Source organism: Pseudomonas sp. NPDC089534 (assembly GCF_044749305.1).
Taxonomy (GTDB): Bacteria; Pseudomonadota; Gammaproteobacteria; order Pseudomonadales; family Pseudomonadaceae; genus Aquipseudomonas; species Aquipseudomonas ekonensis.
This window is the reverse complement of the sequence record NZ_JBIVHR010000036.1, coordinates 364-55,835: the sequence shown is the minus strand read 5'-3', so window position 1 is coordinate 55,835 and position 55,472 is coordinate 364. Positions and strand designations below refer to the sequence as shown.

General features: G+C 64.3%; 43 protein-coding genes and 2 pseudogenes. 29 read left to right on the top strand and 16 right to left on the bottom strand.

Annotation, left to right across the window (positions count from 1 at the left end; translation table 11 throughout):
* The coding region (locus ACIP0B_RS13705) for a pyruvate kinase (protein ID WP_400832620.1) at positions 1-285 on the bottom strand (285 nt) is incomplete at its 3' end.
* A 171-nt stretch (positions 286-456) separates the two neighbouring features.
* Here ACIP0B_RS13705 and ACIP0B_RS13700 point away from each other — a divergent pair.
* From ACIP0B_RS13700 to ACIP0B_RS13675, 6 genes are all read left to right on the top strand, one after another.
* A complete protein-coding gene (locus ACIP0B_RS13700) occupies positions 457-843 on the top strand; it encodes a tol-pal system YbgF family protein (protein ID WP_085580382.1) in 387 nt (128 codons plus the stop codon).
* Positions 844-1,068: 225 nt separating this feature from the next.
* Positions 1,069-1,428, top strand: a complete 360-nt coding sequence (locus ACIP0B_RS13695; RefSeq protein WP_400832617.1) for a PilZ domain-containing protein — start codon at positions 1,069-1,071, stop codon at positions 1,426-1,428.
* Between the two features lie 1,726 nt (positions 1,429-3,154).
* Entirely contained in the window at positions 3,155-4,984 is a 1,830-nt protein-coding gene (locus ACIP0B_RS13690) for a hypothetical protein (RefSeq protein WP_400832615.1), read from the top strand.
* Between the two features lie 148 nt (positions 4,985-5,132).
* Positions 5,133-8,726: a Tc toxin subunit A gene (locus ACIP0B_RS13685; protein ID WP_400832613.1), complete on the top strand. Its 3,594-nt coding sequence runs from the start codon at positions 5,133-5,135 to the stop codon at positions 8,724-8,726.
* Positions 8,727-8,781: 55 nt separating this feature from the next.
* Positions 8,782-12,873 (top strand): neuraminidase-like domain-containing protein, encoded by a 4,092-nt coding sequence (locus ACIP0B_RS13680; protein WP_400832611.1) that lies wholly within the window; start codon positions 8,782-8,784, stop codon positions 12,871-12,873.
* A complete protein-coding gene (locus ACIP0B_RS13675; protein ID WP_400832609.1) occupies positions 12,866-17,161 on the top strand; it encodes a hypothetical protein in 4,296 nt (1,431 codons plus the stop codon). Before ACIP0B_RS13680 ends, ACIP0B_RS13675 begins: the two co-directional genes overlap by 8 nt.
* Positions 17,162-17,201: 40 nt before the next feature.
* Here the strand turns inward: ACIP0B_RS13675 and ACIP0B_RS13670 are convergent, their stop codons facing one another.
* From ACIP0B_RS13670 to ACIP0B_RS13645, 6 genes are all read right to left on the bottom strand, one after another.
* Positions 17,202-18,530: a DUF58 domain-containing protein gene (locus ACIP0B_RS13670; RefSeq protein ID WP_400832608.1), complete on the bottom strand. Its 1,329-nt coding sequence runs from the start codon at positions 18,528-18,530 to the stop codon at positions 17,202-17,204.
* Between the two features lie 148 nt (positions 18,531-18,678).
* Positions 18,679-19,680, bottom strand: coding sequence for an AAA family ATPase (locus tag ACIP0B_RS13665; protein ID WP_400832606.1), 1,002 nt, complete (start codon positions 19,678-19,680; stop codon positions 18,679-18,681).
* A complete protein-coding gene (locus tag ACIP0B_RS13660; protein ID WP_400832604.1) occupies positions 19,677-20,840 on the bottom strand; it encodes a DUF4350 domain-containing protein in 1,164 nt (387 codons plus the stop codon). The genes ACIP0B_RS13665 and ACIP0B_RS13660 overlap by 4 nt, the downstream gene beginning before the upstream one ends.
* Entirely contained in the window at positions 20,837-22,381 is a 1,545-nt protein-coding gene (locus ACIP0B_RS13655; RefSeq protein WP_400832602.1) for a DUF4129 domain-containing protein, read from the bottom strand. The genes ACIP0B_RS13660 and ACIP0B_RS13655 overlap by 4 nt, the downstream gene beginning before the upstream one ends.
* The gene (locus ACIP0B_RS13650) at positions 22,368-23,345 is read right to left on the bottom strand and encodes a stage II sporulation protein M (protein ID WP_400832600.1); all 978 of its coding nucleotides are present in this window, start codon (positions 23,343-23,345) and stop codon (positions 22,368-22,370) included. Before ACIP0B_RS13650 ends, ACIP0B_RS13655 begins: the two co-directional genes overlap by 14 nt.
* Positions 23,342-24,067 carry an RDD family protein gene (locus tag ACIP0B_RS13645; protein WP_400832598.1) on the bottom strand — a complete coding sequence of 242 codons (726 nt, stop codon included), beginning with the start codon at positions 24,065-24,067 and terminating at the stop codon, positions 23,342-23,344. Before ACIP0B_RS13645 ends, ACIP0B_RS13650 begins: the two co-directional genes overlap by 4 nt.
* Before the next feature lie 181 nt (positions 24,068-24,248).
* Between ACIP0B_RS13645 and sbcB the strand changes: the two genes are divergently transcribed.
* Entirely contained in the window at positions 24,249-25,679 is a 1,431-nt protein-coding gene (gene sbcB, locus ACIP0B_RS13640) for an exodeoxyribonuclease I (protein WP_400832597.1), read from the top strand.
* Positions 25,680-25,779: 100 nt separating this feature from the next.
* On the opposite strand, the gene mvaT is transcribed toward sbcB, so the two are convergent.
* Entirely contained in the window at positions 25,780-26,157 is a 378-nt protein-coding gene (gene mvaT, locus ACIP0B_RS13635; protein WP_400832596.1) for a histone-like nucleoid-structuring protein MvaT, read from the bottom strand.
* A 338-nt stretch (positions 26,158-26,495) separates the two neighbouring features.
* Between mvaT and purU the strand changes: the two genes are divergently transcribed.
* Both purU and ACIP0B_RS13625 read left to right on the top strand, forming a co-directional pair.
* Positions 26,496-27,344, top strand: coding sequence for a formyltetrahydrofolate deformylase (gene purU / locus ACIP0B_RS13630; protein ID WP_400832593.1), 849 nt, complete (start codon positions 26,496-26,498; stop codon positions 27,342-27,344).
* A gap of 103 nt (positions 27,345-27,447) precedes the next feature.
* A complete protein-coding gene (locus ACIP0B_RS13625) occupies positions 27,448-27,642 on the top strand; it encodes a hypothetical protein (RefSeq protein ID WP_400832592.1) in 195 nt (64 codons plus the stop codon).
* 285 nt (positions 27,643-27,927) lie between these two features.
* On the opposite strand, the gene ACIP0B_RS13620 is transcribed toward ACIP0B_RS13625, so the two are convergent.
* Entirely contained in the window at positions 27,928-28,692 is a 765-nt protein-coding gene (locus ACIP0B_RS13620; RefSeq protein WP_400832624.1) for a methyl-accepting chemotaxis protein, read from the bottom strand.
* Positions 28,693-28,785: 93 nt separating this feature from the next.
* Positions 28,786-29,817, bottom strand: a pseudogene (locus ACIP0B_RS13615) (cache domain-containing protein); the annotation flags it as partial.
* Between the two features lie 189 nt (positions 29,818-30,006).
* On the opposite strand from ACIP0B_RS13615, the gene ACIP0B_RS13610 reads away from it, so the two are divergent.
* Positions 30,007-31,494, top strand: coding sequence for a helicase HerA-like domain-containing protein (locus ACIP0B_RS13610; RefSeq protein WP_400832590.1), 1,488 nt, complete (start codon positions 30,007-30,009; stop codon positions 31,492-31,494).
* Positions 31,495-31,654: 160 nt separating this feature from the next.
* Here ACIP0B_RS13610 and ACIP0B_RS13605 read toward each other — a convergent pair whose 3' ends face one another.
* Positions 31,655-32,110, bottom strand: coding sequence for a DUF721 domain-containing protein (locus ACIP0B_RS13605; RefSeq protein ID WP_400832587.1), 456 nt, complete (start codon positions 32,108-32,110; stop codon positions 31,655-31,657).
* Between the two features lie 307 nt (positions 32,111-32,417).
* Between ACIP0B_RS13605 and secA the strand changes: the two genes are divergently transcribed.
* The 4 genes from secA to ACIP0B_RS13585 all read left to right on the top strand — a co-directional run bounded on the left by secA (position 32,418) and on the right by ACIP0B_RS13585 (position 38,223).
* Positions 32,418-35,156 carry a preprotein translocase subunit SecA gene (gene secA, locus ACIP0B_RS13600; RefSeq protein ID WP_400832586.1) on the top strand — a complete coding sequence of 913 codons (2,739 nt, stop codon included), beginning with the start codon at positions 32,418-32,420 and terminating at the stop codon, positions 35,154-35,156.
* Positions 35,157-35,278: 122 nt separating this feature from the next.
* Entirely contained in the window at positions 35,279-36,496 is a 1,218-nt protein-coding gene (gene argJ / locus ACIP0B_RS13595) for a bifunctional glutamate N-acetyltransferase/amino-acid acetyltransferase ArgJ (RefSeq protein ID WP_400832584.1), read from the top strand.
* A gap of 153 nt (positions 36,497-36,649) precedes the next feature.
* The gene (locus ACIP0B_RS13590; protein WP_400832582.1) at positions 36,650-37,282 is read left to right on the top strand and encodes a glutathione S-transferase family protein; all 633 of its coding nucleotides are present in this window, start codon (positions 36,650-36,652) and stop codon (positions 37,280-37,282) included.
* Entirely contained in the window at positions 37,279-38,223 is a 945-nt protein-coding gene (locus ACIP0B_RS13585; protein ID WP_400832580.1) for a Nudix family hydrolase, read from the top strand. Before ACIP0B_RS13590 ends, ACIP0B_RS13585 begins: the two co-directional genes overlap by 4 nt.
* Before the next feature lie 130 nt (positions 38,224-38,353).
* Here ACIP0B_RS13585 and ACIP0B_RS13580 read toward each other — a convergent pair whose 3' ends face one another.
* From ACIP0B_RS13580 to ACIP0B_RS13570, 3 genes are read right to left on the bottom strand one after another with little or no spacing between them, the layout of a single operon-like run.
* Positions 38,354-38,938, bottom strand: coding sequence for a cob(I)yrinic acid a,c-diamide adenosyltransferase (locus tag ACIP0B_RS13580; protein ID WP_400832578.1), 585 nt, complete (start codon positions 38,936-38,938; stop codon positions 38,354-38,356).
* A 3-nt stretch (positions 38,939-38,941) separates the two neighbouring features.
* Entirely contained in the window at positions 38,942-40,978 is a 2,037-nt protein-coding gene (locus ACIP0B_RS13575) for an ATP-binding protein (RefSeq protein WP_400832576.1), read from the bottom strand.
* A 45-nt stretch (positions 40,979-41,023) separates the two neighbouring features.
* Complete coding sequence (locus ACIP0B_RS13570) at positions 41,024-41,941, bottom strand: putative 2-dehydropantoate 2-reductase (RefSeq protein ID WP_400832573.1); 918 nt, start codon at positions 41,939-41,941, stop codon at positions 41,024-41,026.
* Positions 41,942-42,081: 140 nt separating this feature from the next.
* Between ACIP0B_RS13570 and ACIP0B_RS13565 the strand changes: the two genes are divergently transcribed.
* On the top strand, positions 42,082-42,567 hold the full coding sequence (locus ACIP0B_RS13565) for a YajQ family cyclic di-GMP-binding protein (protein ID WP_085580436.1): 486 nt from the start codon (positions 42,082-42,084) through the stop codon (positions 42,565-42,567).
* A gap of 136 nt (positions 42,568-42,703) precedes the next feature.
* Positions 42,704-43,546, top strand: coding sequence for a mechanosensitive ion channel family protein (locus tag ACIP0B_RS13560; protein ID WP_085580438.1), 843 nt, complete (start codon positions 42,704-42,706; stop codon positions 43,544-43,546).
* A 140-nt stretch (positions 43,547-43,686) separates the two neighbouring features.
* Here ACIP0B_RS13560 and ACIP0B_RS13555 read toward each other — a convergent pair whose 3' ends face one another.
* Entirely contained in the window at positions 43,687-45,015 is a 1,329-nt protein-coding gene (locus ACIP0B_RS13555) for an OprD family porin (RefSeq protein WP_217890839.1), read from the bottom strand.
* 879 nt (positions 45,016-45,894) lie between these two features.
* Between ACIP0B_RS13555 and ACIP0B_RS13550 the strand changes: the two genes are divergently transcribed.
* The gene (locus tag ACIP0B_RS13550; RefSeq protein ID WP_400832570.1) at positions 45,895-46,320 is read left to right on the top strand and encodes an HIT family protein; all 426 of its coding nucleotides are present in this window, start codon (positions 45,895-45,897) and stop codon (positions 46,318-46,320) included.
* Between the two features lie 3 nt (positions 46,321-46,323).
* Positions 46,324-46,530, top strand: coding sequence for a SlyX family protein (locus ACIP0B_RS13545; protein ID WP_085580444.1), 207 nt, complete (start codon positions 46,324-46,326; stop codon positions 46,528-46,530).
* A 75-nt stretch (positions 46,531-46,605) separates the two neighbouring features.
* On the opposite strand, the gene ACIP0B_RS13540 is transcribed toward ACIP0B_RS13545, so the two are convergent.
* Positions 46,606-47,208: a cold shock domain-containing protein membrane protein gene (locus tag ACIP0B_RS13540; protein ID WP_400832567.1), complete on the bottom strand. Its 603-nt coding sequence runs from the start codon at positions 47,206-47,208 to the stop codon at positions 46,606-46,608.
* A gap of 309 nt (positions 47,209-47,517) precedes the next feature.
* Between ACIP0B_RS13540 and ACIP0B_RS13535 the strand changes: the two genes are divergently transcribed.
* The 11 genes and pseudogenes from ACIP0B_RS13535 to ACIP0B_RS13485 all read left to right on the top strand — a co-directional run.
* Positions 47,518-47,988, top strand: coding sequence for a Dps family protein (locus tag ACIP0B_RS13535; RefSeq protein WP_085706746.1), 471 nt, complete (start codon positions 47,518-47,520; stop codon positions 47,986-47,988).
* A 183-nt stretch (positions 47,989-48,171) separates the two neighbouring features.
* A complete protein-coding gene (locus tag ACIP0B_RS13530) occupies positions 48,172-48,516 on the top strand; it encodes a ribbon-helix-helix domain-containing protein (protein WP_400832565.1) in 345 nt (114 codons plus the stop codon).
* 118 nt (positions 48,517-48,634) lie between these two features.
* Positions 48,635-48,856 carry an FmdB family zinc ribbon protein gene (locus ACIP0B_RS13525; RefSeq protein WP_400832563.1) on the top strand — a complete coding sequence of 74 codons (222 nt, stop codon included), beginning with the start codon at positions 48,635-48,637 and terminating at the stop codon, positions 48,854-48,856.
* Between the two features lie 110 nt (positions 48,857-48,966).
* The gene (gene aspS, locus ACIP0B_RS13520; protein ID WP_400832560.1) at positions 48,967-50,742 is read left to right on the top strand and encodes an aspartate--tRNA ligase; all 1,776 of its coding nucleotides are present in this window, start codon (positions 48,967-48,969) and stop codon (positions 50,740-50,742) included.
* A gap of 136 nt (positions 50,743-50,878) precedes the next feature.
* Positions 50,879-51,625: a YebC/PmpR family DNA-binding transcriptional regulator gene (locus ACIP0B_RS13515; protein WP_400832557.1), complete on the top strand. Its 747-nt coding sequence runs from the start codon at positions 50,879-50,881 to the stop codon at positions 51,623-51,625.
* A gap of 158 nt (positions 51,626-51,783) precedes the next feature.
* Positions 51,784-52,308: a crossover junction endodeoxyribonuclease RuvC gene (gene ruvC, locus ACIP0B_RS13510; protein WP_085580459.1), complete on the top strand. Its 525-nt coding sequence runs from the start codon at positions 51,784-51,786 to the stop codon at positions 52,306-52,308.
* 114 nt (positions 52,309-52,422) lie between these two features.
* Positions 52,423-53,031 (top strand): Holliday junction branch migration protein RuvA, encoded by a 609-nt coding sequence (gene ruvA, locus ACIP0B_RS13505; RefSeq protein WP_400832554.1) that lies wholly within the window; start codon positions 52,423-52,425, stop codon positions 53,029-53,031.
* Entirely contained in the window at positions 53,032-54,093 is a 1,062-nt protein-coding gene (gene ruvB, locus ACIP0B_RS13500) for a Holliday junction branch migration DNA helicase RuvB (RefSeq protein WP_400832552.1), read from the top strand. It abuts the gene before it with no gap.
* 127 nt (positions 54,094-54,220) lie between these two features.
* Positions 54,221-54,688, top strand: coding sequence for a tol-pal system-associated acyl-CoA thioesterase (ybgC, locus tag ACIP0B_RS13495; protein WP_400832550.1), 468 nt, complete (start codon positions 54,221-54,223; stop codon positions 54,686-54,688).
* Positions 54,678-55,373, top strand: coding sequence for a protein TolQ (gene tolQ, locus ACIP0B_RS13490; RefSeq protein WP_085580467.1), 696 nt, complete (start codon positions 54,678-54,680; stop codon positions 55,371-55,373). Before ybgC ends, tolQ begins: the two co-directional genes overlap by 11 nt.
* Before the next feature lie 23 nt (positions 55,374-55,396).
* Positions 55,397-55,472, top strand: a pseudogene (locus ACIP0B_RS13485) (protein TolR); the annotation flags it as partial.

Sequence of the window (55,472 nt, the reverse complement as noted above, 5' to 3'; positions counted from 1 at the left end):
CTCGTCGATGAAGCTCAGGATCAGTTCCTTGGCGCGCAGGCTGTTGGCGAATTTGGCGATACGGATCTTCGGGCCTTGCAGGTCACCCAGCAGCGCCACGAAGCGGCCGTGCTTGGCGGCCAGGTCACGCACCAGCTTGGCGCGAGCCTTGTGCTCGTCGGGGGTGCCGTGGGAGAAGTTCAGGCGGGCGACGTCCAGGCCAGCCAGAATCAGCTGTTCGAGAACTTCCGGCGAGTGACTGGCCGGGCCAAGGGTAGCGACGATTTTGGTACGACGGACGGACATGCAAAGACTCCTCAGGTTCAAGCGCCAGCGAAGGCTACTATGCTCTCGGGGTGTAGTCATTGTTCGTTTGCACTACTTAACGTTTTCTTTTTTGAACGCGACAATCGGCACAAACGGTTCTGAAGATTTCCCGCACAAGGTCGATACAGAGCTCAAGACAGGAGAACCCCCATGCGATTGTTGCCCATTGCCGCCCTTGCCCTCAGCGTCCTCGCCGTGACGGGCTGCACCCGTTGGTCGATGAACCACCACCTGAACAACGCCTACAGCGCCTACGACCGGGGCAACTGCGAGCAGGTGATGCTTGAGCTTTCCAAGGTCGAGCGCGCCAGCCGTGCCCGCCCGTACGTGTGGCCGGAAGTGTCGATGATGCGCGGCCAGTGCCTGGAGCGGCAGAAGATGTTCATCGACGCGGCCCAGACCTACCAGTTCATCATCGCCTCGTACCCCAACAGCGAATACGCCTACCGCGCCCGTGCGCGCCTGGAAACCCTGCAGAGCCTGGGCCATTACCCGACCCGCAGCGCCGCTGCGCCGGTGCGTCCGACCCGCTTCTGATGGCGGTTGTCATACAAAAGCTGTCGGCGTGTACAACCTGAGCTATAGTCGAATCATTCCGGTTCGGCCATGGATCCGACCGGAGCAACACCTGCGACCGGCTGCAGTCAGGTGACGGCGATGTAGCGACCGTCACACCGGAAGCGGGGAGAGCGGGCCTTGGGCAGTGACCCGTTCCGAAGCACAGTGCGGCCCGGGCACAGGGCCTTGCGTGGCGATACGCTCATGTTTACCGAACGTCGGATCGAACGGCATCAACTGCCGTATTTCTTGCGGGTGTTCAACAGCGTCACCGACCGGCCCATCGGCTTCATCGGCAATGTGTCCGAAGACGGCCTGATGCTCATCAGCCAGTTGCCGATGATGATCGGGGCGGAGTTCAGCCTGCGCCTGAAAATTCCCGTGGGGGACGGTTGCCAGCAGGTGATCGATCTCACCGCGTGTTGCCTGTGGTGCCATGAGGACGCCACCCCCCGGCACTACGACGCCGGCTTCAGCCTGCACCGGCCGCCGCCGGAGTATGGGCAACTGATCGAGGCGTTGCGCCAGTACTTCAGCTTTCAGCCGTTGCCGGCCTCGGCCTGATTCCCATCCCTTACTTAAAGGCTTCGCGGGCAAGCTCGCTCCCATACTGTGTTTGGGTGGTCGCTACCGAAACCTTTGAGAGCGGCTTGCCCGCGAAAGCGTCAACGCACTCAACGCCCTTCCCATCTGACCATCCGGTGCCCTTCCATTCGTAGTTCGGGATTGGAAATCGATCCTGCGTTTTTTATGCGTTTTTGATCTCCATGACTGTCAGGTCTGACAGTGGTGATCGATTCAGCTCGACCGTAGGCTTTGGGCAAAACTAACAATCCCTGAATCGAGATCATCTGAAATGACTGACGACAATGATGATGCAAAAGGCGAGGATTGGTTGGAGGCAGGAGTACAGACTTCCAATGGTGCGCAAATCCCAGGATTCGAAGATGGTTCATTTCGCGAAAGGGGCGAAGGCATTCAGTATTCTGAGGTCTTTTGGGCGGATGCACTCAAGACAACCCTTCATCAGACCCATATACGGGTGCCTTCGTTGAAGACCCAATTGGAGTGTCTATATAAATTCGAAAATGGTCGAGTTTACGTAAAGACATTGCGTTATCACATGACCACCAGATACGGAACTTGGAGAAGGGCCAATATCGATTTGTTAATTTTTTCCGGGGAACAAGCTCGCAAGAACTCGCCTGACTCTATGCTCCAAGACGACCAATGGCATGACTATGAGGTGCTCTTAGACGCGGGCCTGATTGATCCTGGTAACGGCGCAGTTATAGTTATTGAGGTGGACTATGATGGCTTTGACAATGATGCTGAGCCTCATGAACGCAGGGGAGAGCGTTTTATCCCCTCAAGGAAACCGATCATTGAAGTGCCAGCCTTTAACGCACTGGTCGGAATGCCTTTTGTCGTTTCCGGAAGAAACGGGATTAGCTGGCCCATGTTTGGGAGGATTGATTTCCTGTGCAACTCCAACGGGAATGTGGTCTCTCTTGGATCTGTGACCGTGGAAAATAATAGCGGAAGCTGGCTCAAGTACATTGCGCTACCTTCGGGAGTCAACGCCTTCTACGCAGAACAAGTCCTCCAAACTCTGAGTGGAGTTCAGAATTCCGGGCCAACGGATCCCGTTACGATCCGGCGGGATGTCACAGCACCTGTAATCACGTCGCCGATATCGAATTCAACAATTTCCATACGTAGACCTGTCGTTTCAGGCACGGGCACTTCTGGTGCCGTCGTCAAAATCTATCAATCCGGCTCCGGCGTAATCCTGTATGGCCAGGCGACTGTCAATGGGAGTGACACCTGGTCAACGACATTGCAGCGCGACTTGCCGGATGGCGCTTTTGTATTCACTGCCAACCAAACGCTCAATGGTGTCGAGTCTCCTTGGGCGCGCGATGTCCCCGTCATAGTGCTGCCCAAGATACCGGCGATCACCAGCCCAGCAGCCAACACTTTGCAGAGTTCAACGTTCACGGTTTCAGGTTCGGGCGGCGAGGCCGGTGCGAAGGTTGACGTCCTGCTCGATATCGCCGGCACTAGGGTCGGCCAAAGCGCGACGCTGACAGGGGACGCATGGAGCGCCTCGGTGACCGTCAGCCTCGGGCCTGTTTCGTTGGTGGCCAAGCAGATAAAAGGTCAGTTTGAGTCATTGCCCAGTGCCCCCCGCGCCTTCAAGATCCGCCCCCCAGCCCTGACCGCCGTCACCGCCACCTCATCCGGCACCGACGTGAAGTTCACAGGCGCTGGCCACACAGGTGCCACGGTGCAGCTCTCGGTCGTCAGCGAACCCGGTGGCACGGCTCCGCCCAATGTGACGGTCACCTCAGGACGCTGGGAAACCACCGCCGCCAATTGGCCCTTCGGCACCTACCAGCTCAAGGCGATCCAGAAAGTCTCGGACAACGCCGGCGGTTGGATCGAATCCCAGCCTTATACCTTCACCGTCAATCACACGTTCCCGAATCCGACAGATGTCGCGTTCACGACGGACTATCAGCCGACCTTTTCCGGCAAAGGGCTGAACGGCGCGGCGGTGAGGCTCTTTGACGAGGGCGGCACCGTGCCGCTGGCACCCGATGCCGTTGTCGGCGGTGGCCAATGGTCGGTGCGGGTGTCGCAGGTGTGGGGGCCGACCTGGGAGCGGTCCGTGCGGGTCAAGCAGTTCCTCAATGGACAGGAATCCAATGGGGACAAGGTCAACGTCACCATCCCGCCCAAGGCGCCGACGCTCGACGCTCCGGTCGAGGACGGCCTGTCCCCGCAATGGAACGGCACTTGCTGGCCGGATGCGACAGTGAACATCGAGTTCAGTGACAGCACCACCGTCCACACGGTGCCCGGAACCGGCGGCGTCTGGTCGTTCCGTCGCGTCACCGATTTCGAGCCGGGCATTGTCCACACCGTCACGGTCACCCAGACCGCCGCCAGTCAGACGTCGGCGGACGTGTCGCGCACGTTCACCGTCGATGCCCCCTTGCCCAAACCCGACATCACCTACCCGGCCCAGAACGCCGAGGTGGGGACTGAGGTGACCGTGCGCGGGGAAAACGGCGCGGCCGGCGCGACGATGCAGTTGCGCGACGCCCAGTTCGGCAGACCGCTGGGGGCACCCAAAACGCTGACAAGCGACGGCGCGTGGTCCATCGACCTGACGGCGCTGGAGTTTCGCCAGTACACCATCGACGCCAGGCAGGCGCGCAACGGCCGGGAGTCCGAGCGCAGCGACTTGCGCGTGTTCCGGGTGGTGCTGCCGCCGCCGGTCTTCGAGGCGCCGGAGCAGGGCGGCACGTTGCCGCGCACCGCGACGCTGTCGGGCACGGCCATGCCCGGCGGGAAGGTCGAGGTGCTGCTGGAGGGCGACAGCGAACCGCTGCTCAAGGGCATCGCCGTGGATGCCGAAGGCCGTTGGAAGGGCGAGGTGAGCTTGCCCGTCGGCCCCAAGACCCTGCGCGCCCGGCAAACGTTCGAGTCCCTGACGTCCCGGGACAGCCCGCCGCTGGCGTTCAGCGTCGTGCCCGCCGCGCCGTTCATCGAGACCCCGGTGACGGACGAGCCCATCGGGCGGCGGGTGGTGGTCTCCGGCTTCGGGGTGCCGGGCGATACGGTGTCGGTGAGCCTGGCCGGCGCCAACCGCTCGGTGTCGGCGCAGGCCCCGGTGCTGGGGGACCGCACCTGGTCGGTGACCTTGCTCAGTGACCTGCCCGGCGGCGACTGCGAGGTGACGGCGGTGGCGTCGTTCGACGGTTTCGAGTCGGCGGGGGGCCGGCGCCGGGTGGTGCTGGAGACGTTCCTGCCGGGCATCGATCTGCCGGCGCCGGGGCAGTGGGCCGCTCATCCGGTCGTCTTCAAGGGCCAGGGGCGGCCGGGCAGCGGGCAGGTGACGAGCTGGTTCGACCCGGAGCAGGTCTGGACACCGGTCATGCCGGTGACCGCCGCCGGCTGGCAGGGCAGCGCTGCTCAGGCAGTCCCGGCGGGAGGCCAGTGGTGCCGGTTCAGGCAGACCCTCACCGACGGCGCCGCCGGGCCGACGGTGTCCGGTTGGCAGGAGAGCGAGCGCTTCGAAGCGTTGGCCCCGGAGGCGCCCCGTTCCTGATGCCGGATAACCGATGGATGGTCTAGTTAACTGTCATTTATGACAGTGGACGGACGACGATTCATGGCGCCAAATCTCATCAAATCCATGTGCAGCCTGGCGTATTCGCCAGGCTGCTGCGGACAGTCTCTGCCTGAGGAGCCCGAAGATGCGCGACGCTGCCGAACGCCCCGCCCTGCAACTGTTTCAACAGGTCTTCAAGGATCAGGGCCCTGCCGGTCTTGAGGATTACCTCAAATCCGGCGGCTCGGTCTTCGCGCTGGTGGAAAAGGGTGTCCGGGCCCTGGCCGACGAGTACGGGATGAGCGACGAGTCGGCCCGGGCCTTCATGCGCAGGGCCAACAGCCTCGTCACCTATGCCCGGCGCCGTTACATCGAGCATCGGCTGACCGGCGAGGGGCAAGCGGCGGCGGGCGCCTCCAGCGGCTTGCTGTCGATGGTGACCGGGCCCACCTACGAGCGCCTGTTCAATACGCCGTTCGACGAACTCTGCCCGGCGGATGCCCTGGAGTCCCTCGCCTCGCCGGTGGCGTACCTGATCGAACTGCTGCGCTGGATACGCGACCGCATCGAACCCTATGGCGTGGACACCTACCCGCTGCACGAGCGCCGGGCCGACCTGAAACGGCTGTCGGTGGATTTCAATGCCGTGCACCGGTCGATGTCTTCGGTGGACATCATCGTGGCGGTGCTGGAGAGCTTCATCGCCGAACACGGTTCGGGTCAGCCGGTAGAGCAAGCCTTGATCGAGTCGCGATACCCGAACGGGCTGCCCTTTTACCAGCACTGGGTTTCGCTGGACGCCGTCGCCCGACGCAACGGCTTGCTGGTGGGCGACTTTGCGCACAAGGTCGACCTGTCGTTTCCCTATTTCCTTAGCCGTCAGGCTTGGGGCACCGATGCCAGCCGTGCGCTGGCCCATGCCTCGCGGCTGGGGCCTTATCAGCGGCGGTTGCTGGCGGAGCCTGCAGTGGAGTTCGAAGACCGGGAAGACTTCTACGCACGGAATTTCGGTGCCGACGGCCTGTCCTGGCAGAACCTCAATCAATTGCTGTTTTTCGGTGAGCGGACAAAGCTGGACACGCCGGGCGTCGAGGCCTTGCTCTCGATCCGCGGGTTTGCGCCTGTTCGCTCCGCCAATGTGACTTACGCCGATGCGGCACCGGCCGAGGACGAAAGCGAACGCTCAGGCTCCGTCTACCTCAATGCCAACACGGCACCGGCCGTGAGCCTCAGCAGGGCCGCAGACGGTCCTTCGGTCCTGCACCGCTTGTCCGTCAGCCCGCTGGACGCAGCCGGATTGGCCCGTTACGACCGGATGAACCGCAAAGTGCGCCTGGACGCCTGGCTGGGGCTGCCCTGCGATCAGGTGGACGCCTTGCTGGTGGCTGCCATCAATGCCGAAGCGCGTGGGGGCGGCACGGCCGACCCCTGGTGGATTTCGGAAAACGTGGTGCATGCGCTGGGGCTGTTTCAGTCGTTGCGTGAGCGCTATGGCTGGACGGCGCCGGACTTTGCGGCGTTCATCGATTCGATGGCGATCTATGGCCGGGGAGAGGCCGCCTGTCACTTCGATCAGGTGTTCAATCGGCAGAGCGACTACCGCCAGCCCCTGAAGCTCGATGGCTTGCCTTTTGCGGTGTTGCCGGCCGAAGGGGACACCGATCTGACGGTCAACCAGCTGTGCAGCGGATTGGGCATCGATCCGCTGACCTACGGCTATCTGGCCGTGGCCATCGCCCAGGCCCGCGAGGCCGGCGAAACCCTGGTGCGCAGCCCGGCGGTGGTGTCGGCGTTCTACCGTCTGGTGACGCTGCCCAGGCTGCTGGGCATCACGCCGGTCGAAGGTCTGCTGATGCTGAACGCGCTGGGCGGCGAGGAGTGGGTCAACGGCCTGGCGGGCGATCCCTGGATCAACACAGGGGGGAGTGAGGCGGCGGGCGTGTTGAACCTCATCCACGCCTTGCATTCCTGTGTGCAGTGGTGCCGTGACCGCGACCTGCCGGTGCTGTGGATGCTGCAGCAGGTTGCTGCGCCGCAACCGTCGAGCGCGGCGTCCGATGCGCAGCGGCAACTGTTCGACAAGGTTGTCAGCCTGCTGCCGGCAGCCCTGTTTTCCAACAACGGGCTCTTGATGGCCGGCGTGCCGCCGCTGCCGGCGGCCGACTGGCTTGGATTGCTGGGGGCGCTGGTGGACGGCGACGGCCTGGTGCGGCCATTCGCAGGAACGGAGGAGGAGTACCTGAGCAAGGCCCGCGAGGTGCTGGACCATGCGGTCACCGACGGTCTGGGCGAGATCGGCGCCGACGTCCGGGCGGTCATTGTCGAGCAGATGCTGGGGGTGCTCCTGCTGGCCAGGCAGGCGCAGATGGCGGTGGTTCAGCAAGCGGTGGCGGTGTACGTCACGCTTGAGGAGGCGCTGGTTCCGCCGGTGCTGGACTGGGCGGACGTCTCGATCCACGGGTTTCTGCGCCTGGTGCAGGAGCGGAGGACGGGGGCGGAGGAACCGGTGCGCGAGCGCAATCAGTTGCCGGATCCCTTGCTCACGCTGCTGGCCGACATCCAGCGCCGCAGCGAGGTCGTGGCGAAGCTGGGCCTGAGTGTCGCCCTGCTGCGCGATTATCTGGCATACGGGCACAAGGCTTGGCTGAACCAGGACGACCGGCACGGGCTTTCGGTCAGAACGCTCTATTACCTCACGTTGCTCAGCCGGGCTTTTGCGATGAGCGAGCAGCCCGAGCAGAAGCTGCTCGACTATCTGTGGCAGGTCAATCATTTGCCTGACGTTTCAGGCGATGCCTTGTGGCTGGCGCAGCAGGCCGCGTCGATCAGGCTGGCCGAGTTCTTTGGCTGGAGCGTTCAGGACGTTCGCGAGTGCGTCAGCCGGATCGATCCGTCGGGCCTCAAGGTGCTCAAGAACCTGGTTCAACTGGATGTGCTGATGCGGGTGCGCGCGCTCTCGGCGGACAGCGGCATGGACGCCTTGACCGTCTTCCTGATCGGACGCCTGCCCGAAGAGGTGGACACCCAGGCCTATGCCGATGCCGCCGAACACGCATTGCTGAGCCTCACTGAGAGCCGTGCCCCGGGGGGGCGCATCGCCGGAGGGGTGCAACAGCTCGTGCAGATGAGCTGCGTCGCCGACAGGTCCGAAGTCGTCGCCAACAAGCCTGGCGAAAGCATCCGGTTCACGGTGACGCTCAAGGGGGCCGACGGCCGGCCCTTGAGCGGGGTCATGGTGCACTGGCGGGCGGCCTTGGGCAGCGTGGCCGCACAAGCCACCGCAACGGACGGGACGGTTGAGGCGGATTACCTGCCGGGCAAGGTGACGGGCACCGATACGCCGGCCTATTGGCTGGACCTGTTCGACGAACAACTGGCCCCCACCGTCCAGGTCACGTTTGAGACGGCCTCGCTGCAGTTCCCGGCCCCGCTCAAGTCGCCGGTGCCGTTGGACACTGTGGAGCCCGGCGGTGAAGCGGAACTGTATGCCGTGCTCATGGACGCCTACGGCAATCCGGGCGCCAACAGCCTGGTGCAGTGGTTCGCTGAGCCGGAAGAAGAGGGCGGTCAAGCCGTCATCCGTCCCCGGCAGACCTTCACCGATCCGCGGGGGCTTGTGCGGGTGTTCGTCTCCAGCCCCACCGGCGGCACCTTCACCCTGAGCGTGCTCAGCGAGGCCAGCGAAAAGAGAACTTACTTCGACCCCATCACGTTCGCCGCCCCGACGGTCTTCGCATGACCTGGCCGGTCGAGCGGGTGTGTCTGGACGGATCATCACTGCAGGAGGATGGCTCATGGAACAGGACACGATGGCTGCGCTGCTGGAAAAACGGCGCGCTGCGCTGGTGGATTACTGCATCGGCCAGGTCAACGGTGCCGGGGATCGGGACTATGGCTTTCTGCGCACGCCGGCCGACCTGTTCGAACTGCTGCGCATGGATCCGCTGGACAGCTATGGGGTGCAGAGTTCCTGGGTGGCCGAAGCGACCAGTTGCGCCCAGCAGTACATCCATGCGGTGTACCGCAAGCTGGAGCCCGGGTTCGGCGAGCATCAGTTCGACAAGGACGATGTGGCCACCTGGGCGCTTTACGGCAACTACCCGGACTGGGCGGCGCTGCAACTGATCGAACTCTACCCCGAGAACTTCATCAACCCGTTCGTGCGCCGGCGCAAGACCAGCCTGTTCAAGACCCTGGAAAACAACCTCAACCAGACGCGTCTGGGCACCGACAGCGTGCAGGCGGCGCTGCGCGATTACCTGCAGGCCTTCGAGCTGACCTGCAACCTCGATGTCATCAGCGGTTACATGGACTACAGGGCCGGCGGTTCCCCCGCGAAAGCGGACTACTACTTCGTCGGCCGCCAAAGGACCGCGCCGTTCCAGTATTTCTGGCGCAAGGCGCAGGTCGAGCTGTCGCCGGACTGCACCGCCATCAATCCGGCCGCGTGGGGGGAGTGGCAACCGGTGGACATTCCTGCCGAGGCCAAGGTGCTGGATATGCGCCCGGTGTTCTGGAGCGGACGCCTGTGCCTGGTCTGGGCCCATTGGCGCGACAAGGTCGAGGGGCGGACGGCGGACGAATACCTGCCGCACAGGCTGGACATTCAGCTGGCCTTCATGACGCAGAACGGCCAGTGGTCGGCGCCGATGGCGCTGGCCGGGCGCGAATTCGATGAGGACCTGTCCGCGGGCTGCCGGCTGGTGGTGACCGTGTGGGCCGACCGCCACCACCCCAAGGGCAAGCTGGGAGTACTGCTGACGAACGGGAAGAACGGCGCGGGCTCGTTGCGGGAAGCCGCAGTGCGCGACGTGCTGATGCGGCCCGTGGCGGACGATGACGGCGGTTGGCTGGAGCATGCGGCCAGTCATCGGTTCCTGAATGCCCTGGTGGTGCAGCACCCGTTGCTGAACCAGCCGACCGTGGTGCCCACCGTTGTATCGGCCATCAACCTGACGCCCTTTCTGGACGTGCAGGCGCTGGCGTTCCGCGTCGACGAAGAGGACTGGCTGGTGATCCAGGGGCTTTGCCGGGCGACGAGGCTGAGCGGGAATCCGGTGACGCTGAAGTTCGATCTGGTCAATGGAGCGGCGGGCGATCCTGCGCCTATCGAAAAGAGCTTTCCGCTCGCCGGCGGCTGGAGCACGGACTGGCAGGTCTTCAAGCGTGCCAAAGGCTCGTTTGCCCAACCGGTGACCTTCACTTGGGGGAACAGCACGGTCATCCACAAGAAGTTTGATCTGACCATCATCAACGTCACGGGCTTCGACCCGGCGACCCTGCTGAAAAACGAACTGGACGCGGCGCAGTTCCTCTCCCTGCTGCAACCGGAGCTGGCCCTCAAGTTCGCTCGCCTGAACTCGCTGTTCGGGCCTGAACTGGTGCAGCGCTCCAACGTGTCCGTCGATGCGGTGCTGGACTGGGACACGCAGTTTCTCGACGAGCCGCCGCCCGACTCGGGCCCGATCACTGAGCTCAACGGCGCGTTCGACGGCGCCAACGGCCTGTTCTTCTGGGAGCTGTTCTTCCACCTGCCGCACCTGGTGGCGACGCGGCTGCGCGCCGAGGACCGGTTCAGCCAGGCGCAGGACTGGCTGCATTACCTGTTCGATCCGCAGGCAGCGGCCGACCCCGAGGATCCGCCGACGGCCAATCCCAAGCCGCAGTATTGGCGTTGCCGGCCCTTGGTGAAGCCCGGCAACCTGGGTTGCGAAAGCCTGTATCCGACCGACCCCGACGCCATCGGTTACGCGGCGCCCAGGCACTTTCAGATTTTGGTGTTCACCGAGTACGTCAGCAACCTGATGGCCTGGGGCGACTGGTACTACCGCCAGCTCACCCGTGACAGCCTGGTGGCGGCGAAGCTGTGTTACGTGCAGGCCGAGTTCCTGATGGGCAAGGCACCTTCGGCGCGAACCACGAACCAATGGCGGACCGACACGGTCGCCAACCTGTTGGGCAGGAGCGCATCGCGCCCGGCGCTCGACCGGTTCGAGCGGGAACTGGACTTCAGCCTCGCCGAGGTCCCTGCCGCCAGCGATGCCGTGCCCCGGCTCGGGCTGCTGGCCAATGAGCCTTTCGAGACGCCGATCAACCAGCCGTTGCTCGACCTGTTCGCGTTGCCGGGCCAGCGGCTGTTCAACCTGCGCAACAACCTCACCCTCGACGGCAAACCGCTGCAGATCCCGCTGTTCAGCCCGCCCACGGACCCGAACCAGCTGCTGCGCGACCTGGCGAACGGGGGCACCGGAGCGCCGCGGCCCATGGGGGGACGGCTGGCGGTGGGAGCGTTCCGCTGGCGGGTGACCTTCGAGGCCGCCCTGCGCGCCGTGCAGACCTTGCAGGAGTTCGGCAATCAGGTGCTGCGTTTCCTTGAGCAGCGCGACCGCTGCGAGCAAGAGGACCTGCAGCAGAACCATCTGATCGAACTGGGCGCTTATGCCCAGACCGTGCAGGAGCAGAGCATCAGCCAACAGGAGGCCGGTGTTGCCGCCCTGGTCCGCAGCCGGGCCGTCGCCCAGGAGCGTGCCGATGCCTATGCGCAACGGCACGCCGAGAACGTCACGGCGGTCGAGTACGACGTCATGGAAAACCTGTATCGCTCGAAAAACATGGCGTTGGTCTCATCGGACATCAAGCCTGCCGCGGCGATATTGGCGTCGTTACCCATCATCTTCGGCGTGGCCAATGGCGGGGGCCGCCTGGACGCGGTTCTCGATGCCGTGAGTTTCGGGCTGGGCATCGGCGCCGGGGCGTTGCAGATCGACGCCGACAAGCAGGCCGCCACCGAAGGCTATCGCCGCCGCCGTGAGGAGTGGGCGCTGCTGCGGGATCAGGCGTTGGCGGAAGTGCTGGCCATCGATGAGCAGATCACCGCGCAGACCCACGCCGTGCAGGCGGCGAAGACCGGCCTGCAACAGACGCTGCGGGCCAACGGCCAGGCCCGGACGGTCTATGACTTCCTGAAAAAGCGCGCGAGCAACACCGAGCTGTACGGCTGGCTGCTCGGCCAGCTCAAGGCCTTGCACTACCAGGCCTACGACGCCGTGGTCAGCCTGTGCCTCAACGCCCAGGCTTCGCTCAGCGCCGAAACCGGCGACTACGACTCGGTCATTCCCTTGCCGCAGGTCTGGCTCGACAACCGTCACGGCCTGACGGCGGGCGAGCACTTGCGCGGTCACCTGTTGCGCATGGAGCGCGAATACCTGCAACGGCATGAGCGCCGGCTGGAGGTGGTCAAGACCGTCTCCCTGCGCAAGCTGTTCGACGACCGCCTCGAACCCCAACCGGGACTCGACGGTTGGGAGGCCGCGCTGCAGCATTTGCTGGACACCGGGACGCTGGAGTTCCGGCTCACCCAATTGCTGTTCGATCGCGACCATCCGGGGCATTACTGCCGGCAGATCGGTTCGCTGGAGGTGGATCTGCCGGTGCTGGCCGGGCCTTACGAAGACGTCCGTGCCACGTTGCTGCAGGTCGGCAGCATGACCGCGACCAAGGCCACCGCCCAGTCGGTGAAGTATCTGCACACCCCCCAGCAAGGCGTCGCGCCGGCCGATGTGCAGGTCAACCTGCGCAGCGGCCAGCAGATCGCCCTGTCGCTGGGCATGGCCGCCAGCGGCATGCACGGGACCAAGCCGGACGAGGGCCTGCTCAACCCCTTCGAGTGCACCGGTGCGGTGTCCGCCTGGCGCCTGTCGTTCCCGTGGCCGAAAAAGGAACCGCAGGTGTCCATGCTCGGTTCGCTGACCGACATCATCGTGCGCATCCGCTACACCGCCAAGGCCGGGGAACCGACGTTTCTGCGTACCGTGCAGGACATGGTGACCCAGATCGAAAGCAGCACCCGCAACATCACTGACGAAGGGGGGCGCGGTCATGAGTGAATCAGGCGTTCAGGCGAACCAGAGCCTGGTGCTCAACGGGGCGTTCACCGAAGCGTTCACCCATTGGCGCAAAGGGACGCTCAATCCGGACTGGCTGGCGATTGAAGCGGAGGCGTATCAGGGGGGCATGATCCGTCTCCTGGCGGCCGGCAACGGGTCGTCGGTGAGCCAGGCCCTGTCGGCGCCCAAGACGCCTTCCCCCGGCGCACGCTATGTCTTGAGCTTTCTGTGCGAGACGCGGCACACCGAAGCCGGGTGGCTGCGCGTCAGCATTCAGGGGCGCCCCGAGAAACTGGAGATCCCGCTGCTGCCGGGTGCGTCGCGCGACCTCGAGGCGGATCGGGCGCGTCTGGCCGCCGGACTGCCGCTGGAGTTGCGGCCGCGCGAGTACCGCGAGGAACTGGCGCTGTCGTTCAGCGGCCAGGACACGCTGGTGGTCGAGGTGCAGAGTCCGGCCAACGCGCCCGGCGACTACCTGTCGAAAATCTGCATCACCCGTATCCGGCTTGAGGTGCATCTGGAGCCGGCGACGATGCAGTCGTTGATCCTCGATGAGCAACCGCTGACGCCTGGGCAGACGGTCTATCTGTGCAAGGGCGCCACGTCGGCCCAGGCCCACCGCCTGGGCTTCGGCGTGGCGCCGGACAGCGCCTGGCATGCCACCCGGGCGGCGCTGACCAGCGACGGCAATCCGCAGCAAGCGGTCGTGGCCACGCCTGCCTGGGGTGAAGACCAACCGCTGGACCTGCCCTGGATCCTCGATTGCCCGGTGATCGGCGAAGACGGGGCCGAGCTGTTCACCGTCAACCTGGTCAACCAATACACCGCCGATCCCTATCTGCTCACGGTGTCGCTGGGGCATCACCGCCTGGTGTTCCTCGACACGCTGGAGGCGGCCCATTACCCGGTGCTGGCGCTCAAGCAGAGCGTCCGGCTGGGGGTGCAGGTGGCGTCGCACTATACCGGCCAGCCATTGGGCGGACGGACGGTGACCTGGCGGGTGGCGGGGCAGACGCTTGCGGCTGCGGACTCGGATCCGCAGGGCTGGGCCTGGTTCGATTACCTGCCCGGCGCCGCAGGGGACTTCATCGTCGAGGCCTCGGTGGACAGCCCCTACTATGCCGGCGGTGCAATCAGCGCCCCGTTTGAGGTGCGGGTGCTGGCGACCGATCCGTGGAGCGACGCACTGGCAGTGGTCGAAGGCGAGGCACTGCCCTGGGCGCAGAAAACCGGCTATCCCAACCGCGGTACGGATTACCTGCTCAGGGTGAGGTTGCCTGCGGGGAGCCCGATGCTCGGGACTGAGGTTTCATTGCATTGGCGCGGCGATTCGCACGAACAGTTGGGGGTGGGCGTCAGACCGGCGCTCGGCCAGCCGCAGTCCGTCGAAAGCACAAACTTCGACTGGACCCTGTCGAGCGAAGACCGGCTGGACGGGCAGTTCAGCCTGACACTGGTCTGCTCGAAGCTGCTGCACCCTTCGCCGGCCAAACCCATGTCGCTGGCGCGCAATGTGGTGCGGATCGGCGAGGTGCGCGAAGCCGACCGGTTTCCGGTGGTGGACGAGGGCGAAAGCGTGCTGCTGCGGGTTCAGGTCATCCACGTGGTCTCCAGCGGCGACGGCGACCCGGTGAGCAATGCGCTAGTGGATTGGGTGACGCCCGAAGGCACGGTTTCGACCCGCTCGGGAGCGGGGGGCTGGGCGAGCGTGCTGTACCGTCCGGCGGGGGCCGGCGACCTGGTGGTGACGGCCCGGGTCAGGGCCCACGCCGAAGCCATTGCCGTGGAGCGGCCGTTTGCCGTGACGGCACTGGCGACCAGCCCGTGGAAGGACCGGATCAGGATCCTGTTCGATGAGCGCGACGTGGATCTGGTCGGCACGGGGTTGCTGTGCCGGCGCGGCGGTGCGCATGTGCTGAAGGTCCTGCCGGTTGCGGGCAGTCCGTTCATCGGGCAATCCGTCACGCTGGACTGGCGCGCGGGCGATCCGGGCATCGGGCTGAGCGTCAGCGGGCTCGGCACCGGCAGGATCCTGACCGCCACGGGACTCGAATGGACGTTCAGCTCCCCGGCGCCGGAAAGCCTCAGCGCATTGTTTGCCCTGCAACTGTCGACCGGCATCGCCGCCTCGCCCAGGGAACTGACCGGGCGACTGATTGCGGCGAACCTGGCGGACGAACTGACGGTGATGCTCGATCAGGTGACGCAGCCGCCGGCGGGGCAACCTTTCTATCCATGCCTGGGGGCCCGGCATGCCGTCCGGTATTTGCCCAATCCCCTGAGCCCGCTGGTGGGCCTGCAGGGCCGGCTCGTGTGGCAGGGAACCCCCGCCGACGAGTTGCAGGCCGGGGTCGAGCCGCCCCTGGACCGTGCGCAGCCGATCGAGGACGGCGGTGTGGCCTGGGCGCTGGACTTCACGTCGAGCCCGTCGGCCGGAAGCTTTTCCCTGGCCCTGGAGCTGTCGGCGTTGGGCGTGGGATTGCAGGCGGACGCGATGCAGTTGGGGCACAACCGGCTGCGTGTCGCCAACCGTCGTGATACGGCCGTCGACCCGGTGGTCGGCCAGGACCGCGCCTGGCTCTGGGTGCAGGTCGAATCGGTGTTCACCGGCCAGCCTGTGGCGCAGGCCAGCGTGGACTGGAGCGCTCAGGGTGAGGTGGTCAGCCGGACCAGCGACGAGACCGGCTGGAGCGGGTTCGGGTTCGCGCCGGCCCTGGCCGGCGAACACACGGTCGAGGCGCAGGTGCTGAGCCGTTTCGACGGTTTCCAGGAACGGCGTTCGTTCCCGGTGACGGCATTGGCGGACGATCCGTGGCGCAGCGTGCAGGTTCGCTTCGATGGCCAGCCTGCCAGCCGCTGGGGCGAGCAGACGTTCTTCCCGCGGCGCAAGGGCGAGCACCGCATCGAAGTGCTGGCCGAGGCGGGCAGCCCGTTGCTGGAACGCAGCCTGACCCTGGGCCTGACGGGCACCGGTCCCGCCGAACTGGGCCTGCAGTTCCAGGCACCGGGGCTCGGGACGCCGCGCCTGTTCTCCGGCATCGGCCTGCATTACCTGCTCAGGTGCGGCGACATCAAGGACGGCGGCTTCGCCCTGCGCCTGGGGGCCGAGCGGTTGGCCAGCCTGTCGCCGGCCAATGCGATGTCGTTGGGTGAGGGGGCGCACGTCATGAAAATCGAAGGTTTGGCCAGCACTTATCAGACGCTCGACTGGGGGCAGGAATTGGTCGAACAGGTGAGGGTGATTGCTTCGACCACCGGTAGACCCATGGTGGGTGTGACGGTTACCTGGGAACACCCGGATCTGGGACGAGTAACCAGCCAGACTGATTTTTATGGTGTGGCGAGGGTTCATTTCACGCCCGTTACCACGGGGGCGAATGCATTGAAGGTTTCGCTGGGAAATGGGCTGCATCTGAATCTGGCGTTCACGCTCAATGAGCCGCGGAGAATCAGCGAGCTGTATGACCCTGACGGTTTGCAGCCATCATTTGAACAACCCGAAGTACTAGCCCGAGCCGTTGTGGTATCGGCATTTACCGGGGTGCCATTAGAGGGCGTAGAGGTCCGTTGGGACTATTCTGGGCATTTCTTGTCAACTTCGTTGACTGATGCCAACGGCGTCGCGGAGTTTCTTTTTACATACCCCTCACAGGAAGAAAAAGGCCTTCTAGAAGCAACTGTAAAAGGTGGTTTGGCAGGGTGGGACACTACAAGCATTTTGTTTGACAGAGGCAAAGCCAAGGTTGAATCATTGGTGAGTCCGTATCAGGTTGTCGGGCGTTGGGGGAAACTCATCATCGCGCGAATAAAAGTAGTCGGACATTTTTTCGGGCAGCCAATGGATGGGGTTGTAGTCAATTGGGCGTTCCCGGGACGTGGGTTGCCATCTACTGTTACGGATGCAGAGGGTCGCTCGACTATAGAGTTCGGGTCGCCACAAACGCTGGGTACCCATCTGCTAGAGGCAACTATTGGTGTGGGTGAGTCGCGTTTTCTGGAGTTTGAAATTGTCGACCAGGCTACCCTTCCTTCAATTTATTCAATCGGAATGCTGCATCAAGATAATTTCATTGGCGGTACGGCGCACATTCGCATAATTCTAAAAAACGGTACCGGTGCTTCGTTGGAAGGAGAGGAAATTTTCTGGACTTATCCAGGTATAGATTTGCCCTCCACAGAGACGGATGCGAATGGGGTCGCAGATATCAAGTTTGTAATACCAAACGCGGGAGCAATCAGAGCCCATGTCCGAGGGGGAAGCAATATGGGCTTGAGGCTGCTTTGGTAACCGTGGACACAGCGTCGCTCTTGAACCTTGGCGATGTGATTTATCCACCTGCTTTCTTCCATTCTAAATAGCGCGTTATCAACTCGGCGCCCAATTCTCCCGGCCGTACATCCACCACCGGAACCCCATGAGCTCTTAACTGCTCATGGAGCTCCGCCCGCGCATTGAGATAATCCACGGTGCCGCAATACGCCAACGCTTCATCCAGTGTCTGCACCGGTAAGCTGAGTACCTGATCCAGCGTCGCCTCGCGCAGGCTCGCCACCAGCACCTGATGTCGTTGGCTCAAGTGCTTGACCGCCACGTGCAGATCATCGTCATCCTCATCGCGCAGGTTGGTCATCAGCACCACCAGGGCCCGACGCTTCTGCCGTGTCAGCAGTTTCTGGGCAGCGCTCTGGTAATCCGCCGAGCGCTGACTGCTTTCAAGGTCATAGATGGCGTTGAGCAATACATTGAGCTGTCCGCTGCCCTTGACCGGCGCCAGGTAACGGGACTGCTCGCCGGCAAACGTGCACAACCCCACCGCATCCCCCTGGCGCAACGCCACATAACTGAGCAACAGACACGCGTTCAACGCATGGTCGAAGTGCGACAGCTCATCGTCCTGGCTGCGCATGCGCCGCCCGCAATCGAGCAGGAACATGATCTGCTGGTCGCGCTCGTCCTGATACTCGCGGGCGATCGGCGTGCGCTGGCGGGCGGTGGCTTTCCAGTCGATCTGGCGCAGGCTGTCGCCTTCGCGGAATTCGCGCAGCTGGTGGAACTCCAGGCCTTGTCCGCGCCGTTGCCGCTGGCGCACGCCGAGCTGGCTGAGCCAGTTGTCCACCGCCAACAGTTGCCCCCCGTAGAGCCGGGCGAAGTCGGGATAGACGCGGGTGTGGTCGGTCACGTCCAGCAGGCGCTTGCCCGACCACAGGCCCAAGGGGCTCGGCAGGTTGATCTCGCAATGCCCGAAGCTGAAATGGCCGCGCTTGAGCGGCCGCACGCGATAGCTGGCCTGGCTGCGCTGGCCCGGCTGCAGCTCAAGCGTCAGCGGCAGGTGTTCGAAGTCGATGCCGTCCGGTACGTGGTCGAAAAGCCGGATGCGCAGCGGTTCGGCAAAGTCGTGCACGACCTCCAGGCTCACTTCGCCCCAGCGGCCGAGCGCCAGGCTGCCCGGTATTCGCCGCTGCACGCGGGGCAGGGGCAGGCGCGTGAGGCGGACGGCGTCCAGCGCTGCCAGCACCAGCAGCGCCAGCAGCAGGCCCCAGTTGACCGCCACCCAGCTCGGCGGGAACTCGACGTCCATCGCACTCAAGCTGCCCAGCAGGAGACCCAGGGCCAGCAGGGCCGACAGCCAGACCAGCAGCCGTTTCGACGGTTTCATGGGCGCGTCCCCCTTGTGGCGAGGGAGCTTGCTCCCGCTGGGCTGCGCAGCAGACCTGAACAGGCGCGACGGTTCCGCGGGGCGGTTACGCGACCGCTGCGCAGCCGAGCGGGAGCAAACTCATTCATCACAAGTGGGATGGGCATGGTCACAGGCGCGGCGCCGGCACTTGGTCGAGCAACTGCAGGAGCACCTGGTCCACGTGCAGGCCCTCGATGTCCAGCTCCGGCGCGACGCGTACCCGATGGCGCAGCACGGCGAGCGCGCAGCCCTTGATGTCGTCCGGAACCACGAACTCCGCGCCGCGCAACACGGCGCGGGCACGGCCGCAGCGCACCAGGGCGATGGAGGCCCGGGGACCTGCGCCGAGGCTCAGCCCCGGCCAACTGCGGGTGCTGCGGGCCAGGCGCACGGCGTAGTCGAGCACCTGGTCGTCCAGCGGCAGGTCGCTGGCGATGCGTTGCAGGGCCTGGACGTCCTTGGCCTGCAGCACCGTGCGCAGCGGCTGCACGTCGAGCATGTCGGCACGGCTGGAGCGGGTGACCTGGCGCACCATTTCCAGTTCCTGGTCGGCGTCGGGGTAGTCCATGCGCACCTTGAGCATGAACCGGTCGAGTTCGGCTTCCGGCAGCGGGTAGGTGCCTTCCTGCTCGATCGGGTTCTGGGTGGCCAGCACCATGAACGGTTGCGCGATGGGCAGGGCACGCCCCTCCAGGGTGACCTGGCGCTCCTGCATGGCCTCCAGCAGGGCGGCCTGGGTCTTGGCCGGCGCACGGTTGATTTCGTCGGCCAGCAGAAGGTGGGTGAACAGCGGCCCCTTGCGCAGCTTGAACTGTTCGGTCTGCAGGTCGTACACCGCGTGACCGGTGACGTCGCTGGGCATCAGGTCCGGGGTGAACTGGATGCGCGCGAACTCGCCGCCGAACGTCTTGGCCAGGGCCCGGACGAGCAAGGTCTTGCCGAGTCCCGGCACGCCTTCGAGCAATACGTGGCCGCCGGCGATCAGGGCGGTCAGCACATCGTCGATCACGCTGTCCTGGCCGATCAGGGCCTTGCGCAATTCGCCGCGCACCGCCTGCGCCAACTGACTGGCCCGCTGGCGTTGCTGGGCGGCATGGCTGGCCGTGCCGGGCTCGATCTGTTCGTTCATAGGGCGTTCCTCAAGGATTGCAGGTGGGCGACCTGCCGGGCGAATTCGACGCTGGACAGGCGTTGCTTGCGCACCGGGCTCAGGGCCTGGCTGATGGCCCGGGTCGGCTGCCGGGTCAGGCGCGACAGCGCCAGCCATTGTTCGGCGACGTTCAGCCGGTCGAACCCCGGGTGCCGGCGCCGGGCCCGGCGCAATACGTCCTGTTGCAGGGCTTGCAGCAGCGCGTGCTGACCGTTGTGGCGCAGGATGAAGCCGGCGCTGGCGCGCAAGTGTTCCTGCAAGCGCCGGCGTCCGGTCGGGGCGGGCGCGCGGACCGGGCCGTGCCGCACGCCGACGTGCCACAGCCACAGCGCGATCAGGGCCGCGAGGGCCACGACGGCCTGCGGGAAGTGGCGCCAGAGCAGGGTCGGCAGTCCGTCGTGTTCGGTGTTGAACAGCAAGGTCACCGCGGTGTCGGCGCTCAGGTACCAGAGCAGCCAGGCGTTGTCGTGCCGAGCGATGTCCGGGGTCTTCCAGAGTTCGGCATCGGTGACCACGGTGATCGTGCCGAGGCCGTAGGCCAGCTGCATCATGTGGGTGGCCCTGGCGCTGTTGGCCCAGGCCTGCGCCAGGTTCTTGGGGTCGTCCAGATGAAAGTCGGTGTCGAACCCGGCATAGGCCGGGGCGTCTTCGTCCTCCAGGTACAGCTTGGTCAGGTCCGGATAGGGATCGTCCGCCGCGTCCGGCGCCGGCTCCTTGAGATCCTTGCTCAGCGACTGATGCAACTGCACGCGGTCGAGCAACAGGTCGTTGCTCTGGCCGCTGCGTTCGTCCCACAAGGACTCGGCGACAAACACCAGCCGCCCACCGGCACGGGCCCAGTTCAGCGTCTGGTCGACCTGGCGCGGGGTCATGCCCGAGCGGTCGCCGAACAGCAGCAGCGTGTGCCGGCGCGGGTCGATCCCGGGCAGGGCGCTCAGGCTTTCGGCATGGGCGACGGACAGGCCCCGCCCGCGCAGGAACAGTTCCGCCGCCAGATAAGGGTTGGCCCGTGCGGCGGGTGAGGGGCCCTGGTCGATCACCTGCCGGTAGGGCTCGGCCTTGAGGTACAGATAGAGGCACAGCGCACCCAGCAGGGCGACGGCCACCACGCCGGCCAGTCTGGCGGCGCGCCGGGTCAATGCGCCGCTCCCGGGCCGAACAGGGTGCGCCAGCCGTCGCACAGCTCCTGTTGCAGGTGCGCCGCCGGCACCCGGTGCCCGTAGGCCATGTTCTGCCAGTGTCCGGTCAGGCTGCGGCTGAACGCGAGCAGTTCCGGGCGCTGCAACTGCTCGATCCGCACCAGCACCTGGCTTTCGGTGTCGGCGGGTTTGAGCGTCAGGCCGAAGTCGTGCAGCAGGTGGCTGAGCAAGGCGCGGTAGAGCAGGCCAAGCGCTGCGCGGGGTTGGGTCGCCCAAAGCTGTTCGGCGCTGGCGGCGATGTCGTCGGGCAGCGTTTCCCGGTTCAGGTCGAGGCCAAAGGCCTGTTGAGTCACCGGTCGTCGGGGGCGCTGCGGCGACGTGGGGCGACGGCTGACGAATGCCTGCAGCCAGTCGCGGTAGCGCCAGACCAGCCAGACGAGTGCGGTCGACAAGGCGCCCCACAACAGCGCTTCAATCAGTTGCGCCACTCCGTTGAAATGCCGGCCGTCCAGCCAGTCGAGCAGTGTTTCCAGCCATTGCGGCACGGCGCCTTCGCGACCTGTTCCTGGCGTGTCGGGATCGTCGCCGAAGCGGTAGCGGGTGACGGTTTGCGTGTTCTTGAACGGCGGCTGCTCCAGCAAGGCCTTGATGCTGTCGCGGGAGGCCTGGCTGGTCAAAGGCTGGTGCAGCAGGCGCGGCGCATCCGGGGCGTCGGCCGGTTCAGCCGCCCAGGTCGGCGGCGGGGTCGGCAACAGCAGGGCCGCCGCCAGGAGCAGGGCCGGCGCGAGGCCGTTCAGGCGCTGGCGCAGGCGCCGGAACACCAGTTCGATGTCCCAGGCCTCCAGCACGGTGCGCCGGTTCAGGTAAAGGCTGAACCCGCAGGCCACGTAGACCGGCCCCCACGCCACCAACACCAGGGCATAGAAGGCGTTGGTCAGGTGCTCCAGCCATAGCCAGTCGCGGTCGGCGGCCAGGATCAGGTCCTGCCAGTCCCAGTCGGTTTCGACCTGCCGGGGCAGCAGCAGGTAGAACAGCACCATCAGGCCGATCCACAGCGCGGTCTCCAGATGGACGCCAATGATCGTCAGCCACTGCGCCGCGCCCGCATTGCGTTGCAGCAGCACCTGCAAGCGCTGCTGGCGCGCGTTGCCGGACAGCCCTTCGAGCTGCACCACCGGCAGCAGGAAGCTGCGGCTCAAGCTCAGGCGCCGCCAGGTCAGGCTGGCCAGCAACTGCGGCTTGAGCAGGCGTGGCCATTCGCGCAGGGCTTGTTTGAGGGTAGGCGTTTCACCGAACAGGGCCTTGGAGAGGATGTACAGCGGCAGGCGCTCATAGGCCGGCTTGAGCCACCAGAAAATGAACAGGGCCAGCGACGGCGAGCGCCACAGCGACAGGCTCAGCAGGGCAAACAACGGCAGGGTGACGATGGCCCAGGCGGTCATCAGCAGCCGCCGGTGCCGCTGGCTCATGAGCACGCCCAGATCCATGGCTTCCCAGGTCGTGCGCGGGCGGATCGCCACGGTGGCGTCACTCAGGCGCATGGCGAGGCTTTCCGGCAAACAGCAGATAGGTGGCGACCAAAGCCCACAGCCCGGCGCCAACCCCGTACTTGGTCAGTGGCGCAACGGTGGTGCGCGATGACCAGTAGGCTTCGATGAAGGCGGCGATCAGCAGGAACAGCATGACCCCGCACACCAGCGATACGCTGCGGCGCGCCGCGTGCCGGAGCGCTTCACCGCGGGAGAGACGGCCGGGCGCGACCAGCGCCCAACCCAGCTTCAGCCCCGCCGCACCGGACAGCGCGATGGCCGTCAGCTCGAAGGCGCCGTGCCCGATCACGAACGACCAGAACGGCTGGCCGAAACCGATGCCGCTCAGATGGCCGGCCACCGCGCCGATGAACAGACCGTTGTAGACCAGGTAGAAAACGCTGCCCAGCCCCAGCAGCAAGCCGCCGGCGAACGTCTGGAAGGCGATGCCGGTGTTGTGCATGACGTAGTAGCCGAACATCACCCAGTCCTCGCTGGCCGCGCGTTCGGCCGAACGGCCGAGGTGCCCGGCAGCCGGGTCGTACATGCCTTGCATCTCACGCACCTGATCGGCGGGGATCAGGTGGTAGACAAGGTCGGGGAACAGGGACGCCAGAACGCCGAAGCCGATCAGGCTGCCGAAGAACAGCAGCGCGGCGGCCAGCACGAACCGCCATTCTTCCCGGACCGCGACGGGCAACCCGGCCAGGATGAAACCCGCCAGCCCGGCGCCGGGATGGCTGCGCTGGCGATAGAGCTGCTGATGGCCGCGCAGCGCCTGCTGTTGCAGCGAGTCGATCAGGAAACTGCTGTAGCCCCGCTCCTGCGCCAGGGCCAGATGCTGGCAGAGCCGGCGGTAGGCCTTGGGGAAGCCGGCCACCTGCGACGTGTCCTTGCCTCGCTCCAGGCGTTCGAGGGCCAGCGCGAAGCGCTCCCATTCGGCCTTGTGGCGGTTCTCGAAAAGGCTCTGTTTCATGTCGGGCCCAACAGTCCGCGGGCGATGCCGTTGAGTTCGGCGACGGCCTCGGGTGCGCTGATGCGCAAGGGCCGGGCGAGCAGGGCGGCCAGTTCGTCGACCCGAGCCGGCGACAGTTCGCCTTGGCGTTCGGCAAACCCGAGCACGGCGCGCTGCTCGCTCAGGGTGAGGGGCAACGGACAGCGGCGGGGCTGCGCATCGGGCAGTTGCGGACGGTGGGGCGGACGTTCTGCGTAGACCACCAGCGTACCGGCGGCGATGTCGCCCAGGCGTTTGAAGGTCGGGTGCTGCAGGCAGCTGAGGGCGCCGAGGAAGTAGCCGAACGGCATCAGGTCGACGAAGCGCAACAGGTTGCGCAGCAGCGAGGCCGGCCAGCCGACCGGCGTGCCGTCGTCGTGCACCACCCGCAGGCCCATCCACTGCTTGCCCGGCGAACGGCCCTGGCGCAGCACCTCGAACAGCACCATGTACCACCAGCTCACCCCGAACAGCAGGAGCGAACCCAGGCCCATGCCGAGCCTGCCCAACGCCGCCAGCGCGAGGAACAGCACGCCGAGCATCGCCCCGCGCAGGGCCAGGTCGATGGCGAACGCCACGGCGCGCACCATCAGGCCGGCCGGCCGCAAAGGCAGGTCGATGCCTTCGGGCGTCTCGACCTGATGCCGGGTGTCCAGCGGTGGAACCAGCGGTGCTTTCCTTGGCGGTGCTGACGGCTCGAACATGGGCTACCTGAAATGTCGCCGGATGGGATACGAGTGTGTCCGATGCTAGCAGCCTCTCGGGGGAAAACGACATAACTATGTACCGCACACGGCACGACGAAATGTGCGTGGATGATGCCGCGCTGGTCGTGACGGCGGTCGAGCGCCTAGACTTCGCCGATCTTCAGTTCAGGAACACCCCGTGACTTCCATCTTCTGGTACGACTACGAGACCACCGGCATCAACCCGCGCAGTGACCGCCCGTTGCAGGTGGCCGGCATCCGCACCGACCATGAGCTCAACGAGATCGGCGAGCCGGTCAATCTCTATTGCCGGCCCAGCGACGACATCCTGCCGCATCCGGCGGCGTGCGCGATCACCGGCATCACGCCGGGCAGGCTGGCCGCCGAGGGCCTCTGCGAGGCCGATTTCATGACCCGGGTGCACGCGCAGTTGGCGGCGCCCGGCACCTGCGGCGCGGGGTACAACACCTTGCGCTTCGATGATGAAATGACCCGTTACAGCCTGTACCGGAATTTCTTCGATCCCTACGCCCGGGAATGGCAGGGCGGCAACAGCCGCTGGGACCTGATCGATGTGGTGCGCACCGCGTATGCCTTGCGCCCCGACGGTCTGGCCTGGCCCACCGATGACGAAGGGCGGGTGACGCTCAAGCTCGAACGGCTGACCGCCGCCAACGGCATCGACCACGGGCACGCCCACGAAGCGCTGTCGGACGTGCGCGCCACCATCGCCCTGGCCCGGCTGATCCGCGAGAAGCAGCCGAAACTGTACGACTGGCTGTTTCAGTTGCGCAGCAAGCAGAAGGTCATGGATCAGATCCGCCTGATGCAGCCGATGGTGCACATCTCCGGCCGTTTCTCGGCGGCGCGGCACTATGTCGGCGTGGTGCTGCCGCTGGCCTGGCATCCGCGCAACCGCAACGCGCTGATCGTCTGCGACCTGCACCTCGATCCGCAGGGGTTGCTGGACCTGGATGCCGACACCCTTCGCCGGCGCCTGTACACCCGCCGCGAGGATTTGGCCGAAGGCGAACTGCCGGTGCCGCTCAAGCAGATCCACATCAACCGCTGCCCGGTGGTGGCGCCGATGTCGGTATTGCGTGCGCAGGACCAGCAGCGCCTCGGGTTGGACATGGCGCTGTACGAGACTCGCGCCTTGCGGCTAAGTGACGCACAGCAAGTTTGGAAAGATAAGATCCCGGCCATTTATGCCAGCGAGGATTTCACCCCGAGCGAAGATCCGGAACAACAGTTGTACGATGGATTTATCGGCGACCGTGACCGGCGTCTATGTGAACAAGTGAGGATGGCGGATCCTGCGCAATTGGCGCAGGAACAATGGCCTTTCGATGATGAACGTTTGCCGGAATTGTTGTTTCGATATCGAGCACGCAACTTTCCGCAAACGTTGAATTCCGAAGAGCAACAACGCTGGACGGAATTCTGCCGGCAGCGATTGTCGGACAGCGGGTGGGGGGCTCCCAATACCCTGACATCATTTGCCGAGGCCATGGGGCAATGGGCACTTAGTGCGACGCCTGAGCAGAATGCGGTGCTCGCGCAATGGCAGGACTATGTCCAGGTGTTGCGCAAACGTTTGAACCTGTGAACCCGGACAAGTCCCCATAAAATTGAAGGCATAAAAAAACGCCAGCGGATGCTGGCGTTTCTTCGTGTGCCGCGGACGTGTCTGCGACGGGGGTTGCAGCTTAGCCCAGCAGGGTGGACCAGCTCTCGACCACGTCACCGCCCCACTTGGCTTTCCACTCTTTCAGGGTCTTGTGGTTGCCGCCTTTGGTTTCGATGACTTCACCGTTGTGCGGGTTTTTGTATTGTTTAACTTTGCGTGCACGCTTGGTGCCGGTAGTTTTGACTGCGCCGCCGCGTGGGGCCTTGTTTTTGGACTCCGGATCCAGCAGCGCGATGATGTCGCGCAGGGACTTGGAGTACTCACCCATCAGGGTGCGCAGTTTGCCTTCGAATTCCAGTTCTTTTTGCAGTTTGTCGTCTTGCGACAGGTTCTGCAGACGGGCTTGCAGCTCTTTGATGGCTTCTTCGGTGGCGCGGTATTCGTTGATCAAGGACATGGTTACTACCTTATGTAGGAGTGCTGGGTGGCAGGGGACAGTGCGGCAATAATAGTCAGGCTGTTTCATCAAGTAAACATTTAACCGAGTCATTCATTTGAATTAGTTGCGATGAAAAGGCCGGAAGTGAATATTCGGTTAAATAATGTGATGCAGTCTTCATCGGTGTTCACAGTCGATCGTTGGTACATGGCTATTGCGGCGCCATCATCCTGACGTTCGACGGCGTCAAGAACCTGACCTGCGTCTGGAAAAGGGCCTGCAGGTCATCAATACTGCAGTTTTTCCGCGCAGTCGCTAGAATGGCGGCCTTTGCGAAGTTCTGGAGTTTCCCCCTCATGCGCACCTTTCGGTTGGTGATTTCCTGCCCGGACCGCGTTGGCATCGTTGCCAAAGTCAGTAACTTTCTGGCGTCCCACAACGGCTGGATCACCGAAGCGAGCCACCATTCGGACAATCAGGTCGGCTGGTTCTTCATGCGTCACGAAATCCGTGCCGACTCCCTGCCTTTCGGCATCGAAACGCTGCGCGAGAAGTTCGCGCCGATCGCCGAAGAGTTCTCGATGGACTGGCGCATCACCGACACCGAGCAGAAAAAGCGCGTGGTGCTGATGGCCAGCCGTGAGTCCCATTGCCTGGCCGACCTGCTGCACCGCTGGCACAGCGACGAGCTGGACTGCGAGATCGCCTGCGTGATCTCCAACCACGACGACCTGCGCAGCATGGTCGAATGGCACGGCATCCCTTACTACCACGTACCGGTGAACCCGCAGGACAAGCAGCCGGCCTTCGCCGAAGTCTCGCGCCTGGTCCGCCAGCACGAGGCCGACGTGGTGGTGCTGGCGCGCTACATGCAGATCCTGCCGCCGGCGCTGTGCAGCGAGTATGCGCAGAAGGTCATCAACATCCACCACAGCTTCCTGCCGTCGTTCGTCGGCGCCAAGCCTTACCACCAGGCCTCGCTGCGTGGCGTGAAGCTGATCGGCGCGACCTGCCACTACGTGACCGAAGAGCTGGACGCCGGCCCGATCATCGAGCAGGACGTGGTGCGCGTCAGCCACAGCGACAGCATCGAGGACATGGTGCGTTTCGGCCGCGACGTCGAGAAGATGGTGCTGGCCCGCGGCCTGCGCTATCACCTGGAAGACCGCGTGCTGGTGCACGGCAACAAGACCGTGGTGTTCTGACCGGTTCGCGAAGCTCCGGTTGAAAAACGAAGGGCCTGGGCGTTCAATCGCTCCAGGCCCTTTTTTTATCCGCAGAATCCGTTCGAGCCCCGAGGACATGCCCATGAGCGATCCGCTGGACAAAGCCACTTCAAAAGCGCCCGCGACGTTGGGGGAGGGATGCCTGGCCCGCTACGACCCGGACGACATGGATCCGGAGGACGGGACGGAGTTTCCCGGCGCGGCCGAGCTGTGGGAGCGGCTCAAGGATCAGGAGGCGGAGAACGGTGAGCCTGAGGGTGAGTCGGTGGAGCGCTAGCGCTGCAGTGGTTTGCGCTGACTCACAACTTGAGGAAGCACCTGACTGGCGGTGTTTGGGCTGACGTCATCGCCAGCAGGCTGGCTCCCGGTGGATCAGTCGCAAAAGATGTCGGTTGTTGCGGCCTCATCGCTGGCAAGCCAGCTCCCACAGGTTTTGCGGCGTTTGCGGATTCTGTGTCCGCCGCAAGAACTTGTGGGAGCCAGCCTGCTGGCGATGACGGCAAACCAGCCCCATAGGGGCCGGCGATGACGCCGCGATCGCCAGCAGGCCGGTGAAGATGCCTCAGATCCGGAAGGTGCCCACCAGATGCTTGAGCCGCGCCGCCTGCTGCTCGAGGTCCGAGCACGCACGCAGGGTGGCCTGCAGGTTTTCCACGCCTTCCTGGTTCAGCGTGTTGATCTCGGTGATGTCGACGTTGATCGACTCCACCACGGCGGTCTGCTCTTCGGTGGCGGTGGCCACCGACTGGTTCATCCCGTCGATCTCGCCGATGCGCTGGGTCACGCTGCTCAGGCGTTCGCCGGCCTGGTTGGCGATCTCCACGCTGTCCTGGCTGTGGCGCTGGCTGTCGCTCATGGTGGTGACGGATTCGCGGGCGCCGACCTGCAGTTCCTCGATCATGGTCTGCACTTGCTGCGCCGACTCCTGGGTGCGGTGCGCCAGGTTGCGCACTTCGTCGGCCACCACGGCGAAACCGCGGCCGGCCTCGCCGGCACGGGCCGCCTCGATGGCGGCGTTGAGCGCCAGCAGGTTGGTCTGCTGGGAAATGCTGGTGATCACTTCCAGGATCTGGCCGATGTTCACGGTCTTGCTGTTGAGCGATTCGATGTTGGTGCTCGAGGCGCTGAGCATGCTCGACAGCTGATTCATCGCCTTGATGCTGCGGTCCACCACCTGCTGGCCGTCCTCGGCCAGGTTGCGCGCGTCGCTGGCCTGGGTCGAGGCCTGCGCGGCGTTGCGGGCGATTTCCTGGGCGGCGGCGCCGAGTTGGTTGATCGCGGCGGCCACGCTGTTGGTGCGCGAGGCCTGCTGGTCGGAGTTGTACATCGACGAGTTGGAGGCCGCGACCACTCGCAGGGCGACTTCGTTGACTTGCCCTGTGGCCGAGGACACTTCGCGGATCGAGCCGTGGATGCGCTCCACGAAACGGTTGAACGCGGTGCCGAGCACGCCGAACTCGTCATGGTTCTGAATGGTCAGGCGCTTGGTCAGGTCGCCTTCGCCGTCGGCGATGTCTTCCATGGCGCGGGTCATGACGTGCAGCGGCTGGATCAGGATGCGGATCAGCATGCCGAGCAGGGCGATGATGATTGCCACCGCGATCACGGTCGCGATCACGGCCGAGGTGCGGAACTGGCTGAGCATCGAGAACGCCTTGTCCTTGTCCACCGACAGGCCGATGTACCAGTTCACCGACGGCAGGCCCTTGATCGGGGTGAAGGTGACGATGCGGGTCTTGCCGTCGACGGTGACTTCGCTGAAGTCGCTGCTGATGCGCGGGGTATCTTGCGGGTAGGCTTCCTTGAGCGACTTCATCACCAGGGCCTTGTCCGGGTGCACCAGGATCTTGCCGTCGGCGCTGACCAGGAACACATAGCCCATGCCGTCGAAGTCACGGGCGGCGAGGGTGTCGATCAGGGTTTGCAGGCTCAGGTCGCCGCCGACCACGCCCACGCTCTGGCCGGCCTTCTTCGAGGCCGTGGCGATGGAAATGATCAGTTGGCCGGTGGCCGCGTCGATGTAGGGTTCGGTCAGGGTCGAGGTGCTGCTGCTCTCGGCGCCCTTGTACCAGGGGCGGACACGCGGGTCGAAGCCGTCCGGCATCTTGGCGTCGGGACGGATGGTGAAGTGACCGGTGGCATCGCCCAGGTAGGAAGCCATGAACGTGGACGTCAGGGCTTTCTGTTCCAGCAGGCCGGCGACCGTCGACGGTTCCGGGTTGATGGCGATGTTCTGGGCGGCGTTCTCGATCAGCAGGATGCGACCGTTGAGCCAGGTCTGGATGTTCCCGGCGGTGACCTCGCCCATCTCGTTGAGGTAGTTGTTCAAGTCCTCGCGGATCGCGTTGCGCTGCAGCCAGTCGTTGTACAGCGTGAACGAGGCGAAGGCGGCGATGACGATGAGGGCGGCGGCAAGCAGGATTTTATGGCTGAAGCGCAGGTTTTTGTTCATGGCTTGGGGTTCCGCTAAGGTCTTAATGTCCAGGGCGTGCTTTTATAGAAGCGCGCAGAATGGGCAAGGGTGAAAGTAAGCTGATATTTCCGTCTCTCCTTAGGGAAATGTCAGACCCGGCTTGTGGTCGGGTCTCTCGCCTTTATGTATCGGCCATGCAGGATCAAAGATTAACCATTAGGTGACAAAATGCCTGACTCCCCGCAACTCGTAATCGGCGCCGATCTCACCGGGCAACCCATTGCCCAGGCCATGCGCCTGGCCAACCGCCACGGACTGGTGGCCGGCGCCACCGGCACCGGCAAGACCGTCACCCTGCAGCGCCTGGCCGAAGCGTTCAGCGACGCCGGGGTCGCGGTGTTCGCCGCCGACATCAAGGGTGACCTGTGCGGCCTCGGCGCCGCCGGCAATCCTCAGGGCAAGGTCGCCGAGCGCATCGCCGGCATGCCATGGCTGAACCACACCCCTCAGGCCTATCCGGTGACGCTGTGGGACATCCACGGCCAGTCCGGTCATCCGTTGCGCACCACCTTGAGCGAAATGGGCCCGCTGCTGATCGGCAGCCTGCTGGAGCTCACCGACAGCCAGCAGTCGGCGCTGTACGCGGCCTTCAAGGTGGCGGACCGCGAAGGGCTGCTGTTGCTGGATCTGAAGGACCTGAAGGCGCTGCTCAACCACCTCAAGGACAATCCGCAATTGCTGGGCGAGGATGCGGCGCTGTTCACCACCGGCTCCAGCCAGGCGCTGCTGCGGCGCCTGGCGACGCTGGAACAGCAGGGCGCCGAAGCCCTGTTCGGCGAGCCGGCGCTGCAGCTCGAAGATATCCTGCAGCCGGCGGCCGACGGGCGCGGACGCATTCATCTGCTCGACGCCAGCCGTCTGGTGCACGAGGCGCCGAAGGTGTACGCCACCTTCCTGCTGTGGCTGCTGGCCGAGCTGTTCGAGCAGTTGCCGGAGCGCGGCGACGCCGACAAGCCGCTGCTGGCGCTGTTTTTCGACGAGGCCCACTTGCTGTTCGCCGATACGCCCAAGGCGTTGCAGGAGCGGCTGGAGCAGGTGGTGCGGTTGATCCGCTCCAAGGGTGTCGGGGTGTATTTCGTCACCCAGTCGCCGGGCGACCTGCCGGACGATGTGCTGGCGCAACTGGGCCTGCGCATCCAGCACGGCCTGCGGGCCTTCACCGCCAAGGAGCAGAAGTCCCTGCGGGCGGTGGCGGACGGCTTCCGGCCGAATCCTGCGTTCGACACCCTGACGGTGCTGACCGAGCTCGGCATCGGCGAAGCGCTGGTCGGCACCTTGCAGGAGAAGGGCACGCCGGAAACGGTGCAGCGCGTGCTGGTGGCGCCGCCGCAATCGCGGATCGGGCCGTTGACCGAAACCGAACGCACCGTGCTGATCGGCGGGTCGCCGTTCAAGGGCCGCTACGACAAGCCCATCGACCGCGAGTCGGCCTACGAGATCCTGATGGGCCGCAAGGGGCTGGCGCCGGAGGCCGAAGCGGCGCCGGGCAAGCCGGCGGCAGAGGAGCCGAGCCTGGCCGACCGTGCCGGGGAATTCCTCGGCACGGCGGCGGGGCAGGCCCTGAAATCGGCGATGCGCCAGGCGGCGAACCAGTTGGGCAAGCAATTGGTGCGCGGGTTGATGGGGTCTTTGCTGGGGGGCAGCAAGCGGCGCTGATCGGCGCCGCCATTGCCGGCCGGCTGGTTCCTGCAGGGGCACGGTGCGGCCGCCGCCAGACCTGTGGGAGCTGGCTTGCCAGCGAAGGGGCCGGCACAGTCGGCATCGAGGGTGGCTGATCCGCCGCCATCGCCGGCAGGCGGGCGTCCTCGGTCGGCGGTCAGCCTTTGGCCTTGGCGTGGGCGGCCAGACGCTCCAGCGCCGCCCGCAGGTTCGGGTCGCTGATGCCCTCGGCGGCGGACTGGATGGTCGCCGCCGCGTCCGTCGACAGGTCGATGGTGTGCCCGGCCGCGCCGCGCTGGACGGTCGGTGGCTGCACCTTGAACAGAATCCGCGTCAGGCTGGCGAACTCGTCGAACATCTGCAGTTGCCGCTGCAGGCGCTTTTGCTGGTAGCGCAGGCGGGTGGCCCAATGACCGTCGGTGACGATCAGCAACAGGCTGCCTTCGCGCCACGACGCCACATGGCAGTGCTCGCGGGCCGCCGGTTGCAGCTGGGTTTCGAGCAGGCGCTGCAGATGGCCCAGACGCTGGGCGTGGTTGAGGATGGCCTTGAGGGGCCTGGCTTCGCGAAGCAAAACAGCAGGTGCCTTGGCTGTGTGCGGGCGAAATGCCATGATCGAACACCGAAATTGACTGGGGGGCCATGTTAGCAGAAAGCGGCCCACGCACTCGCCCATTGCTTTTGCCCCTGCTTTGCCCCTTAAATCAACGACTGACTTCTGCGCCCTGCGCCTTGAAGTCGAGCAAAAAGCCCCTATTTTAAGTGAGCCCCGTCAAAGCGCAGTGCCAGCATCGTGGAACATCGCCACTTTCCTCACCACCGTTTCCGGGTAGAATGCTCGTTCGCATGCGGCCATGAGGGCTGCACGGGCGACTCACGGGGCCGCACACCATACCTTTAGTTTGGAAGATCCTGCCGATATGTTTGCGCCTTTGTTAAAGAAACTTTTTGGAAGCAAGAACGAGCGTGAAGTCAAGCGCATGCTCAAGACGGTGCAGCTCGTCAATGCCTTCGAAGAGAAGATGGTCGCCCTTTCGGACGATCAACTGCGCGCCAAGACTGCCGAGTTCAAGGACCGCATCGCCAAAGGGGAAACCCTCGACAAGCTGTTGCCGGAAGCGTTCGCGGTCGCCCGCGAAGCCGGCAAGCGCGTCATGGGCATGCGTCACTTCGACGTTCAGCTGATCGGCGGCATGACCCTGCATGAAGGCCGGATCGCCGAAATGCGCACCGGTGAGGGCAAGACGCTGGTGGGCACCCTGGGCGTCTACCTCAACGCGCTGTCCGGCAAGGGCGTGCACGTGGTGACGGTGAACGACTACCTGGCCCGCCGTGACGCCAACTGGATGCGTCCGCTGTACGAATTCCTCGGCCTGACCGTCGGCGTCGTGACGCCGTTCCAGCCGCCGGAAGAGAAACGCGCCGCCTACGCCGCCGACATCACCTACGGCACCAACAACGAATTCGGGTTCGACTACCTGCGCGACAACATGGCGTTCAGCATGGAAGAGAAATTCCAGCGCGAACTCAACTTTGCCGTGATCGACGAAGTCGACTCCATCCTCATCGACGAAGCCCGTACCCCGCTGATCATCTCCGGTCAGGCCGAGGACAGCTCCAAGCTCTACACCGAGATCAACAAACTGATCCCGAAACTGAAGCTGCACGTCGAAGAAGTCGAAGGCGAAGTCACCCAGGAAGGCCATTTCACCGTCGACGAGAAGACCCGCCAGGTCGAGCTCAACGAGGCCGGCCACCAGTTCATCGAAGACCAGCTCACCGGCATCGGCCTGCTGGCCGAGGGCGAAAGCCTGTACTCGGCGCACAACCTGAGCCTGCTGACCCACGTCTATGCCGGCCTGCGTGCGCACAAGCTGTTCAACCGCAACGTCGAATACATCGTGCAGGACGGCCAGGTCGTCCTGGTCGACGAGCACACCGGCCGCACCATGCCGGGCCGCCGTCTGTCCGAGGGCCTGCACCAGGCCATCGAGGCCAAGGAAAACCTGAACATCCAGGCCGAAAGCCAGACCCTGGCCTCGACCACCTTCCAGAACTACTTCCGTCTGTACACCAAGCTGTCCGGCATGACCGGCACGGCCGACACCGAAGCGTTCGAGTTCCATCAGATCTACGGCCTGCCGGTCATCGTCATCCCGACCAACAAGCCGCTGGCGCGCAAGGACTACAACGACCTGGTGTTCCTGACCGCCGACGAGAAGTACGCGGCGATCGTCAACGACATCAAGGAAAGCATGGCCGCCGGTCGTCCGGTGCTGGTGGGCACCGCGACCATCGAGACCTCCGAGCACATGTCCAGCCTGCTGGTGAAGGAAGGCATCGAGCACAAGGTCCTGAACGCCAAGTTCCACGAGAAGGAAGCCGAAATCATCGCCCAGGCCGGTCGTCCGGGCGCGCTGACCATCGCCACCAACATGGCCGGTCGCGGTACCGACATCCTGTTGGGCGGCAACTGGGAAGTGGAAGTCGCTTCGCTGGAGAACCCGACCCCCGAGCAGATCGCCCAGATCAAGGCCGATTGGCAGAAGCGTCACCAGCAAGTTCTGGAGGCGGGCGGCCTGCAGGTGATCGCCTCCGAGCGTCACGAATCCCGCCGCATCGACAACCAGCTGCGTGGCCGTGCCGGCCGTCAGGGCGATGCCGGTTCGAGCCGCTTCTACCTGTCGCTGGAAGACAGCCTGATGCGCATCTTCGCCTCCGACCGGGTGAAGAACTTCATGAAGGCCCTGGGCATGCAGCCGGGCGAGGCGATCGAGCACCGCATGGTGACCAACGCCATCGAAAAGGCGCAGCGCAAGGTCGAAGGCCGCAACTTCGACATCCGCAAGCAACTGCTGGAGTTCGACGACGTCAACAACGAGCAGCGTAAAGTGATCTATCACATGCGCAACACGTTGCTGGCCGCCGACAACGTCGGCGAGACCATCGCCGACTTCCGTCAGGACGTGCTCAACGCCACCGTCAGCGCCCACATTCCGCCGCAGTCGCTGCCGGAGCAGTGGGACGTCGCCGGCCTGGAAGCTGCGCTGCAGAGCGACTTCGGCGTAGCGCTGCCGATCCAGAAATGGCTCGACGAAGACGATCACCTGTACGAAGAGACCCTGCGCGAGAAGCTGCTGGCCGAACTGGTCGCCGCGTACAACGAGAAGGAAGACCAGGCCGGCGCCGACGCGCTGCGCTCCTTCGAGAAGCAGATCGTGCTGCGCGTGCTGGACGACCTGTGGAAAGACCACCTGTCGACCATGGATCACCTGCGCCACGGCATCCACCTGCGCGGCTATGCGCAGAAGAACCCGAAGCAGGAGTACAAGCGCGAGTCCTTCACGCTGTTCTCCGAACTGCTGGATTCGATCAAGCGCGACTCGATCCGTGTGCTGTCGCACGTTCAGGTGCGCCGCGAAGACCCGGCCGAGGAAGAGGCCCGTCTGCGTCAGGAAGCCGAAGCGCTGGCCGCCCGCATGCAGTTCCAGCACGCCGAGGCCCCTGGCCTGGAAGCGCAGCCGGAAGAAATGGGTGAAGAGGTCGATGTGGCCCTCGCCGCCGCGCCGGTCCGCAACGAGCAGAAACTGGGCCGCAACGAGCTGTGCTACTGCGGTTCGGGCAAGAAATTCAAGCATTGCCACGGGCAGATCCAGTAAAACCCGTTTCAGTCGCTGAAATACCCGCGCCGCGACCGGCATCAGCCGTCGCGGCGTTTTGCCATTTATCCCACCGCTTTTCCGTGTGGCGGTGCTGACATTACTGATTGAGGAGCGCATTCATGGCTGTTGGTCTTGGTCCTTTGCCAACGTTGCACCCGGTTGCCGGTTTTGAACTCGGTATCGCTTCGGCCGGCATCAAGCGCCCGGGGCGCAAGGATGTCGTCGTGATGCGCTGTGCCGAAGGCTCCACCGTGGCCGGCGTGTTCACGTTGAACGCTTTCTGCGCAGCGCCGGTGATCCTGGCCAAGCAGCGCGTGAAGAATCCGGTGCGCTACCTGCTGACCAACACCGGCAACGCCAACGCCGGCACCGGTGAGCCGGGCCTGGCCGCCGCCGAGCGCACCTGCGCCAAGCTGGCCGAACTGACCGGCGTGGACGCCAGCCTGGTGCTGCCGTACTCCACCGGCGTGATCGGCGAGCCGCTGCCGGTCGAGAAGATCGAAGGCGCGTTGCAGGCCGCCCTGGACGACCTGTCGGAAAACAACTGGGAAGCCGCCGCCACCGGCATCATGACCACCGACACCCTGCCCAAGGGCGCGAGCCGCCAGTTCCAGCATGACGGCGTGACCGTCACCGTGACCGGCATCAGCAAAGGCGCCGGCATGATCCGGCCGAACATGGCGACCATGCTCGGCTACATCGCCACCGACGCCAAAGTCTCCCGCGACGTGCTGCAGAATCTGATGCTGGACGGCGCCAACAAGTCGTTCAACCGCATCACCATCGACGGCGACACCTCGACCAACGACTGCTGCATGCTGATCGCCACCGGCAAGGCCGCGCTGCCGGAAATCACCCAGGCCGAGGGCGAGCTGTTCGCCAAGCTCAAGCAGGCGGTGTTCGAGGTGTGCATGGACGTGGCCCAGGCCATCGTGCGCGACGGCGAAGGCGCGACCAAGTTCGTGACCGTCGAAGTCAACGGCGGCGGCAACCACCAGGAATGCCTGGACGTCGGCTACACCGTGGCCCACTCGCCGCTGATCAAGACCGCGCTGTTCGCCTCCGACCCGAACTGGGGCCGCATCCTGGCGGCCGTGGGCCGTGCCGGCGTGCCGGACCTGGATGTGAGCAAGATCGACGTGTTCCTCGGCGAAGTGTGCATCGCCAGCCGTGGCGCCCGTGCCGCGACCTACACCGAGGCCCAAGGCGCGGCGGTGATGCAGCGTGAAGAGATCACCATCCGCATCGAACTGGGCCGCGGCGAGTGCAGCGAAACGATCTGGACCACCGACCTGTCCCACGAGTACGTGAAGATCAACGCCGAATACCGCACCTGATTCGGAACCGCGTTGCGGCCATCGCCAGCAGGCTGGTTCCCACAGGATTCGGATTCGCCGAATGTCCACTGTGGGAGCCAGCCCGCTGGCGATGACGGCGGCCCGGTCACTGAAAGTCCGAAAGTTTTTCCACTGACGAAAAGGCGCCCCACCATGTCCTTGCACCTGATCATCGGCGACAAACTGCTTTCCTCCTGGTCCCTGCGCGGCGCCCTGGCCCTTGAGCTGGCCGGTGCGGACTACACCGAAGAGCTGGTCAAGCTCGGCAAGCCCGACACCCGCGAGCGCCTGCTCAAGCACTCGCCGACCGCCAAGGTGCCGCTGCTCAAGACTCCCCACGGCACCATCGCTGACTCGCTGGCCATCGCCGAGTACGTGGCCGAGCAGTTCCCGGCGGCGCAGCTCTGGCCCGCCGACGTCGCCGCCCGCGCCCAGGCCCGCTCGGCCTGCGCACAGATGCACAGCGGTTTCTTCGCCATGCGCAACCACATGCCGTTCGACCTGAGCCACGATGCGCCGCTGAACCCGGTGCCGCCGGAAGTGAAGGCCGACATCGAGCGCATGCTCGCGCTGTGGGCCGAGTGCCGCGCCGTGGCCACGGAAACCGGTCCCTACCTGTTCGGCCGCGCCAGCCTGGCCGACGCGTTCTTCGCCCCGATCGCCGTGCGCCTGCGCACTTATCAGGTGAGCCTGCCGGCGGCGGACGAAGCCTATGTTGAAACGGTCTACCGATGGCCGGCCTTCCAGGCCTGGCAGAAGGCGGGCCTTGAGGAGTTGCAGTCGTGAAACGTGTACACGTCGCCGCGGCCGTCATCCGTGACGCCAGCGGCAAGATCCTGATCGCCAAACGGGCCGATAACCAGCATCAGGGCGGGTTGTGGGAATTCCCCGGCGGCAAGGTCGAGGACGGCGAATCCGTCGAGGCCGCGCTGGCCCGCGAGCTGCGCGAAGAACTGGGGATCGTCGTCGGCCAGGCGCGCCCGCTGATCAAGGTGCGCCACGACTATCCGGACAAGCAGGTGCTTTTGGATGTCTGGGAAGTCGCAGCCTTCACCGGCGAGCCCCATGGCGCCGAAGGCCAGCCGCTGGCCTGGGTGACGGCCCGGGAGCTGGCGAACTACGAGTTCCCGGCGGCCAACCAGCCGATCGTCGCGGCGGCGCGCTTGCCCGGCGAATACCTGATCACCCCGGACGGCCTGGAGACGCCGGCCTTGCTGCGGGGCATCCAGAAGGCCATCGCCGGCGGGATCAAACTGATCCAGCTGCGCGCGCCCAACGGCTACGACCCCAAGTACCGCGACCTGGCGGTGGATGCGGTGGGGCTGTGCGCCGGCAAGGCGCAGCTGATGCTCAAGGGGCCGTTCGAATGGCTGGGGGATTTCCCCTCCGCCGGTTGGCACGTCACCGCGGCGCAGTTGCGCAAGCACGCGGCGGCGGGGCGTCCGTTGCCGGCCAACCGCTGGCTGGCGGCTTCCTGTCACAACGCCGAAGAGCTGACGCTGGCCGAACAGATGGGCGTGGACTTCGTGACCCTGTCGCCGGTGCAGCCGACCCTGACCCATCCGGACGCGCAGCCGCTGGGCTGGGAACAGGCCCAGGCGTTGATCGAGGGCTTCAGCAAGCCGGTGTTCCTGCTGGGCGGCGTCGGCCCTGCCGAGCGGGAGAAGGCCTGGGGCGTCGGGGCCCAGGGTGTGGCGGGGATCCGGGCGTTCTGGCCGCAGGCTTGAGCTTGCGGTGATCTTGCCGGCCCCATCGCCAGCAGGCTGGCTCCCACAGGGTTCTGCGGTGAACACAGAGGCTGCATTAACCGAGATAACTGTGGGAGCCAGCCTGCTGGCGATGGCTTCCTGCCTGGCGCTACTGCCCTGAAGGCTTGGCCGCCGGCTGCCAAAGGATCTCAGCGATCCCCTGACGACGGGCAATCAGCCGCGCCGCCACAAACAGCAGGTCCGACAGCCGGTTGATGTACGCCAGGCCGACACCGGCCAGCGGCTCCACGGCATTCAAGTGCTGGCAGCGCCGCTCGGCGCTGCGGGCCAGGCTGCGGCAGGCGTGGGCCTGGGCGATCAGCATCGAGCCGCCGGGCAGAATGAAATTCTCCAGTGGCCCCAGTTCCTCGTTCCAGACATCGATGGCGGCCTCCAGGCGTTCGACCTCGGCAGTGTTCAGCGCCTGATAGGCCGGCATCGCCAGTTCGCCGCCGAGGTCGAACAGCCGGTGCTGGCAGGGCGCAAGCACTTCGATCAGTTCATTGAGCCCCGGACATTGTTCGCGTTCGGCGATCAGTCCGGCCAGCAGCACGCCCAATTGGCTGTTCAGCGTATCGACTTCGCCGATGGCCTCGATCCGTGGGTGATCCTTGGGCACGCGGCGGCCGTCGCCCAGGCCGGTCTCGCCCTTGTCGCCGGTGCGGGTGTAGATCTTCGACAGGCGAAAGCCCATGGTTTACCTCGCTATCTGATTCAGTTCGGGTGCATTGGCGGTCGGTTGCACGAGCGGCAGGCGCAGGGTGAAGCAGGTGCCTTGGCCGAGCGTGGACTGCACCTCCATCTGGCCCTTGTGGTTGTTGGTGATGATGAAGTACGACACCGACAGCCCGAGCCCCGTGCCCTGACCGATTTCCTTGGTGGTGAAGAACGGTTCGAAGGTGCGTTTGCGCACGTTCTCGCTCATGCCGACGCCGTTGTCCTCGACCTGGATCTCCGCCCACGGCGGATTGAGCCGGGTGCGCAGGGTGATGCGTCCCGGCTCGCTGTCGTCTTCGCGCTGGTGGATGGCCTGGGCGGCGTTCTTCAGCAGGTTGAGCAGCACTTGCTCCAGTTCGTTGGCGGTGCCCGGCACCGGGCCGAGCGCCGGGTCGAACTGGCGGACGATCGCCTGGCCCTTGAAGTCGAAGCCGATGGCCAGGTCGAAATCGTTGCCGGCGATCTCCACGGCCTGGTCGATCAGCGCCGGCAGGTCGCACGGGGCCATCTGCCGGGTGCTGCGGCGGCTGAAGCTGAGCATGTGGGTGACGATCTTCGCGGCGCGGGCGCCGGCCTGCTGGATGCCGTCGAGCAGCTGCGGCACTTCGCGGTTCTGCAGGTAGCGGTTGACCGCCTCCAGTTCCAGGCCCAGCAGTTCGGCCTGTTCGAGGTTCTTGGGCAGGTCCGCCGACAGCCGCCGGCGGATGTTCTGCACGTTGTGCAGGATCGCCCCCAGCGGGTTGTTGATTTCGTGGGCCATGCCGGCGGCGAGGCCGCCGACCGAGAGCATCTTCTCCGACTGCACCATCATTTCCTCAAGCGACAGGCGTTGGGTGATGTCGTCGATCCGGATCACCACGCCGCGCCCGGCACCGCCCATCAGCGGGTAGAAGGTGAGGGCGTAGTGCTTGGGCTCGTCGTCCTTGAGCCAGGTCACCCGCTCGATCTTCGCCACGGTGTGCTGCTCGACGGTCTGCTTGAGCTGCGGCAGGAACGGCTTGAGCGGCTCGAACGCGAGGAAGATCGGCTGGTTCAGCGCCTCGTCCAGCCGGGTGCCGGAGAGCGCGCTGGCCTCCTGGTTCCATTGGGTGACGTAGAGCTGTTCGTCTAGGGCGATCAGCGCCGAGGGCATGGAGTCGATGATGCTGTTGAGGTAGTTCTGGAAACCCGTGAGCTTCTTTTCGATCTTGCTGCGCACCTGGACTTCCAGTTCCAGCTTGCGGTTGGTGTGGCGGGTTTCCTCGGCCAGGCCCTGGGCCTGGTCGTAGGCGGCCTGGGAGTCGTCGCGGGCGCGCTTGAGCTGCTGCTCGCGGGCCTCGATGCGCGACAGCATGGTGTTGAACGCCTCGGCCAGGCTGCCGATCTCGTCGTGGTTGCCCCGGGAGGCGCGCAGGGCGTAGTTCTCTTCGCGGGTCACCTGGCGCGACAGCTCTTCGAGCTGATGGATCGGCCGGGTGATCAGGCGCTTGATCTGCCGGGCGATGACCAGCCACAGCAGCACGCTGAAGATCAGGATGCCCAGGCTGGCGGTGAGGGTGCCGGTGTAGAACGCCACCGGCAGTTCGCTGCTGGCCACCAGCAACAGGTGGCCGGGGGCCGCGCCGGGGCGGGGCAGGGTGATCAGTTGGTTGCTGCGGAACTCGGTCAACTGCCAGGCTTCGATGTGCCGGTAGCGCTCGGGCAGGCTGAGCTTGTCGCCGCGCTGCACCTGGGCGATGCGCTCGCCCTTGCCGTCATACAGCGCGGCGGCGCGCAGCGGCGAATAGCTGTCGAGCTCCTTGAGCAGCCGTTCGGCGCTTTGCGGCGATTGCAGGGCCTCGGCCACCAGGGCGGGGTTCGACACCAGCCGGCCGATGGTCTGCAACGCCTGGGGCGCCATGCTTTCCTGGGAAATGTAGTAGGCGGCGCTGATGAAGGTCAGGTTGGCGACCAGCAGGACGGTGGTCAACAGCACCAGCAGGGCGGCCAGCAGTTTCTGGCCGACCGGCAGGTTTTCGAGGCGCTGGCGCAATGGCATCGGGTTTATCGCAGCAAAGGAACAAGTGGCCAGCGTAGCCGCTGCTCAATCGCCGGGCAATCCGAGGCGGTGCAGATGGGTGATCAGGCGCTGCTGCAACTGATGCAGGTGAGGCAGGTTCAGCCGGTGCCGCTCGGCCGCCTTGCAGGCGTGGCCCAGCAGGTAGCTGATCTCGGTGCGGCGCCGGTTCGCCACGTCCTGGTGCATCGAGGAGAAGTTGGCGGCCGTGGCCTGGATCACCCGTTCGACCTCCTGCTGCAGGTTGTCGGCGGCCGCCGGCTGGCCGCAGCGCTCCAGCAGGTCGGTCAGTTCGGCGCACAGGGTGGCGACTTCGCAGGCATGCTGCTGCAAGCCGCCGTTGCGGCAGTCGTGCAGCACCGTCAGGGGATTGATCGCGCAATTGAGCGCCAGTTTTCGCCACAGGCGGGTGAGGATGTCGGTGCTCCACTCGTGGGGGATCTTCGCGGCGCTCAGGTCGTCCAGCCAAATGGGCGCCACCGGGTGCCCGGCGTCGCCGAGCCAGGTGTAGCCATGGCCGGCGAACACCACGCGCCAATCGCCGTCGCGGAAGGCGCCTTCGGTGCTCGAGGCGAAAATGCACCGTGCGTGCGGCACCCGGGCGGCGACCGCTTCCTGGCTGCCGAGGCCGTTCTGCAAAAGGATCAGCTCGGCATCCGGCGCCAGGCGCGGGGCGAGGCGGGCGACGGCGCTTTCGGCGTCATAGGCTTTGCACGCCACCAGCAGCCGCCGGATGGGTTCCGGGTGGTCCGGCGTCTGCGCCGGCACGGCCCAGGTGTTCGGTTCGCCGTGCTCCACCAGGGTCAGCCCGCCGGTCGCTTCGTAATCGCGCAGGCGCGCCGCGTCACGCAGGATCAGCCGCACCGGCCGTCCGGCCCGGGCCAGCCGCGTGGCCCACAAGGTGCCGAGGCTGCCGGCGCCGAGCACATGCCAAGGGGTGGACATCAGTTTTTCGCTCGCTGGGGTAAAGGCATGCAAGGCTCGCCGTGTGGTGGGGAAAAGACCCGTTATAATGAGCCCGATTTTAACCGCAAGCCAAGCGCGCCGCGTCCTGTACGGGCGCGCCTTTTCATTGGAGAGATTACATGCCGTCGTTCGACGTGGTATCCGAGCTGGACAAACACGAAGTCACCAACGCGGTCGAGAACGCCGTGAAGGAGCTCGATCGTCGCTATGACCTCAAAGGCAAGGGCAGCTTCGAGTTCAAGGACAAGGATCTGACCGTCAACCTGACCGCTGAAGCCGAGTTCCAGCTGGAAGCGATGATCGAGATCCTCAAGCTGGCCCTGGTCAAGCGCAAGATCGATGTGCAGTGCCTTGAGGTCAAGGACGCGTTCGCATCGGGCAAGGTGATGAAGCAGGAAGCCGTGCTCAAGGAAGGCATCGACAAAGAGCTGGCGAAGAAGATCGTCGCGCACATCAAGGACGCCAAGCTCAAGGTGCAGGCCGCCATCCAGGGCGAGCAGGTGCGCGTCACCGGCAAGAAGCGCGATGACCTGCAGGAAGCCATCGCGGCGCTGCGCGCCAAGGAATTCGGCATGCCGCTGCAGTTCAACAACTTCCGCGACTGAGCCATCATTGTGGAACCTCTCGGCGTTTAAGGCGTCCGAGGCCCAAGCAGCGGCAGAAATGATCCGGCCCTTCGGCCCGGTCTTTCTGCCGCTGGTTTTTATAGCCCGGGTAGCCGGAAAATTCAGGAGATAGAACATGGATTTGAATGCTGAGGTGGATAACCTCGTCAAGGTGTCTCAGGCGTGGATCCCGATGATCATGGAATACGGCAGCCGCGTCTTGCTGGCGGTCGTGACCCTGGCCATCGGTTGGTGGCTGATCAACAAGGTCACCCAGAAGCTCGGCGGCCTGCTGGCCCTGCGCAATGCCGACCTGGCGCTGCAAGGTTTCATCAGCAGCCTGGCGAACATCATTCTCAAGGTGCTGCTGATCGTCAGCGTGGCGTCGATGATCGGCGTCGAAACCACATCGTTCGTCGCGGCCATCGGTGCGGCCGGCCTGGCCATCGGCCTGGCGTTGCAGGGCAGCCTGGCGAACTTCGCCGGCGGCGTGCTGATCCTGCTGTTCCGTCCGTTCCGCATCGGTGACTGGATCGAGGCCCAAGGCGTGGCCGGCACCGTCGACAGCATCCAGATTTTCCACACCGTGCTGCGCACCGGCGACAACAAGACCATCATCGTGCCCAACGGCAACCTGTCGAACGGCATCATCACCAACACCAACCGTCAGCCGACCCGCAAGGTCGTGTTCGATGTCGGCGTCGATTACGAAGCCGATCTGCAAAAGGCCCGTCAGGTGCTGTTGGAGTTGGCCAAAGATGAGCGCGTGTTGCAGGATCCTGCGCCGCAAGCGGTTATTTCGACCCTGGGCGACAGTTCGATCACTGTTTCCCTGCGCGTCTGGGTCAAGACCGCAGACTATTGGGATGTGATGTTCATGTTTAATGAACTGTCCCGCGACCGTTTAAAGACCGCCGGCATTGATATTCCGTTTCCGCAACGGGTGATTCGCGTGGTTCAGGAATCGGCGGTTCAGTGATTGAATTGACAGTTCTTCCGTTGACTCTTTAGTCAATTGTCGAACTTGAAGTCGAGCCAGCAGATGTAATAACGCAGCAAATAAAAAAAGGCCCATCGCAAGATGGGCCTTTTTTTGTGTAGCGAACTAACCCGCTGCGATTACAAGATCGACAGTGGGTAGTCTACGATCAGGCGGAACTCGTCAACATCACCTTCGCCCTCGTCAGCGTTAGCACGGTGCCAGGCTTGACGGATACGGAAGGACAGGTCTTTGGCCGGGCCGGATTGAACGACGTATTTGGCTTCCACGTTGGTTTCGTGGTGTTTGCCGTCTTCGCCGTACAGACCGGTGTAGGCGCTGCCGACCGGAGTGTTGGTGCCGTCGATGTCCCAACCTTTGACGTAACGGGCCATGAAGCTCAGGCCTGGAACGCCGTACTCAGCCATTTTCAGGTCATAGCGAGCCTGAACGGACTTCTCGCCAGGGGCGTTGAAGTCAGAGTACTGGATGGAGTTGGCGAGGAAGATCGAGTCGCCGCCGCGGTTGTTCTTGCCTACGCCGATGTAGTCGAACGGGGTGTCGCCGTTCACTTTCTGGAAGCCGATGGTGAAGGTGTGGGCTTTCAGGAAGGACAGGGCGGTTGCCAGGGACCAGGCGGTGTTGCTGATTTCGCCGGCGTTCGCGCTACCGGTGTCGGTGGTGCGGTAGATGTTGAAGTCGGTGTTCAGCGAGGTGTCACCACCGAACGGCGTGGTGAGGTTCACGTTGGCGTAGTACTGGTTCCAGATGTCTTCCAGCTTGGCGCCGTAGAGCGATGCGCTCAGGTTGTCGGTGATACCGTACTTGCCGCCGAAGTAGTCGATGCTCTTGGCGCGTACGCCAGCGTAGTTGGCCCACAGGTCGCCGTCACGGGCGTTGCGGTCCTGGCTGGTGGCGGAGTAGAAGTGACCGGCTTCCAGATCCAGGTCTTTGACTTCGCTGCTCTGCAGTTGGATACCGCTGGCGGTTTGGTGAAGGATACGGGAGCCGCCTACAGCGAACACCGGAGCGGTGCTTGGCTGCATGTCGCCGATCTTCAGCTCGGTCTTGGATACGCGGAACTTGACGGCGGCGCCGGCTTTGCCTTGGCTGTCGTTGTTCTCGCCCTGGGCGTTGGTGCTCAGGTTGCCCGAACCGGAGTACTTGTCGGAGCCGTCCAGTTTGATCGCCAGTTGACCCCAGCCTTCAACGCCCACGCCCACGGTGCCTTGGGTGTAGCCGGAGCTGAAGTGAGCCTGGAAGCCCTGGGTCCAGTCCTTGTCGTCCACCGCACCGTCTTTCTTGTTGCGGTTGTAGTAGTAGTTGCGAAGCAACAGGTCGAACTTGGCGTCTTCAACAAAGCCTTTGGCTTCAGACTGGTCACTTACAAAAGGTGCGGCCGTAGCCAGCTGAGTACTGGCTGCTGCAGCAACTGCCAGTGCGATCATGCTCCACTTCATCACGCGCATCGTGATTTGCTCCTTTGGTTTTAGAAGAGTACTGCCGTCCCACCGGTTTTATTATCTGGGCGGCTCTTTCTTTTTGTGTCGGCGCAAACTTATATCACGCCGACCATGTTGGCGATACTTGCGCATCCAACCTTTCAGCTTCTTTACGACCCTGTCGCAATTGGCTTCGTAGATGTCGCAAATTTACAGTCCGAATGCAATGGGACTGGCAACTTCAGCACTGTTTTACAGGGCTTGAGCATCGGTAAAAAAGAGTCCCTTGGCAAAACGCTTGAATCTCCATCGGGCAACCCTGCCACTGTTTTTTTTGGCCTTGGGGTAACCACTTCCCGTGGTGCGCCCATAGACCATATGAGTACGAATGCAACAAGCGTGCACAAACCGCATTTCTGATGCGGATATTTTTCAAAACGCCCGCCTGTCGCTGTGAAAACCTTGTAAACACGGGCGTTCAAGCGCGTGTTTCACCGGGCTTGACGCCATTCGTCCTATGGTGTTGCCACGGCCGTTTCGGCCCGCGACAACCAAAAACGTTACCGGTTCACCCCGCCGGTGAGTATTCGGCGGATGCCCGAAGCAATGAGCGTAGACCCACTGTGCGGTTTTGGTGCAAAAAATTTTCAGGCTGTACCGGATTCATACAGTTCAGCCCTGAACGCGGCTGCGTTCACCCGCCGCCCGGTGGCCTTGCGCGTCGCCTGCTGGTGCAAAAAAAGCGCAAATGCCGCATCTCGGGGCAGCGCAGCCGTCACCGGATGCCGTGTCGTTCGCCGTGAAGGATCGGGCATTCGCAGGTATGCTGCCGTCCTGTCGCTTGGCGCGCCGCCCCCCGGGACGGGCCGCTAAGCTGAATAATGTGATCAGCCGGGAGTGCGCGCAGTGTTTGCTTTAGATTCACGACTTCAACAGGACACCCTGACGATCGGCGACTTCCCGCTCTGCCGCTTGCTGCTGTCCAACGACTCCAACTATCCGTGGTTCATCCTGGTGCCACGCCGCGAAGATATCAGCGAGTTGTTTCAGTTGGATGTCGCCGACCAGCAACGGCTGTGGCAGGAAACCACCGCCCTGGCCGAGGTGCTCAAGGATTCGTTCGATGCCGACAAGCTCAATGTCGCGACGCTGGGCAATGTCGTCAGCCAACTGCACATGCATGTGATCGTGCGCAAGCGTGACGACGCCGCCTGGCCGGCGCCGGTCTGGGGCAAGCACCCGGCCAAGCCTTACGAGGCGGCGCAGGTGGCGGCCATCCGCGAGCGGCTGCGCCTGGTGCTGGGCGATGAATTCACGTTTCTGGAGGCCTGAGCCATGAGCCTTGAACAACGGGTTACCGATCTGGAAAGCCGCCTGGCGTTTCAGGACGACACCATCCAGGCGCTGAACGATGTGCTGGTGGAGCAGCAACGGGTGGTCGAGCGCCTGCAATTGCAGATGGCGGCCCTGCTCAAGCGTCAGGAAGAACTGGTCGGCCAGATCGGCTCTTTCGAAGAGGATGCGCCGCCACCCCATTACTGAGTGTCGGCATTCACGTTCGGCAGGCATGAAAAAACCGCGGACAGCCAGGCTGTCCGCGGTTTTTTTGGTTTTGGATCAGCGGCGCGGGAGGGCGGCGATCACATCCTCGGCTTGCAGGCCCTTGTCGCGGTTCATCACCGAGAACTCCACGCGCTGGCCTTCGACCAGGACGCGGTGGCCTTCGCCGCGGATGGCCCGGAAGTGCACGAAGATATCGTCGCCGGAGTCCCGGGAGATGAAGCCGAAGCCCTTGGACGTGTTGAACCACTTCACCGTGCCGGTATCGCGGTTGCTCATGTCGTAGCTCGGCGCCGCAGCGGCCGGCGAGGACTTGTGGAAGCTGACGGCCAGGTGCAGCGCCACGGCGGCCAGGGCGATCAGCAGGCTGAACAGCACGGCCGGTTGCCCGGCGATGACCGGCATCGGCGCGATCAGCGTCAGGGTCTGCAGGACGACGGTCAGCAGCAGCAGGGCGCTGGCCAGGTTCTGCAGGTGTTGGCGAGGGCCTTTGCTCCATTGCGGGATGACAGGGGCCAGCACCAGGTTCAGCAGGCCGAAGAAGGCCAGGTACAGGGCATCGGGTTGTTGCAGGTAAGGAACGGCTTCGGATCTCAGGCTAGGTATGAAGGACAGCAGCAAGGCTGCTGCGCCCATTAGCAGGTGGACGATTTTCAACATTTTTATTGACTCACGTTATGACGGCTCACAAGGAAGAGCTGAAGGCGCACGGTTCGCTTCGGAACGATAAAGAGGCGTTGGACACGCGCACGGCATCAGCCTATGCGCAACGCCCGGAAAACGGGGCGTAGCGACACACTGCCTATTTAACAGCAAAGCCTGCGGCTTCTCAAACCGGCCCGGCCAACGGCGGCGGGCCGGACGTTTTGCCGCAGCCCTGGCCGCCGTGCGGGGCTGCGGTGCCTTGCCTGGGTTGCTACAGTGGGGCTGCACCTGCTGGATGAATCCAATCGCCGTTAGGGGGTAAGCATGGCCATCGATATCGGTATCAGTGAAGAAGACCGCAAATCCATCGTCGACGGGTTGTCCCGGCTTTTGTCGGACACCTACGTGCTGTATCTGAAGACCCACAATTTCCACTGGAACGTCACAGGCCCGATGTTCCGCACGCTGCACCTGATGTTCGAGGAGCAGTACAACGAACTGGCCCTGGCCGTCGATCTCATCGCCGAGCGCATCCGGGCCCTGGGCTTCCCGGCGCCGGGCGCCTATTCGACCTACGCCCGGCTGTCCTCCATCAAGGAAGAGGAGGGCGTGCCGAGCGCCGAAGACATGATCCGGCAGTTGGTCGCCGGCCAGGAGGCCGTCACCCGCACCGCGCGCGGCATTTTCCCGCTGCTGGACAAAGTGAGCGACGAGCCTACGGCGGACCTGCTGACCCAGCGCATGCAGGTGCATGAGAAGACCGCGTGGATGCTCCGGGCGCTGCTCGAGGCATGATCGGGCGGCGCGGACGCTCCGCTCGGGCGTTCGCGCCGTTGTCCGGTTTCTGGCCTGAGTCGTTGGCTTATCCTACGTCGACGGTCAATTAGTCATCTGGATATAACTTTGCGGCTGCGTTTTTATGAGGGGGCAGAAGATGTCCCTGGCAAAACGTAGAGATGGCAAAGGAGTGTCAACGATATGGCAGATGGAGACAGGCGGTGCGACAGGACGGTCGGCCCGCGGGGAAAGTTGAAGGTCGACCCGTTCGAGGACGGGCTCGACATGGCATTGATCAGGCCGTTGTCCCGGTCCGTGCGTCTGAACGGCTTCTCGACCTGCCTGAGGCTGGAACAGGTCTACTGGAACGTTCTCGGCGGCATGGCCGAGGACAACGGCTGCTCCGTCAGTGCGTTGCTGTCCCATATGGACCGCGAAGTGCTCCTGCGCCACGGAGGCGTGAGGAACTTCAGCGCGCTGGTGCGGGTGGTGTGCGTGATGCAGGGGCTCAAGACGCCGGCAGGCGCGGCGCCGCCGCCGTGTTGAAACGCTGATCCGGCCTGTGCAGTCTTCCGGCTGCACAGGCCGCATTTAATGGCTATAATCCCGCCCTTTCGCCGCACGGCCCTGCATGCGGCGGCAACCTGATCGCCGAGACACCCCCATGCCGATGTACGATTACCAATGTGCTTCCTGTGGTCATCAGTTGGAAGCCATTCAAAAGATCAGTGAGGCACCGCTGGTCGACTGCCCTGCCTGTCAGGCGCCGGAACTCAAGAAGCTGCTGTCCATGCCCGGTTTCCGGCTCAGCGGCAGCGGTTGGTACGAAACCGATTTCAAGACCGGCGCCAAGAAGAACCTGGCCGGTGGCGACAAATCTGACTAGGGTTTAGGGCCTGGGTCGAGCGACACGCACGAGTTTCCGACGTCTGCACACCGCTTGGGTGCGACAGGATCTCCACCGAATTTCGAATTACGAGAAGCGAAACCACTACCATGATGCGCAGCCATTATTGCGGCCAACTGAACGAAAGCCTGGAAGGCCAGGAAGTTACCCTTTGCGGATGGGTTCACCGTCGCCGCGACCACGGCGGGGTGATCTTCCTCGATATCCGTGATCGTGAAGGCCTGGCCCAGGTGGTCTTCGATCCGGACCGCGCCGAGACCTTCGCCGCCGCTGACCGCGTGCGCAGCGAATATGTGGTCAAGATCACCGGCAAGGTGCGTCTGCGTCCGGCCGGCGCAGGCAACGCGAACATGGCTTCGGGCATGATCGAAGTGCTGGGCTACGAGCTGGAAGTGCTGAACGAGGCGGAAACCCCGCCGTTCCCGCTCAACGAATACTCCGACGTCGGCGAAGAGACCCGCCTGCGCTACCGCTTCATCGACCTGCGCCGCCCGGAAATGGCCGAGAAGCTGCGTCTGCGTTCGCGCATGACCACCAGCATCCGCCGCTACCTGGACGGGAACGGCTTCCTCGACGTCGAGACGCCGATCCTGACCCGCGCAACGCCGGAAGGCGCCCGCGACTACCTGGTGCCGAGCCGTACCCACGCCGGTTCGTTCTTCGCGCTGCCGCAATCGCCGCAGCTGTTCAAGCAGCTGCTGATGGTGGCCGGCTTCGACCGCTACTACCAGATCGCCAAGTGCTTCCGCGACGAAGACCTGCGTGCCGACCGTCAGCCGGAATTCACCCAGATCGACATCGAGACCAGCTTCCTCGATGAAAAGGACATCATGGGCCTGACCGAAGGCATGATCCGCGCCCTGTTCAAGGAAGTGCTGGATCTGGAGTTCGGCGAGTTCCCGCACATGACCTTCGAAGAGGCCATGCGCCGCTACGGTTCCGACAAGCCGGACCTGCGTATCCCGCTGGAACTGGTGGACGTTGCCGATCAGCTGAAAGAAGTCGAATTCAAAGTGTTCAGCGGCCCGGCCAACGATCCTAAATGCCGTATCGCTGCGCTGCGCGTACCGGGCGGGGCGAGCATGCCGCGCAAGCAGATCGACGACTACACCAAGTTCGTCGGCATCTACGGCGCCAAGGGCCTGGCGTACATCAAGGTCAACGAGCGCGCCGCCGGTGTCGAAGGCCTGCAGTCGCCGATCGTCAAGAACATCCCTGAAGCCAACCTGAACGTGATCCTCGACCGCGTCGGCGCGGTCGATGGCGACATCGTGTTCTTCGGTGCCGACAAGGCCAAGATCGTCAGCGAAGCCCTGGGCGCGCTGCGCATCAAGCTCGGCCACGACCTGAACCTGCTGACCTGCGAGTGGGCGCCGATGTGGGTCGTCGACTTCCCGATGTTCGAAGAGAACGACGACGGCAGCTTCACTGCGCTGCACCACCCGTTCACCGCGCCGAAGTGCACGCCTGAAGAGCTGGAGGCCAACCCGGCCACCGCCCTGTCCCGTGCCTACGACATGGTCCTGAACGGTACCGAGCTGGGTGGCGGTTCGATCCGTATCCACCGCAAGGAAATGCAACAGGCGGTGTTCCGCCTGCTGGGCATCAACGAAGCGGAACAGGAAGAGAAGTTCGGCTTCCTGCTCGACGCGCTGAAGTACGGTGCGCCGCCGCACGGTGGCCTGGCCTTTGGCCTGGACCGTCTGGTGATGCTGATGACCGGCGCCCAGTCGATCCGCGAAGTGATCGCTTTCCCGAAAACCCAGAGCGCGGCGTGCGTCATGACGCAGGCGCCGGGCCTGGTGGACGCCAAGGCGCTGCGCGAGCTGCACATCCGTTTGCGCGAAACGCCAAAGGCTGAGTAAGACGGGCCTGAAGGCGCATCTTCGGATGCGCCTTTTTTCATTCTGCAAGGACTGGAAAACAGGTCGAAATTTTTGTTTGCCGGCCGGCGCGGCTTCGCGGGGCGGGCAATGTGTCAAAGAGAATTCGGAGCGAGATATGGCAGGTCATTCCAAGTGGGCGAACATCAAGCACCGCAAAGAACGCCAGGATGCCAAACGGGGCAAGATCTTCACCAAGTGGATCCGTGAGCTGACCGTGGCGGCCAAGCAGGGCGGCGGCGACCCGGGCTCCAACCCGCGCCTGCGCCTGGCCCTGGACAAGGCCCTGGGCGCGAACATGAGCCGCGACATCATCGACCGCGCCGTCGCCCGTGGCGCAGGCGCGACCGAGGCCGACAACGTCGAAGAGCTGACCTACGAAGGCTACGGCCCGGGCGGCGTGGCGGTGATGGTCGAGTGCATGACCGACAACCGCAACCGCACCGCAGCGGCCGTGCGCCATGCGTTCAGCAAGTGCGGCGGCAACCTCGGCACCGACGGTTCGGTGGCGTACCTGTTCGAGCGCAAGGGCCAGATCAGCTTCGCGCCGGGCGTCGACGAGGACGCCCTGACCGAGGCGGCGCTGGAGGCCGATGCCGATGACATCGTCGTCCATGAAGACGGTTCCATCGAGGTGTTCACCTCGTTCTCCGGGTTCTATGCCGTGAAGAACGCGCTGGAAACCGCCGGCTTCAAGGGCGATGACGCGGAAATCGTCATGCAGCCGACCACCAGCGCCGAGCTGGACCTGGAAGGGGCGGAAAAGGTGCTCAAGCTGATCGACATGCTTGAGGATCTGGACGATGTGCAGAACGTCTATTCCAACGCCGATATCCCGGAAGACGTGGCCGCCCAGCTCAACTGAAGTCCTGCATTGAACCCTGTGGGGGCTGGCTTGCCAGCGATGGCGTCGGCACATCAGGCATTGATGTCGTCTGACACAGCGCCATCGCCGGCAAGCCGGCTCCCGCATTCGTAATGCGTTATCTTGAATTTCGTGGATTTTTCGAACCCGCAGGCGTTATGACTTTAATCCTTGGTATCGACCCCGGTTCGCGCATCACCGGTTACGGCGTGGTCCGCGACACCGGACGCGGCTGCGTTTATGTGGCCTCCGGCTGCATCCGCACCGGGGGCGGCGAGCTGCACGAACGTCTGCAGATCGTCTACCGCGGCGTGCGGGAAATCATCCAGACCTACGGCCCCGTGACCATGGGCATCGAAAAGGTGTTCATGGCGCGCAACGCCGACTCGGCGCTGAAGCTGGGCCAGGCCCGGGGCGCGGCGATCGTGGCCGGGGCCGAGGAAAGCCTGGAGATCGCCGAGTACACGGCGACCCAGGTGAAGCAGGCGGTGGTCGGCACCGGTGCGGCGAACAAGGAACAGGTGCAGATGATGGTCATGCACATGCTCAAGCTCACCAGCAAGCCGCAGATCGACGCCTCTGACGCCCTGGCCATCGCCATTTGCCATGCGCACACCCGTGCCAGCCTGCTGCCCCACGGGTTGGGGGCGGCACGCAGTCGTGGCGGGCGCCTGCGTCTCTGATAGCATCAGCAGTCAATTTTCCGGAATGGGGGCCGAGCGCCCGGGCCGTCGGCCCGCCTCCCCGGTTCCGGCCCCCGCCAGCCATGGGCTGGCCAACGCTCAAGGATCTGAAACGTGATTGGACGCTTGCGCGGCACCTTGGCTGAGAAGCAGCCGCCGCACCTGATTCTGGATGTAAACGGCCTCGGGTATGAGCTGGAAGTGCCCATGACCACCCTTTATCGCCTGCCGTCGGTCGGTGAACCGCTGACCTTGCACACCCATTTGGTCGTTCGCGAGGACGCGCAGTTACTCTATGGCTTTGCCGGCAAGCGCGAGCGAGACTTTTTCCGCGAGCTGATCCGTCTCAATGGTGTCGGGCCGAAACTGGCCCTGGCCCTGATGTCGAGCCTGGAGGTGGACGAGCTGATCCGCTGCGTGCAGTCCCAGGACGCCTCGGCCCTGACCAAGGTGCCGGGCGTGGGCAAGAAGACCGCCGAGCGCCTGCTGGTCGAGCTCAAGGACCGCTTCAAGGCCTGGGAGACCGTGCCGGCGATGTTTGCGCTGGTGCCGAACCAGCCGGACGGCCCGGCGCCGGTCAATCACGCCGAGAACGACGCGGTCAGCGCGCTGATTTCCCTGGGCTACAAGCCTCAGGAGGCGAGCAAGGCGATTTCCGCGATCAAGGAGAAAGGCTTGAGCAGCGAAGACATGATCCGACGTGCCCTGAAGGGAATGATTTAAGTGATTGAAGCTGATCGTCTGATCGCCGCCACGCACAGTCCGCGTGAGCGCGAGGAAGTCCAGGATCGGGCGATTCGCCCCGTCAGCCTGGCCGACTACATCGGCCAGCCGACCGTGCGCGAGCAGATGGAGCTGTTCATCCAGGCCGCGCGCGGGCGCAGCGAGTCCCTGGACCATACGCTGATCTTCGGCCCGCCGGGGCTGGGCAAGACCACCCTGGCCAACATCATCGCCCAGGAAATGGGCGTGTCGATCAAGAGCACCTCCGGCCCTGTGCTCGAAAGGCCGGGGGACCTGGCGGCCCTGTTGACCAACCTTGAGCCGCACGACGTGCTGTTCATCGACGAAATCCACCGTCTGTCGCCGATCGTCGAGGAAGTGCTGTACCCGGCCATGGAAGACTTCCAGCTCGACATCATGATCGGCGAAGGGCCGGCGGCGCGTTCGATCAAGCTCGACCTGCCGCCGTTCACCCTGGTGGGCGCCACCACGCGGGCGGGCATGCTGACCAACCCGCTGCGCGACCGCTTCGGCATCGTGCAGCGCCTGGAGTTCTACAGCACGGCGGACCTGGCGACCATCGTCAGCCGCTCGGCCGGCATCCTGGGTCTGCCGCTGGATCCGGAAGGCGCGTTCGAGGTGGCCCGTCGGGCCCGCGGCACGCCGCGGATCGCCAACCGCCTGCTGCGCCGGGTGCGGGACTTCGCCGAAGTGCGCGCCAAGGGGCACATCACCAAACCCGTCGCCGACCTGGCGCTGAACCTGCTGGATGTCGACGAGCATGGTTTCGACCACCAGGACCGGCGGTTGCTGCTGACCATGATCGAGAAGTTCGACGGCGGGCCGGTCGGGATCGACAGCCTGGCGGCGGCCATCAGCGAGGAGCGCCACACCATCGAGGACGTGCTGGAGCCTTACCTGATCCAGCAGGGCTACATCATGCGCACGCCGCGGGGCAGGGTAGTGACCCGGCATGCGTACCTGCACTTCGGCCTGAACATTCCGGCGCGGATGGGCGAAACCCCCGTGGCAGACGAGTTTCTCGATGCGCTGGACGATTGATACACATCGTGTGGCGATTTATTCCGCGTTTGCGCTGTCCGAGGACGGTACTTTCGCGGTAAAGCCGCCGGTCAACGAAAAACAGTTGCCTGTCCCGATTGGCAACCCGAGGAGTAACCACTAGAGTATGCGCGCGCAAAACGGGCTTGAGCCGTTCGCACATCGTTGTCGCGTTTATTACGAGGACACCGATGCCGGCGGCATCGTGTATTACGTTAATTACCTCAAGTTTATGGAACGGGCTCGAACCGAGCGGCTCCGGACGCTGGGCTTCGCCCAGTCGGCGCTGGCGGGGGAGGACCTGTTGTTCGTCGTGCATTCCAGCGAAGCGCGCTACCACGCGCCGGCGCGACTGGACGACGAGCTTCTGGTAAGCGCTGATGTAGTCGAATTGAACCGTGCCAGCCTGCGCTTCAGACAGCAAGTCAGGCGGGCGACGGATAATGCACTGCTCTGCGAGGGGCAGTTTCTGGTGGCCTGTGTGCGCACTAACAGTTTGAAACCCCGGGCCCTTCCCGATGACCTGCGTGCGGCCTTCGCCGACGCGGTCGGCACGGGTACACACTCAAAGCAGGAGATAAAGCGTGGAAGCTAACGTCGTCGACCATTCCTCCATGTGGAGCCTGGTCAGCAATGCCAGCATCGTGGTGCAGTTGGTAATGTTGACCCTGGTGGCCGCATCGGTGACTTCTTGGATCATGATCTTTCAGCGCAGCAACCTGCTGCGCGCCGGTCGACGCGCCCTGGAGACCTTCGAGGAGCGTTTCTGGTCGGGCATCGACCTGTCCAAGCTGTACCGCCAGGCCGGCAGCAACCCGGACCCGGACTCGGGCGTGGAGCAGATCTTCCGTGCCGGCTTCAAGGAATTCTCCCGCCTGCGCCAGCAGCCGGGCGTCGACCCTGAGGCGGTGATGGAAGGCGTGGCCCGTGCCATGCGCGTCGCCATCTCCCGTGAAGAAGAGAAACTGGAGCAGAGCCTGCCGTTCCTCGCCACCGTCGGTTCCGTCAGCCCGTACATCGGCCTGTTCGGTACGGTCTGGGGGATCATGAACTCCTTCCGCGGCCTGGCCAGCGCCCAGCAGGCGACCCTCGCCACCGTGGCACCCGGCATCGCCGAAGCCCTGGTCGCCACCGCGATCGGCCTGTTCGCCGCGATCCCGGCGGTCATTGCGTACAACCGCTTCTCCGCCCGCAGCGAAACCTTGCTGGGCCGCTACTACACCTTCGCCGACGAGTTCCAGGCGATCCTGCACCGCAAAGTGCACACCAGCGAAGACTGAGCAGGTAAATCCCAATGGCTTTAATCACTCGAGCCCGACACAAGCGCAAGCCGGTCGCCGAGATGAACGTGGTGCCTTACATCGACGTGATGCTGGTGC

Bases quoted from the DNA above. Each gene is read 5' to 3' on its own strand.
- ACIP0B_RS13700 (WP_085580382.1), top strand. From the start codon at position 457: ATGCGATTGTTGCCCATTGCCGCCCTTGCCCTCAGCGTCCTCGCCGTG.
- ACIP0B_RS13695 (WP_400832617.1), top strand. From the start codon at position 1,069: ATGTTTACCGAACGTCGGATCGAACGGCATCAACTGCCGTATTTCTTG.
- ACIP0B_RS13685 (WP_400832613.1), top strand. From the start codon at position 5,133: ATGCGCGACGCTGCCGAACGCCCCGCCCTGCAACTGTTTCAACAGGTC.
- ACIP0B_RS13680 (WP_400832611.1), top strand. From the start codon at position 8,782: ATGGAACAGGACACGATGGCTGCGCTGCTGGAAAAACGGCGCGCTGCG.
- ACIP0B_RS13675 (WP_400832609.1), top strand. From the start codon at position 12,866: ATGAGTGAATCAGGCGTTCAGGCGAACCAGAGCCTGGTGCTCAACGGG.
- ACIP0B_RS13670 (WP_400832608.1), bottom strand. From the start codon at position 18,530: ATGAAACCGTCGAAACGGCTGCTGGTCTGGCTGTCGGCCCTGCTGGCC.
- ACIP0B_RS13665 (WP_400832606.1), bottom strand. From the start codon at position 19,680: ATGAACGAACAGATCGAGCCCGGCACGGCCAGCCATGCCGCCCAGCAA.
- ACIP0B_RS13655 (WP_400832602.1), bottom strand. From the start codon at position 22,381: ATGCGCCTGAGTGACGCCACCGTGGCGATCCGCCCGCGCACGACCTGG.
- ACIP0B_RS13650 (WP_400832600.1), bottom strand. From the start codon at position 23,345: ATGAAACAGAGCCTTTTCGAGAACCGCCACAAGGCCGAATGGGAGCGC.
- ACIP0B_RS13645 (WP_400832598.1), bottom strand. From the start codon at position 24,067: ATGTTCGAGCCGTCAGCACCGCCAAGGAAAGCACCGCTGGTTCCACCG.
- mvaT (WP_400832596.1), bottom strand. From the start codon at position 26,157: ATGTCCTTGATCAACGAATACCGCGCCACCGAAGAAGCCATCAAAGAG.
- purU (WP_400832593.1), top strand. From the start codon at position 26,496: ATGCGCACCTTTCGGTTGGTGATTTCCTGCCCGGACCGCGTTGGCATC.
- ACIP0B_RS13625 (WP_400832592.1), top strand. From the start codon at position 27,448: ATGAGCGATCCGCTGGACAAAGCCACTTCAAAAGCGCCCGCGACGTTG.
- ACIP0B_RS13620 (WP_400832624.1), bottom strand. From the start codon at position 28,692: ATGTACAACTCCGACCAGCAGGCCTCGCGCACCAACAGCGTGGCCGCC.
- ACIP0B_RS13610 (WP_400832590.1), top strand. From the start codon at position 30,007: ATGCCTGACTCCCCGCAACTCGTAATCGGCGCCGATCTCACCGGGCAA.
- ACIP0B_RS13605 (WP_400832587.1), bottom strand. From the start codon at position 32,110: ATGGCATTTCGCCCGCACACAGCCAAGGCACCTGCTGTTTTGCTTCGC.
- secA (WP_400832586.1), top strand. From the start codon at position 32,418: ATGTTTGCGCCTTTGTTAAAGAAACTTTTTGGAAGCAAGAACGAGCGT.
- argJ (WP_400832584.1), top strand. From the start codon at position 35,279: ATGGCTGTTGGTCTTGGTCCTTTGCCAACGTTGCACCCGGTTGCCGGT.
- ACIP0B_RS13590 (WP_400832582.1), top strand. From the start codon at position 36,650: ATGTCCTTGCACCTGATCATCGGCGACAAACTGCTTTCCTCCTGGTCC.
- ACIP0B_RS13580 (WP_400832578.1), bottom strand. From the start codon at position 38,938: ATGGGCTTTCGCCTGTCGAAGATCTACACCCGCACCGGCGACAAGGGC.
- ACIP0B_RS13575 (WP_400832576.1), bottom strand. From the start codon at position 40,978: ATGCCATTGCGCCAGCGCCTCGAAAACCTGCCGGTCGGCCAGAAACTG.
- ACIP0B_RS13570 (WP_400832573.1), bottom strand. From the start codon at position 41,941: ATGTCCACCCCTTGGCATGTGCTCGGCGCCGGCAGCCTCGGCACCTTG.
- ACIP0B_RS13565 (WP_085580436.1), top strand. From the start codon at position 42,082: ATGCCGTCGTTCGACGTGGTATCCGAGCTGGACAAACACGAAGTCACC.
- ACIP0B_RS13560 (WP_085580438.1), top strand. From the start codon at position 42,704: ATGGATTTGAATGCTGAGGTGGATAACCTCGTCAAGGTGTCTCAGGCG.
- ACIP0B_RS13555 (WP_217890839.1), bottom strand. From the start codon at position 45,015: ATGCGCGTGATGAAGTGGAGCATGATCGCACTGGCAGTTGCTGCAGCA.
- ACIP0B_RS13545 (WP_085580444.1), top strand. From the start codon at position 46,324: ATGAGCCTTGAACAACGGGTTACCGATCTGGAAAGCCGCCTGGCGTTT.
- ACIP0B_RS13540 (WP_400832567.1), bottom strand. From the start codon at position 47,208: ATGTTGAAAATCGTCCACCTGCTAATGGGCGCAGCAGCCTTGCTGCTG.
- ACIP0B_RS13535 (WP_085706746.1), top strand. From the start codon at position 47,518: ATGGCCATCGATATCGGTATCAGTGAAGAAGACCGCAAATCCATCGTC.
- ACIP0B_RS13530 (WP_400832565.1), top strand. From the start codon at position 48,172: ATGGCAGATGGAGACAGGCGGTGCGACAGGACGGTCGGCCCGCGGGGA.
- ACIP0B_RS13525 (WP_400832563.1), top strand. From the start codon at position 48,635: ATGCCGATGTACGATTACCAATGTGCTTCCTGTGGTCATCAGTTGGAA.
- aspS (WP_400832560.1), top strand. From the start codon at position 48,967: ATGATGCGCAGCCATTATTGCGGCCAACTGAACGAAAGCCTGGAAGGC.
- ACIP0B_RS13515 (WP_400832557.1), top strand. From the start codon at position 50,879: ATGGCAGGTCATTCCAAGTGGGCGAACATCAAGCACCGCAAAGAACGC.
- ruvC (WP_085580459.1), top strand. From the start codon at position 51,784: ATGACTTTAATCCTTGGTATCGACCCCGGTTCGCGCATCACCGGTTAC.
- ybgC (WP_400832550.1), top strand. From the start codon at position 54,221: ATGCGCGCGCAAAACGGGCTTGAGCCGTTCGCACATCGTTGTCGCGTT.